Origin of the sequence: Brevibacillus ruminantium, from assembly GCF_023746555.1 — a bacterium.
GTDB classification, from domain to species: Bacteria; Bacillota; Bacilli; order Brevibacillales; family Brevibacillaceae; genus Brevibacillus; species Brevibacillus ruminantium.
The window spans coordinates 2,661,863-2,717,818 of record NZ_CP098755.1 but is presented as its reverse complement, the minus strand read 5'-3'; the positions used below and the strand labels follow the sequence as shown (position 1 = coordinate 2,717,818).

The following is a 55,956-nucleotide window of genomic DNA, read 5'->3' as shown; positions in this document are numbered from 1 at the left end:
CTGCAATAAAACGCGGAACTTTGGCAACGCAAATGCTGCAAGCCCCCCCATCAAAAAATAGAAGGAGTAATACAGAAAATTGCGGTCGCGAAATTTGATCAGATAGGCATCCAACCAACTGATCTCAAAGCGAAAAGCGTTAGCGGGAAGATACCTGGCTGAAAACCACATCAACGCCGTATAGGCAAGTGCAGCCGCACCGATGATGCCCCATCTGCCGACCTTGCCGCGAAAGAATTGAATCGCCCAGCGAAAGAGCTGACGATAGACAGGATACAGCAAATAAAATTGAAAAATCATGACCACAAACCACAAGTGATAGGAACTGGTTCCGGTCAGCCATTTTTTCAACACAAGCATGAAGGTATGCAGGTTCCACCCTGTCAGATCGTGATGCCATACCATATAGACAAGTGACCAAATCAGATAGGGAATGATGATCTCGGTAAACCGCTTTTGGATAAAACGCGGATATGCCAGACGTTCATAGTAATTATAAAACAGCACCAGCCCGGTGACAAACACAAAAGCCGGGACGGCAAATTTCATTAAATGAAATAACATGCCAAATAAAAAGGATGTCTCTTCACTCACCCCCGGTTTGCGTATATAGATGCCGATTACATGCTGATACACGACAGCTAAAAACGCAAAGGAGCGGAGATAATCCAGCTCAGCAATTCGCTCTTTTTGGGCCATTTATGTTCTTCAAACCTTTCTCCCTATCGAAAACTAACTTTCCGAATAATCGGCAGCTTCTTTGTGGTGTTTGTGATCATCCATCCCCATCCTACCTATTCGGAAAGAAATTGGCCAATAGAAAACAATGGAAGTGGAACTATTTGGACTGCAGCCACTTCCACAACATCCAGTAACCTGTGGTCAGGATGGTTACGACGAGAATCGTCATCATAGTACCCGTTTTCATAAGATCCTCCTATTTACAGCTTCGCACTTTTTCCAGGACTGAACAGCACCGTATGTCAAACAGCGCCATACCCACTCCAGTGGACCGTAGTGATAGCGGGTCAGCCACCAGCGACTTCCTGCTGCTTGCAGTGGCAGGATGAGCAGACAAAGAACGAAGCCAACCCAGAGCGGAGTTTGTCCGTACAGATCAAACACCCTGACAAGCGAGACGCAAACTAAAGTTTGTGCCATGTAATTGGTTAACGCCATCCGTCCTACCGGTGCAAAAAAGCTCAGTTTCTTCTTCAGATCCTCTCTTCTCGTCATCAGTAGAATCGAGGTGATGTAAAACACAAATAACGCAAGTCCGCTCCACTGTACCAGAACCAGGTGGACAATGTCTCTCGTTCCTGAGAACGGCACCTTCCCGAAGTACGCAAGCGGGATCAGTGCAACCAGAGGCAAGCCGATTAACATGGAAATCATCCAATATCGCCTGATGACAGGAAGCTTCAAGTCAAGTTGGTGAAAGAGACCTTTCTTACCCGCGTACAAACCAAACAGGAACAACGGCAGAACAGTGAAAAGCGCCATCCATTCATTTTCTAAAAGAACCGGGAGTTCATAGTTCCAGCGAAAGGCTAGCCACTCATCGAACCCGCCATTTTGGTAGACTTCGACTGCTTGACGAGCGAGCTGTGCCTCTTTTTCGGTTTGCAGCGCTTGTTCGTCAACAGGGAACCACAGAGAGAGTCCCATCGGTATCTGAAACAGAACAAGAATGGTGATCGCCCAGCGGCGAATGACGGCCTCTCGCCTACGATAGAAGAATAGCAAGAGCATTCCTGCAACCGCGTAGGTGTGCAAAATGTCGCCAAACCAAAAAAACAAATGCAACACGCCAAATAGAAACAGACCAGCCAATCGCCTGAGGTATTTGCCTGTCACCGGCTCTCCTCTTATCTCCAGACGACTCATAAACAAATAAAACCCGATACCAAACAAAAAGGAGAAGATCGCATAAAATTTCGTCTGGGCAAACATGTCCAAAAACATGCGCAGCCAGAAATCAACTGAACCGGTGTGCTCCGGAAATCGCTGTAGACTGGAAAATAGCTCTGGGAACATGTAACCGGGCATGTTCACCAAAAATATGCCAAAGAGAGCAAAGCCTCTGATGATATCCAGCTCGTTGATTCTATCTTCCAACGGGGTGGGCGTGGAGTGCATGCTTCTCATCCTTTCTCACGATGCTTTTCCAAAATACCCCACTGTTTAATACGGAAAAGAGGCCCAAAAGTAACACTTTTTCTGAAAAGAGTCTGATCGTTTGACCTTTTTTGCTAAAAAATACAAAAAAACCCGTTTTTCCTTCATGAAAAAACGGGGCAGATATCAGTTATTGTCATTCCTTACCCAAAGCTATTGACTCCATTCTTTTGTCGCAGTGATACGCTCGGGTTGCATCAGACGCTCCATGACCATGCAGATAAGTACGCCCATCAACAAACCGTTGCTCAGTAATGGACTAATATAAGGAGGAAGCACTGATAAAAAGGTCGCGGGGAAAAACATCGTACCAGTCCCGCACATTAACGAAACGCCTACGATAAACATCTGTCTTTCCCCGAGACCGCCTCTGGAGACTTCCCGAATCCCCATCCCCAGCATATTGGCAAAGGATAAAAACACACTGGCATAGCCAACAGAAACGGGAATCGACGCGAACAGGACCGTGACAAAAGGAAAAAAGCTCATCATCATCACAGCCAGACTCCCGAGAATAAACGGCAGCTTGTCTTTGATACGTGTCGTGAGAATAAAACCCGCCGTGTAAGAAAGCGGAACAAACCCGATAGTCGAGAAGGCGGTTGACAGCAGTTGGCTGACCCCCATCAAAAATCCGGAGCGATTGGCGTTTACCTCTTCTTTTGGTTGTACGACTTGCTCGACAGCTTCCAAACTGGCGATCAGATTGCTGAACAACAGCAGCGTAACGATCAGGGAGGTCAGAATAATCCCGCTATTCCATTGCGGCCATCCCCATGCCATCATCTCCGGAAAAGATAGCAGCGTATGTGCCCCTCCCTCGATCGGATGATAGATCCCCGCAGCCACAAAGAGGATCCAGCCAAACAGAATTGCAATGAGAACCGAATAACTGCGGAGCAACATTATTTTGCTTCGAGCCAAAACGAGCGTGAGAACGAGCGTTCCCAAAGAGATCGCAATCCCCGTACCGGTGGCTCCGTCATCCCTTGTCATGAATATCCCGTTCAGAAACGGTCCGCTCATCTGTGCCACCAGGAGTAAAAAATACGTGCCGATCACGGTTGGAGAAAACAAACGACGGATGCTGTCCATCCAGCCCAATGCTCCGGCCGCAATAAAAATCAGTCCACTCGCCAGCAAGCCCATTGCCAGTGCGGGCAACACCTCTCTTTGCTCCAGCCCCATAGCCGGGCCGAGCGAGGCAAATAATAAAAAGACACCCCACCACAGGGCAGCTGGTCCTTCCATGATCGGCAAGCGATGTCCCCACAGCGCCTGCAGCAGGGATACCACCCCCAGGACCAGGAAGGTTCGCTGAACAAAATCAGCAATTTCCCCTGGTGTCATTCCGTACGCTTGCCCAATGGCCAACGGAGCAACCACGGTTCCAGCAAGAATAAACATCGCCCATTGGCAGCTCGATAAAAATAATCGCAACTTTGACCACCCCTGCCATCCCTCAATGATTTCACCATTTCATTTCTTACCCGGATTATCGGCAGCAACGACAAAAATAGAAAGAGACCGCAGAGTGTATGAATGTTCTGCGGCTCAGATGTGAGATTTTATGCAAAAAGCTTGGGCAGTTCATTAATGAGGGTATACCCGCCCATGATTGCCATGGAGACGACCACCACTCCTCCGAAAATCGTCATCCAGAGGGGATGTTTGTAATCCCCTACAATATTTTTACGATAGGCAGCAACCAGCATTACACCTAGTGTCAACGGCAGGATCAGACCGTTTAAGGCGCCAACCAGCACCAGAATTTTTACCGGGCGTCCAACGAGTATAAAAACAAGCGTGGATAATGCAATAAAACCGACGATGACATATCTGTATGAATTTTCAATCTTAGGATGAAACGTACGAATAAATGAGACCGATGTGTATGCGCATCCGATCACAGAAGTAATGGCTGCTGCCCACATGACGATTCCAAAAATTTTGTAGCCGATCTCGCCCGCAGAAAGCTGAAAGACGGACGCCGGAGGGTTGGCCGGATCAAGCTTCAATCCTTGCGCAACCACACCAAGTACGGCAAGGAACAGGACCACCCGCATGATCGACGCGATGGCAATTCCGGAAACAGAGCTTTTTGTCACCTCAGGGAGTGCGCTATGCCCTTTTACACCAGCGTCCAGCAAGCGGTGCCCGCCCGCAAAGGTAATATAGCCGCCTACTGTGCCTCCGACGAGTGTAACGATTGCCAATACATCAATAGAGTCAGGAATAAATGATTTGATGACGGCCTCGCCAACGGGAGGAGCAGATGTGATCGCAACGTACAAGGTCAAAAGAATCATGACCACGCCCATCACTTGCGCAAAGCGATCCATCAGCTTGCCGGCTTCACGCACGAGAAATATACCGATGGCAATAATTGCACTTACGATTGCGCCTGTCTCTGGTGTTATGCCAAACAAGACGTTTAATCCAAGACCAGCACCAGCAACGTTTCCGATGTTAAAGGCCAGTCCGCCCATGACAACCAGCAGAGCTACGAGATAACCCAATCCAGGAACTACCAGGTTGGCGATGTCCTGTGCTCGTTTTTCCGATACGGCAATGATGCGCCAGACGTTCATCTGGGCTCCGATATCAAGCAGGATGGACATCAGAATCACAAACCCGAAGCTGGCTGCCAATTTTTCTGTAAAGAATGTGGTTTGTGTTAAAAAACCAGGTCCAATGGCAGAGGTTGCCATCAAGAATGCTGCCCCCATCAAGAGGCTTAGTTTGGTAGCCTTCACTTTTGTTATCTCCTCTCTGTTGTTTCACTTTTCGATGTCGTTGTGGTTCTTCGCTTATTTGCCCATTGCCCTCACCTCGATTCCCGCGGATTCAAGGGAAGCCCGGACACGCTGGGCAAAAGCAAGAGCATGCTGACCATCACCGTGGATACAGATGGTTTCGGCCAAAATATCCTTGTCCGTTGCTTGTCTCGTGGCTACTTTCCCTTCTTTTACCATCCGAATCACCTGTGATACTGCTTCATTCTCATCGGTGATCAGCGCGTCGGACTGTGAACGAGGCGTAAGCGTGCCATCCTGCTGGTAGGTCCGGTCGGCAAAAACTTCATTTTTTACACGAAGTCCCGCTTCCTTGCCCTTTGCAATCAAATGGCTCCCAGCCAGCCCGACCAGATAGAGCTCTGGATTCACCCGATAGACGGCTTCTGCGATCGCTTCCGCAAGCTTTGAATCGACTGCGGCCATATTGTACAGCGCACCATGCGGCTTTACATGCTGCATGACGCCCCCCTCCGCTTGAATAAACGCCTGCAGGGCACCGATTTGGTACACGACATACTCATAGGCTTCCGCGGGAGTAATCTTCATGTTCCGACGACCAAAACCTTGCAGATCCGGCAGTCCAGGATGGGCTCCCAAGGCAACCTGATAGGCGAGAGCCTGTTTTACGGTTTTTCTCATGGTAGCCGGATCTCCCGCGTGATAACCACAGGCAATATTGGCCGATGTAATGAACGGCAAAATCTCCTCGTCATGCCCGATACGGTAAGCTCCAAAGCTTTCCCCCATGTCACAGTTCAAGTCCACGTGATAGGTCATGTTCTCCGCCTCCTACATGTATTTAAGTTGGATACCCAGCTTGGCCTGCTGGATTAACTGCTCTCTTTCAAACAGCAGCCTTTCCGCCTCCTGATGGGCGATTTCCCGAAAATAAAGAGTGTCCCCCGGTTTTGTCTGGGCAATTAACGGTAAATCCGCACTGACAATCTGGGCGATTTTAGGGTATCCACCGGTTGTCTGGCGATCGGCCAAAAGTACGATGGGATTGCCTTCTGCCGGGACTTGTACAGTACCAAAGGTCACCGCTTCCGAAATTAATTCCCGGTCGGATTCGATCCGCTCCAAAACAGGTCCATCCAGCCGATATCCCATCCGGTCTGATTGGGTGTTTACCCGAAAGCCCTTCTGGAAAAAGTCTTGCCGGCTTTTCTCGGTAAACCAGTCATATTGATTCCCTCTGATTACCCGGATGACTGGACTTGCGTCATAGCGGGGAAAGAGCTCTGCAGCGATGCCCCAGTCGGGCGCATAAAATGTACGCCCCTCCGCATGTTTCTCAAGATAGTCAAAAAGTTTTTGGGATCGCTCGGAGGGTGCTTCGGCTTTGAGTTCGTCTCCTTTTTGCAAGGCGCGGCCTTGGTATCCGCCAATACCCGCACGCAAATAGGTAGACCGGCTGTTCATCACCAGAGGAACCTGAAAGCCTCCGGCAATGGCCACGTAGGCTCGTGCCCCGCGCCTGCAGCCGCTGAATTTGATCATGGTGCCCGCTCGAATCCAGACTGGTTTCCACATCGGCAACGGCACGCCATCTGCCATTGGATTCATATCTGCTCCGCAGATTGCAAGAAGTACATGCTCGGTTGCTTCCCAAGCATCGCCCATCAAACTCAATTCCAAGGTCGCTTCGTTCCCCTCATTCCCAACCAGAAGATTGGCAATCCTGTGGGCAAAGGGGTCCATCACGCCGCTTACAATGACTCCATGTTTTTGAAAGCCCGTCCGGCCGCCATCCTGCATGGAGGTAAGAAGGCCGGGTCTAATGACTTTGAGCATCATGATTCTTCCTCCTTATACGCCTCGTACGCTTCCCTGGAGATGGGGATAAAACGCACGTAATCTCCTGCTTGCAGCAAACTGGGAGGATTGTGATTGGGCCGAAACAAACTGACCGGAGACCTTCCGATGATTTGCCAGCCACCGGGAGTCTCCAGCGGATAAATGCCGGTCTGCGTGCCGGCGATACCGACAGAGCCGCTGGGAATTCGCAGACGTGGACTTTTTTTCCGCGGCGTCGCAATTTTCTCGGACATCCCGCCTATGTAAGGAAATCCAGGGGCGAAGCCGATCATAAAGACCTGATACTCTCCCTGTGAATGGATGCGAATCACTTCTTCCTCGCTGATTTGGTGATAAGCTGCTACTTCAGCGAGGTCTGGTCCCATTTCTCCCCCGTATAACACAGGAATCTCCACGATATTGCCGGCGGCTGGCCGAATATCGGAAGACTGCTCCAAGGCTTCATGCAGCATTCTTTTTACCCGCTCATAGGGTGAGAGCATTTGATCTTGCGTATGAGGGTCGAGACGCTTTCCGTCCATGACGGCAAGTGGATCATAAAAAACCGTTACCGTGGTATAGGCTGGAATGTACTCCACCATCCCCGGTATGGGGAAGCGATCCATCCAGGCCGCGAATTTCCTTACTTTTTCATGTGTGTTCTGGTCGATTACGGTACCGAAGCGGATGATGATTGCCTGTTCGCCGAGTGGTTCCATGTAGATGTCGCTCATTGGCTGCCTCCCCTCCCTCTTCTCTGTTCGATCCAGCCAAGCTGACGGGATATTTCTCTGGCCGCTTCCATCGTTTTTTCGGCCAGCAACGGGATTCGTTCATCTGCGTACCGAGTGGTAGGTCCGACGATACTGATCCCGGCAATCGCCCGGTTCATATGATCAAAAATGGGCGCGCCCACGGCAGATGTATAATTAAACAGCTCTGAGTGGCTGACGGTATATCCGTTTTTTTTGTCTACCTCCAAAACCCGGCGAAGGACGTCCAGCTCCGTGATGGTGTTGTTAGCGATTGGCTGGAGATCTACCCTCGCCAGGTATTCCTGCTGTTCTTTTTCGGGCATAAAGGTAAGCAAGACACGGGGACATGCTCCTCCGTACATCGGTGCCCTTCTGCCGATGGCGGTGTAAACGCGAACGGGTTCCTTGGTATCCACTTTTTCCACATAAATTGCCTCTTCACCGTCACGTACAATCAGATTGACCGCCTCTCCAATCTCTTCGTTCAGTTTTTTCATGATGGGGAGTGCCACCTTGCGGATATCCAAGCGCTCTGCAACAGCTTGTCCATATTGTAAAAAGCCTAATCCCAATTCAAACGCACCATCAGAAGTCCGCCGCAATAATCCGCCTTCTTCCAGTGAAAGCAACATGCGATAGACAGAGGTCTTAGGCTGGCCAGATATTTTGACCGCTTCAAACAGGGTCAATTGCGGATGGGTCAGAAACAAATGAAGCAATTCCAATGCTTTTAAGACAGTGCGATTGGTTTCAGTCAAATCCACACCTCCGTTCCGAATATCGGAACTAGAGTTCCGTTTTTACATATATAAGACTCATTATAACTATTTTTAATTCCTTTACAATCACGAATTTTCAATTTATTCAATCGAACGAAAAATAACCACTTGTCTGTCCGGTCGACAAGTGGCTGGCATTTACTGATTTCGATGGCGCTTGATCCGTCGATACGCACGCAAATCCGGAAGTTTTTTAAACAAGGAAAGAGATGGGCGAAAATTGGCTTCGATGATCCACGGCCGACCATTCACATCGATCCCTAAATCAAGACCAATCATGCGTAAGCTGGGATACTGTTTTCCAAGTCTTTCACCAACAAGGATCGACATCTCTTTCATCTCATCCCAAAGCTCCGGAGACACCTTACAGTTGGACTTTGCTACAGCCGCAGTCAAAGGTAAGACTTTGCCCCTGCTCCTGGCCACATTGGTCACAACGAAGCCCGGTCCAGCCTGCTTAGCTAACCAACCGGTTACCACCCATGGCCCTTCCTTTTTTCGTTGAAGCATGACACGCACATCGAAAGGTCTTCCATTGATCCTGCCAAGGGACAGATACGGTTGAATCAAATAAGGCTTGGGACGAAACCGCGAACGGATATGGGCAAGGACAGCGGATTTGCCTGCAATCTCTTTTCTCTCATGTCCGGAATGAACCCGATAATGTCCATTCTTCAGCCTGGTAAGCTTGATAATGCCTGCTCCGCCACCGCCTCCGGAAGGCTTTAGGATAACGGAGCCGTACTTCCTGACATGGTCCCAGAGTGCTTTCGGCTCAAATAAAACCGTGTCAGGGAGGTATTTTCCTAAGCGCTTTTCCTTCAGCATAACCTGATGTTTTCTCCACTTCCCAACATTTGGCGGTTTTATTGGATGTCCACTCCATTCGTAATCAGATGGTGGTCTTCAACCCCGGTGATCCGGTTTTGCTCGTCGACAAACACAACCCGCGGCACAAGCTGGCTCGCTTCTTCTTCTGTGTACATGCCCATGCTTAAAATAATGACCAGATCGCCAGGCTGAAACAGATGGGCGGGCGGTCCATTCAGGCATATTTTACCTGAACCGGCAGTCGCCGGGAGCGCATACGTCTTCCAGCGGGTCGCATTTCTCAGACTGGTGATCTGGACGATTTCATAAGGCAGAATATTGGCTTCTTTCATAAGTGTACTGTCAATCGTAATGCTCCCGACATAGTCCAGTTCTGCCTGAGTGACAGTAGCCCTATGAATTTTCCCTTTGCACATGTGTCGCAGCATCAGAAACTCCCCCTCCCATTCCTTTTTCCATACAGTCTATGACTGGTCTTTTGTCCTTGTCATTGGATGCGGGCTTCTTCCAGCGTCAACTGATATTTCGCGCATATCGTTTCCAGTTCAAGAGCGATCTCATCAGGGAGCGGGATGCCGTTTGTCCTTCTTTCTGCGGCTGTTCGCCACTCTTTTTCCCCCGGAATCAGGATCTCATCTTGCCCTTCCATTTTGGGTTCCGCTTTGATTTGACGGATGTAGGTATCCATCTGTTGTTGGAAGAGTGCGAGCGGCATAAAATTCTCGATCCGCAGCGTCAAAAAAAGATGACCCACGTTTTGTGGAAAAAAATCGTTTTCGTACAGACTGTGAACGTCTGGTCCATAGCCGGCACCCGTTAAAAGTCCGCACAGAATATCAACCAACATGGAGAGGCCGTAGCCTTTTGCACCTGCGATCGGCAAGAGGGCCCCGCGCAACGCTTGAACAGGATCAGTTGTATCACGACCCCGTTCATCAATCGCCCATCCCTGGGGAATGGCTTCTCCTTTTTGGGCAGCAAGGGCAATTTTCCCGCGTGCAGCCACCGCAGTCGCCATATCGAGCAAAAAAGGGGGTTCTACACCTGTGGGAATACCTGCGGCTATTGGATTGGAACCAAAAAAGGGACGAACCCCTCCTGTTGGCGCCATCGACTTCGGTGCATTTGACATGAGTATCAAAATGTAGCCCTTTTCTACTGCTTGCTCCGCGTAATAGGAGCAAGCGCCAAAGTGATTGGAGGCTGCCACGCCAACCACCCCAATGCCATATTGTTCAGCCAGCTCCAGCGCAGTCTGCAAGGCTGCTTCTCCCACGACAGCCCCCAAGTGGTTCTTCCCATTGACGATTGCAGTCGCTCCTGCTTGTTTGTGGATGGAAGGCTCTTGGTCAAGGTCAATCAAGCCTTGTTCTACTCTTTTCAGGTAAACAGCCAGGCGAGCCATCCCGTGAGAGTGGATCGCACGTAAATCGGCATGGACGAGCGAACGGGCGACAGTCTCCGCATGTCGTGGAGAAACTCCCGCCCGTATCAACATTTCTGTTGCCAATCGTTCCAACCGCATAGAATCAAATCGCTTTGCACTCACCTCACACTCACGCCCTCTCTCTTCGCGTTTATGCTACTCCGGGTCTCCACTTTTCTGAATATAGATATGTACCAGTGGAACTAGCCGACACCGTCAGTTGCCTAATCTGCTGGAAGAAAGTCCACGTGTGTGAAATGAACAGATCAGTCAATAAAGATAACTTTTCGCATTACATCTCGCTGGAAAATAGAAAAAGGACAGCTGAGTAACTGCCCTTTTGTCATGCTTGCCATCTAAGGCTATATCATTCCTCATACTCCGCAAGTGCCTCGACAATCCGGTCTTGCAATCCTGTCATAAATCCGGCGCCCTTTGGTTTATACCCATTAATCATGATGGAGAAAACCAGCTTCTGGCCATCCTTGGTCTCGACATACCCGGAAAGACTGCTCACGCCAGTCAGGGTACCGGTTTTTGCCCGTGCGTTGTTGGCAGCCGCCGTTTCCTTCATGCGACTGGTCAGTGTGCCATCCACGCCTGCTATGGGCAAGGAATCAAAGTACTCGGTAAAGACAGAGCTCGCCGTCATGGCCTCCAGCACCCCGGCAATATGGCGGGCAGAGATCAAGTTGTAGCGAGTCAAACCAGAGCCGTCAATCATGTCAAAATTGGTTTCAATACCTAGCGGGCCAAGCGTTTCTGCTACCACTTCGGCTCCTGCTGAAGCACTGCCTTCGTTTTTCTTCACAGCTCCCAGTGTTTTCAGCAGCATTTCGGCGTAGAAATTGTCACTTCGCTTGTTCAGATAGGTGACAATTTCGGCGAGTGGTCTGGAGGTAAACTCGGTCCATTTTACTGCTTGGGATGGAACGATACCGATCGAAACGGTACTGTTGCCGGCAAAAGTGATGCCTTCGCGCTCCAGGGTCTCCCGAAGAACGGTACCTACATACAGGGCAGGGTTTTCAACAGGTACGCGCTCGTAATCTGCTGCTGTTCCCACCGGCAAGTTGCCGCTCACCCTGATCGTATTGGTTCCGCGATCACGCTCGATGGCAAAGGTATTCGGCTGATCGGCGCCAACCGTTTTCGCCTCGTTGATCACTGTTACATATTTCGTCTTGGGCAACAGATTGATCGGTACTTTTTCACCAACGCGGCTGGCGGGCTCAAACTCGATCATCACGGTTCCGCGATTCAATGCCAACGCTCCGAGCAGCGGATTGTAGTAATAGCTCTCATCATCCCAGGCCCAGCCCAATCCGAGCCTCTCCTGATCAAAGTACCCTTCGTCCAGGATCAGGTTGCCATTAATCCGTTTGACTCCTTGTTCCTTTAGCCATTTTGCGATGGACTCTACGGACACACCATCCTGCACCTTCAGCTTGTCTTCGGTATGCAAAGTGGGGTCGCCATACCCTTTGAGATACAAGTCCCCCTGGAAGACACCATTCGCTGGAATTGCCGCACTGCCGTACATTTCTGTTTTGTATTGATAATCACTGCCTAACTGCGTCAGGGCCGTTGCCGTCGTCAGCAGCTTCAGATTCGAAGCGGGTGTGAGCAGCGTATCTGCTTCGTGCTCATACCAAACAGCTCCCGCCGGGTCACTATTTTTCTGTTCCACAGCTTTGACCAGGATACCCGCCGTCAATCCGGAAGCATTTGCTTCATCGACAATCGGGTCCAACAGCGCGGACAGCTTATAGGTCTGCTGTTTCGGCGACTGATAGCCGTCCGGTGTCTGAATATCCGGATAGGAGGCAAGTAAAATGGCAACCTTGTCTTGCAAATCGCGCGCATACTTAGACTTGTAAATCCCGTTGATCAGGATCGAGAATGCCAGCTTGTTGCCGTTCTTCGCCGTTACGTAGCCTGACAAACTGTTTACCCCGCCCATCGACCCCGTCTTGGCAAACACTTGCTTTTCGGCAATCGTTCCTTTTAACCGGTTTTTCAGCGTGCCGTCCACTCCTGCAATCGGGAGAGACTGCTCAAAAACTTCCTTGTATTCCTGATTCTGAACGAAGGAGAGCAGACCGACCATTTGCGACGCCGTGATCCAGTCAAAGCGAGACAACCCGGAACCGTCCATTTGGGCATAATCACTTTCCACGCCTGCCCGCTTCAAGACCTCCTTGACCACTTCACTGCCTGCCTCCGCAGACCCTTTCCCATTTTCGGCACCCAAAGTTTTGAGCAGCATCTCCGCGTAAAAATTGTCACTGTCCTTGTTTAATTCGATCATGATTTCAGACAGCGGCTTGGAGAGATGCGTGTAAAAGGGCACGCCGTCAGTAACCGATGTCTTGCTCACCTTTACTTGAGGATGGAGTTTGATGCCCGCTGCGCTTAACCGCTGCTTCCAGACATCCCCTACATAAAGGGCCGGGTCTTCCAGTGAGACATCTTCCTCATAAGAAGAAGCTTCGACACCAATCGTCCCGCTGAAAATGATAGTATTCGTCCCGCGCGGCCTCTCTACCGCTACCTTGCTTTCCTTCCCTGCAACTGTCTGCACTTGATTGAGCACCTGCAGGTAATCCGTAGCCGGGTCTAGCGTCAGGACGGGCTTCTCCCCTGCCTTTTTCCCAGGCTGAACCGTGACAGTAACCATATTCTTATGTACAGCGAGCGCACTGAGCTGGGCGCTGTACCCGTATGGCTCATCATCCCACATCCATCCATAGCCGAGACGCATGTCATCAAAATAGCTGTCGTCCACAAGCAGACTCCCGTTTATCTGCCGGATTCCCTTTTCTTTCAGCCCTTCCGCTATGCTTTGCAAATCAGCAACACTCAGGCTCGGATCGCCGAAGCCCTTTAATACCAGGTCCCCGTTCAGCACTCCTCCCGGCGTTGCCTTACCCGTCACATATACTTCCGTCTTCCACTGGTACTCCGGCCCCAGTCGATCTAAGCCGGCGACTGTCGTAAACACTTTCATATTGGAAGCTGGTACATAAGTCCTGTCCGCATTATGTTCATACAATACCTTTTTCTCTGTCAAATCATAGACCTTGATCCCCGTGTGCAATCCGATACTGTTCGGATCTTTGTTTAGCTCTGCCAAAAACTGTTCGATATTTGCCGTAAGTGGTTCTGCAGCGGTCGCTGCATTTTGGGCCCATGCCGGAACAGCCGCGAGCTGGAACACAAGCAGCAGCATCAGGAGCCAACAGCCTGACCGTGTAAGCAGTCTTTTCATAGTACCCTCCTCTTTCTATTTTTTCGTCTTGTAGCCGGATCTAGAAGCATACCGACCTTATTTTACCACTTCCCTTCATTTTTCGGAATATTACCACAATACTATTTGGAAACGTCCATTCTCTTCTTCGGCTTTTTTGGGAATAGTAACCACCTCGTCGATCATACTAAAATTGGGTTTTACCACTTGTAGGAGGGCTTCTATCGAATGTGGAAGAAACATGTTCTCATTATCGCCATCTGGCTAAGCAGCGTTGTGGCTGCTCCTGTCTCGGCCACACCTGAAATTGGAGATTTGCAGGTTGATCCGACAAGAGTGGCAAATGGGAGGGAGCTGATTGTCAAAAGCGATCTGATCATTCTTGGCTGGCCCAATCAGTCGTATCAAACTTTTGAGACGGGAGGAAGAATTGGTCAACGCAGGATCGTCAATTTTGTTCAAACCGTTCGCGTTGAAAAAGTGTTAAAAGGCCATGTCCTCGCGCCAGTCAAACTCATGAGTACAGGCGTTGAGCCGCTCCCTGACCCTGCTGATCCGGTAAACATGCGTTATCCCGGCCCGCTAGCTGCTGAACAATATGTCCTGTTTCTGAAAAAAGTGAGCGGCAGCGACCTGTACAGTACAGTTGGCCTGTGGCAAGGCGTCTATCCTGTGTACGATGGAAAGATGATCAGTTTACGTAATTTGGGTTTTACAGAATTGAACCAGATTACGATGAGGGAGCTGGAGGAGAAGATTAAAGTGATTCACTCTGCCGCTCCCTAACTGCACGTCCAGAGCTGGATTGCACGTGCGGATCAGACTGTTACAGATAGAAAAAAGTCACTAAAGAACAGCTTCAGTGACTTTTTGCATCAGGTCGAGAAGGCTGATAAAGAGTATCCTCGATCCGCTTACATAGCGTTTAGTGCACGGTACATAAAAATTGCGATTGACGCCCCTGATAATACGACGGTAGCGACAAAAGCGAGAATGACCAGTTTGTTGCTCCGGTTTTTATTATTGCTCATGAGTCTTCTCCTTGTCTAAATTTCCAACACTCTACCTTCTTCTTTATATACTATAACGCTTCCAGACAAAACAAAACTCCCCAACGGAGAGTTTTGCGCTTTGCCACTATTTTGTTAGATTTGCCATAACCTCTTCTGCTTTGATTTCCTTGGATATCAGCTTCTCTTCCAGCATCCAATCGATCAGCTTCTGCCACGATTCCGCAGACTGACTGCCAAAAGGTTCACTGCCTGCATCCATCAGAGGCAAAAGGATATCGAGACTTTTCTCCTCTACATCCTCTTCCAATGGGAATTCTTTTGCCTGCTTGGCCAAAAGCGAAGTCAATACCTCTTTCTTGTGTTCCTTCACATATGCCTGACCCTTGGCCGCAGCGCGGAGAAAGGCTGCTAAAGCGTCTTTCTTTTGAGTCAACGTCTCATCACTGGTCGCGATGACCAGCTCGTAATAATCCGGTACGCCAAAATCACTTGGCTTGATCACGTTGACAGGCACACCGTGTTTTTCCAGAATGACCTGCTCATGGTTGATATAGCCGCCGACGACCGCATCCACTTTTTTCGCAGTTAATGCCGGGATGATATCAAAGCCGATATCCGTAAAAGCAAGGCCGGAATCATCTGCACCCGTTTGTCTGACAACCGTACGAACGACCGCCTCATCAAGTGGTACAGATGGGTACCCGATATTCTTTCCTGCCAGCTTCTCCGGCGTATCCAATCCGCTGTCTTTCCGCGTCATGATCACATTCAGCGGATGTCTCACCAAGGCGGCGATCGATACCACCTGGATATCTTCCGAGCGGGCCTGCACCATCTGCGTTTGGTAGCTGATCGCCATATCGACTTTGCCCGCTCCGACCATCCGCAGCGGATCATTCGCATCCGACGGCATCTGGAGGTGGACTTTCAGATTTTCGTCCCGGAAGTAACCCTGCTCCTCTGCTGCGTAGAGAAAAGAGTGTACGGCATTGGGATACCAGTCAAGCACCAGCGTCAGTTCAGTCGGCTCTTTGCCACCAGGGGATGATGGGCTCTTGCCCTCCTGTCCTGCTGGATGTTCTGACTGTGTACCGCAGGCTGCGAGGCCAGCTGTCAGACTGAGAATAAGAAGCATCTTCGTCCATTTTTTCATGGTTTTCTCCTACCTGATCATCTATTTTTTCTTTTTCGTTTATGGGGGGCAAACCGAAGCTCCAATCGCCCTGCCAACCAAAACAACAGCATGCCCAACAGCGAGAGAAGCAGCACGGATGCAAACAAGGCGGGTGCCTGAAAATTGCCCGAAGCCCGGCGCCCAAAATAGCCAAGACCTTCGCTTGCCCCCAGCCACTCCCCGATGGTCGCACCGGATACACTGTACGTAGCGGCTACCTTCAGCCCGCTAAAAAAATGGGGGAGGCTGGCCGGCAATTGCAGCTTGCGGAAAAGCTGCCACCTGCTTGCTCCCATCGTGCGGAGAAGGTTGGTCATCTCCCGGTCGCACGCCCGCAAACCGTCGAAGGTACTGACGACAATCGGGAAAAATGTAAAGAGAATCGTAACGGCGATCTTTCCCGTCAGATCATATCCGAACCAAAGGATAAAGACCGGTGACAGCGCGATGATCGGAATCGTCTGTGAAATCACGATATACGGGTAGATCAGACGCTCTGCGCTCTTGCTCAACGTCATCACCAGCGCCAGCGAAATTCCAAACAAGACTGACGCAGAAAGACCGAGCAGCACCTCTTTTAACGTCGCCCAGAGATGGAGCCCCAACAGTTGCTCGCGCAGATTCCACAGGGATTGAAATACAGCGCTTGGCGGCGGCAAAATAAATGCGGGGACATCAAGGATTCGGCACGCTGTTTCCCAGACGAGCAATAGCCCGAGGAGGGAAAGCAAAAACATCAGTCCCTTCCGAAATGATGACATCAGCCCCCCCTCCTTTCCCCGACGGCATGGGCAGAGCTGCGCAAAAGCTGCCAGATTTCCTCCCGCAATGCGTGAAAGGCAGGATCGTTTCGGCTGCTCATGGATCTGGGCCGCGGAACGGCGACTCGAAGCTCCACCGGCTGGCGAATGGGGGCACCCAAAAGGACAACCACCCTGTCTGCCAACAGGATTGCCTCGTCGATGTCATGGGTAATCAACAGCATCGTACTGCCTGTTTGCTGCCACATCGAGTGGAGCCACTCCTGCATCTCCATCCGTGTGATCCCGTCCAGCGCACTGAAAGGCTCATCCAACAGGAGCAAATCAGCTCCCGTCAACAAGGCCCGCATAAAGGAGACGCGTTGTCGCATCCCTCCGGAAAGTTCCTCCGGGTACGCATCTTTCCATTCAGCAAGGCCAAACCTCGGCAGTTCTTGCTCGACACGCTCACGGATCGCTCGTTGTGAAAATCCTTGTATTTCCAGCGGTAAACCCGCATTTTCAGCCACAGTCCGCCAGGCCAGGAGCAGATCCCGCTGGGGCATGTAGCCAACCTGCCCCAGCCGTTTTGTCGCTGGCTGTCCATCAAGACGGATGACACCGTGCTCGGGCTGAAGCAGGCCGGCTGCCAGTTGAAAAAGCGTACTCTTCCCGATCCCGCTCGGCCCGATCAGACTTACCAGCTCACCTTTTTGGATCTCCAAGCCAAACCTATCCAAGATAGGCTGATCTCCATAGGAAAAACTGACTTGCGAAAATGCTAGTTTCTCTCGCACGGCCACTCTTCCTCCGTGTAAGCCATCTCCCAGAACAGATATTCCATGCGCGAGGTATTCAAGAAATGCTCCTCCAGTATAGCCAGCTCAGCTTCCGTTTTGCCCTCGGCCAGTTGGTCCATCAGATCGATCAACCATTGCGCCAGCTCACCGAATTCCTCCGAGCTGTAGGTGCGCACCCAATCCCCGTACCATTCATGCTCAATCGCGCCTTCGATCATCGCCAGCCGTTTCCCGATTTCCCAATAGCTCCAGGCACACGGGAGAACCGCACTTACCAGATCGGCAAGCGAGCCCTGGTGAGCTACTTTCAGCATGTAGCTGGTGTACGCCAGCATGACAAACGAGGGCTTGGTTTGCTCCAGCTCTTCACGTGTGATCCCGAACCGCGCCGCGTATTGCCGATGAAGATCCATTTCAAAATGAAGCGTGGCCTCCTGTAGAGATGCAAAGCGAGAACTGGTCGCCAAATCCGTCGCCTTTGTACTGGCGATGGCGAACATTTTGGCGTATTCGATCAAATAGACGTAATCCTGCTTCATGTAGAAGCGGAAAGATTGGACGGGAAGGCTTCCGTCGCCAAGACCAGTCACAAAGGGGTGACGATGCGTCCGCTCCCAGATCGGGTCTACTTTCTTACGCAGACGCTGCGTAAAGGTTGACATGTTGACACACTCCTCTTCTTCTTGCTCGTGCTCCTATATCCAGGTGGTGTTCTCATAATGCGTGTTCGTCGCTGCGACTTTATTCAATCATGCCTTCCAGAGGACTGCTCGCTGAAGCATAGCGCTTTTTCGGAATTCTACCGGCCAGGAAGCCTTTTCTGCCTGCCTCGACTCCCAGTTTCATCGCTTCCGCCATCAGTACAGGATCATCGGCGAGAGCCACGGCTGTGTTGAGCAGGACGCCATCTGCGCCAAGCTCCATGGCCAGCGCACAATCAGCCGGGGAACCGATGCCCGCATCAATGATGACCGGCACCTTGGCGTCCTCGATGATAAACCGGAGGTTGTTTGCATTGATGATGCCCTGACCAGAACCGATCGGGGAAGCTCCCGGCATGACGGCATGTACGCCTACTTCCTGCAAATGTCTTGCTAAAATCGGATCATCATTGGTGTAAGTCAGGACGATGAATCCCTCTTCGACGAGAATTCGGGAGGCTTCCAGCGTACCGATAGGGTCCGGCAGCAGTGTTTTCGGATCGCCGATTACTTCGACCTTGATCATGTCGCACAGACCTGATGCTTTTGCCAATCGTGCAATCCGTACCGCCTCCTCTGCCGTGTATGCTCCTGCTGTATTAGGCAGCAGCGTAAACTGTTTCAAGTCCAACTGTTCCAGAAAGTTTGGTTCATGCGGGTTTTCCAAATTTAAACGACGTATGGCAAATGTCAATATTTCCGCTTCTGAAGCAGCCACGGCCTTGCCTTGCAGCTCCAGATCGGGAAATTTTCCCGTACCCAGAAGCAGGCGCGAGCGAAATTCATACGGTCCAATTTTCCATGTATCCATCTTGATCATCCTCCACCGACAAAGTGTACAATTTCAATTCTGTCTCCATCCATAACCGGTGTTTCTTCATAGCGGGAGCGATCCACGATCTCGCCGTTTCGCTCTACAATGACGATTTTTTCTTGCAACTGGTAGGACAGCAGCAATTCACGCACATTCTGTATCGTGTCAGCCAGCTCCGTTCCCTTGCCATTTAACTGGACCTGCATATTCTCCCTCCTCAGCGCACTTGATGGTTTGTTCAAACGAGACGTCATAAAAAAACGGCCGCTTCCACCTGTATCATGAGACAACAGACGGAAGAAGCCGTATTTATACGGTACATCCGGGGCGGATAAAAAAAACCATCCGCCTCGGATGGTTGTGGTTGCTGATCTGCATGGGGTGATGTCGTGACTGCTAGAGAACACATGACATCGACCTTCTCGCTGATGAGCTGATACCTCTTCCTCCGCTGGCATGACCCAGTTCAGGTTCAACGGTCAGTAACGCATTCGTTACAATCTCAGCCGATTTCGCCCGGCTCCCGTTTGGTATTGAACGTCATTATTTGGTTCGATTTCTACACTATCACGCTATTTTGCGTTTGTAAAGGTTTCCTTGTACAAAATCTCCAGTTCGACCAGACAACGCTCGGCCCATTTTGTCGTCTTTCGCAGCTTTTCCATTTCCCGCTCCAACGTCACCTTTACCGACTCCTTGTAATCAGGCAAAGCGCCGTTGTAACCCATCACGGTCTGTGTGGGAACCATGATTTTTTCCAGATAAGAGAGCGCTGGTCTCTGGTGAAACAGCGGCACATCAACTTCCAGCGGATTGTGCAAATCACCTTGCGTTGGATATTTCGTCACGGCCATAACTTTTACCAATAATTTTTCACCGTGATTTTCGACCACTTCCGTAATGTACTCGCCCGTTTTGTGGCCCACACGAACATGATCGCCCGGATTCCATGAAGTCATCGTAATCGTCCCCTCCTCATTCATTTGTCCATTTTATGGAAAACAACGTATGTTATCCCTCTATTTTTGCCAGAAGAAGCCCACGTGCATGGGAAAGGAGATCATCGACCGGCAGCGTAGCAGCACCGCCTCCTTGCGCCATGGACGGACTTCCACCGCCTTTTCCATCGATTAGCGGCAGGGTTTCCTTGACCAACTGATTCATCTCCACTGTAACGTCTGTACCGCGAGCAAAGACAAGCTGAAGCTTTTCACCAGTTGTCGCAAACAAAACGATGGCCTTTGCATCCTGGGAAGTGATTGCTCGCGCCAACTGTTGAAGCTCTTGCATACTGCGCCCCGCAAAAGAAGTCAGAACCAGCCGCAGATTACCTCCCAGCCCTTCAGACTCTTTTCGCAAGCGTTCGGCTTCCAGACTGAGCAATTCCATTTCCTTTTGCTGCAAAGCCTCTTTCAAAGCTTCTTTTTCAGTCAGTAGACGCCCCAACACTTCACATGCCTCTGACTCACTGGTCCCCAGTAATCTCATCAAGTCCTGCAGCAGCTTTTGTTTTCGTGAATAATCGGCAAAGGCTCGGGCACCGCAGACAAACTGGACGCGGATGTTGCCGCGATGACGCTCCCAACCGATAATCTTGATTGGCCCCACTTCGCCGGTTGTATGCGGATGTGTACCGCCACAGGGGTTGTAATCAAAGTCTTTGATCATCACGACCCGGATATTTTCCGTTACGGTCGGTTGTTTGGTGAGGGGCAACTGCGCCAGCTCTTCTTCTGTGACAAACCGCGCTTCAATCGGGCGGTTTTCCATCACGATCTGATTGGCCAATCGCTCAACCCTCTCCGCCAGCTCCGCTGCCAGTGTATCCAGCTCTACATCAATCGTCACATGCTCGCGTCCCAGGTGAAAGGCGACGGTCTGCGCTCCTGCGATTTCGATAAAGGATGCTGACAAAATATGCTGACCTGCATGCTGCTGCATCAGATCAAAACGGCGCTCCCAATCAATCTGTCCGGCAACCTTTGTTACGTCTTCCGCGATCGGTGCATCCAAGCGATGCCTGATCTCCCCCGCGACCTCCTCCACATCCGTAACCTGTCGATTACCGAGGGTCCCCAGATCGCATGGCTGACCCCCGCCCGTCGGGTAAAACGCGGTCTGCGTCAGCACCACATAAGGTTGTCCATTCTCTTCCGCACCGCGCTTGACAATCTCTGCCTCAAAACTCTGCAAATAGGCGTCCTGGTAGTACAGTTTGTCGTCCATGGCTGCTCCTTCCCGGTTGCCGCACACTGCGGACAACTCTTCCATTTCCTCCCTGTCCGCATCCTTGTATAATGGTGGGAGGAGGTGTTATGTTTGTCCAAAAAATATTTCACTCTTGATGAAGCAAATCAATTGCTCCCGTATGTACGCGAGGAACTCTCCTTTTTACAGGAGACAAAACGCCGCTTTTATAGCATGTATGAAGAATTACAGCAAGTGAAAAAACAACAACCCCAGGACGAGCAAGCGGTGTTTACACTGGAATGCCGCCTGGAGTTTATGGATTTGGAATCACAACTTCACATCAGCCAGTTGATGGAAAAAGGTATCCAGGTCAAAGATATCGACATCGGCCTGTTTGACTTTCCGTCCGTTATCAACGGGGAAGAAGTGCTGCTCTGTTGGAGAGCCGGGGAGCCGCGGATCATGCACTATCATAGTCTCACCGATGGATTCGCCGGGCGTAAACGGATCGAATAGATCACACTTTCTTATGCAAACAGCTTGTACATCTTCTCTTCGCGGACCAAGCGTTCTTCCGGCGAAGCCAGATCGTACTTTTTTAACAGGTGAAACAGTTCATTCAACGTCTCCTGTGTCAGTGTTTTATCCAACAGCCCGCTCAGTTGCTGCGCCAGGGCCGGGGGCAAATAAGGGGTCTGCTCGACGAGCTTACTCTGGACATCCTCGGTACTGTGGTTCAGTCTGCACTCTCCCATGATCTCCCTCCTCGTTCTTTTGCCAACATCATACCATGTTTTGCATAGAGAAAAAAAGCGTACAGACTCGAGCGGACTGTACGCTTTTTTCTTATGTTCTCCGCTTTCTGACACGGAAGTTGTCTTCGATCAAGAGCCAATTCTGCGGAAAAGGAAGGCCCAGTCTCCAATAGCTGACGCCTCGCAGATTCAACTCTTTGACCAGATTGAATTTGGCTTGGATCGACCTTGCATCCTCAAACCAGACACGATGATTCCGCCCCGCATCATCGGTGTACTCAAAGAACGGTGCCTGTGCCTGATTGTCGTACTGAATCGCGACCTGCCTGGCCTGGGCAAGCGCTACAGCTGCTTGCGGACTAAGGGCGCGAGCTGTGGTACCTGGTTGAAAAGGCAGCGTCCAATCATACCCGTAGAGGTTTTGTCCCATCATGATCTTCCCAGCCGGCATCTCGGTCAGGGCATATTCGAGGACCTTGCGTACCGGACCAATCGGTGAAACCGGCATCGGCGGTCCCCCGCTGTATCCCCACTCATAGGTCATGATGACCACAAAGTCGGCAATTTCACCGATCGCTCTATAGTCATGAGCCGCGTACCATTTTCCTGGCTGCGCCGCACTGGTTTTGGGCGCTACCGCGACAGACATCATCAGACCATTTGCTCTGGCCCGCTCCTTTGCCCGGCGCAGAAAACGGGCATACGCTTCTCGGTCAGTTGCGGGCAATGCTTCCAGATCAAAATGGATATCCCCAAATCCCAGTTCATTGGCCGTACTGATGATATTGTCCAACAGCTTGTTTTGAATCGTCATGTCATTCAGCACGAGACTGCCCAGCTCAGGGCTGAACTGATCTCCCTCAAGATTAGTGATGGCCATCATCAAAACGACCTTGTTTTCATCAGCAATCCGGCGAAAATCATCCAGCGGCGGGGGAGTCAGGGTACCATCCCGATTTATCCGAAAGCTGAACGGAGCAAGGTAGGTCAGATGTGGGGCAGCTTGTCGGACATCTGCCTCCAGTGCCTCGGTCACTCTCTGCCTCGGCTCCGCATATGCATTAAAATCAGCTGCCCGGCGCGGCCTGGGCGGAATGTACAATCGCTGCCCGATCTGAAGCGGGCGGTAAAGCGAAATTCCGTTGACCCGCGCCAATTCGGGGGCACTGATTCCGTAGTTTTGACCTATGGTATAAAGCGTATCTCCCGCCTGTATCCAGTAGTAGCTGCCTACAATCGGGATGACCAGCGCCTGTCCGACGACGAGTCGATCCGGTTCAGGAATCTGGTTGGCCTGAGCGATTGCAATCGCTGTGGTGTTGTAGCGCTCTGCAATGACACTCAAGGTTTGTCCTTGCTCGACAACATGGATTTGCATGCTTCTCCTCCTTCGCGATCTGTCCTCTGTGATTGATGTATTCATCGCGAAGGAAATAGGTGTTTGTCTAGGTGAAGCTTCTGAAAAGCCGATACAAAAAATCTACGGAATGAAAGGCGTAATGTCTCTCTTTCAACTGACCGCTGTCAAACAAGAGAAGCCCAGGCACGCTCGTAATGGTCCATTTTTCTGCCAGCTCTGGCATCGTATTGATATTAACCTGAAACAACATCAGTCGGGGTATTGTCTGCTCCACAATATCCAGCATCCTCGCTGCCAGTTTGCAGGTCCCGCATAATGGTGTATAGACAAATATAGCTATTTTCCTGCCCGAGACAGGAGTCTCGATGCTCGTTAGGATGTCCTGTGTCAACTCTTGCACCTGTCCATCTCCCCGTTTCTTGCTTGCTCAATCCAGTACCATGCTAGAGTGCTGAGGCTGGCGATGTCAAGTCTGAGGGCGGGGACATGTATTTGCCAATACAGTTGAATCAAAACCTGCCTTGTATCCGGAATACAATCTCTGCAAACAGCGCCGCAAAGAAAAACGTGCCTGTATAAACAACCAGTGAGATGACAACAATTCGCCAGCTTAGTCGCTTGAAGCTCTCGATGTCCTTTCCGAGAGACAGACCTGCATAAGCCAAAATAGGAGTAGCCAGAGCCATGAAGTTCAATTTCGCAGTGGCCTCAGCAAGCCATGAGTTCCCTGGAAAAATGGGGCTGGTAATCAAGAGCGCCACCAGTGAAATCCAGACAACGGACGGGCTTTTAAAGGGCAAGATGGCCGTGATTCCCCAACCGATCAGCGTAATCGCAATAATGATGATAATACCAGGAAGCGCTTCGATGGGGGAAACCTGATAGCCGATCCAGTTGCCGATGACAGCGATCAATCCGATGAGTGAGATGATGAGAACTTTGTCTTTCATGCGTTCGTCTCCTCCTCTTTCGCAGCAACAGGTTGCTTGCCGATGATGGGGGCCAGCCGGTTGTACAGGCGTACAGTGATAGGCAATGAGAAGAAAATGCAGATGTAGGTGCCTAAAATCGTCGTCAGCAGGTTGGCAGCTCCCGCAAAGACCGCGATATCCTGCTCATGCTCTGGGAAGACAACAGCCAGTGCTCCGGACGCTGCTGCCATCATACTGCCGGAACCGACCCCCGCACCCATGGCCAGAGAAATCGGATGAAGAATGCCCATGCTGCCGAGAAAGCCTGCCAACAGCGCGAGATAGATGGCACCAAACAACGTCCCGCATACATAGACGCCAAGCGCACCTCTCCCCTCGGGTGAGTCCGCGCCGTACTTTTCAGAGATAATAGCCAGGTTGGGCTCGCGGTCGATGGAGAAAGTGGCGCCAATCGATTCTCTGCCCATTCCGAGCCACAGCGCGATGGGCAGGCCCAGGATAATCGTCCCGATGAAATGGCCAATTTCCTGAAACGCCAGCGACCATCCTGCTTCAAAGATTTTTAACAGCGAAGGGCCCAGCATTGTTCCCAGCTTCGCGACGAACAGTAGAAAGGCAATCCCTAAAATCGTCGCTGCTTTTTTCATCTGCTCTTCTTTCAACCAGCGAAACGATGGCCAACTGATAATGCCGCCCAGTACCAGTACATAGAGCATCGGGAAGAGTGCGAGTACGCCAAAGCCCAAGTTGATTTTTCGGGCACCGATCCACTCGCCCACAATTACCAGAAGCAAGACGATGAGATGAAGCTTCCAATCACGCACGCTGCTTTTCATTTCCATCACCTCGAACCATATTTGTACATCGTGAGTCTTCAGAAAAACGGGAAAAGCGTGTCTCCCTCAGGAAACACGAACCCGGTTAACGCGCGATGCTGTCTTGTCCCAGTTGTTCGATGACGGTGCAAACTGCTGACGAATCCCACCCCCCTTTGCCTTGTGCCATAGCCGCCTCGTAAAGCTGAAAAACGGTTGAGCCGACGAAGGAAGGGACCTGTTGTTTACGAGCGGTATGTTCGTACAGCTTCAAGTCTTTGTGCATATGAGCAAGCGAAAAAATGGTTTCGCTGTACGTGCCGTACAGGATATTAGGGCCAAAGATAGACAGCACCCGGTTGTGCGCAGAACCGCTCTCAATGACAGAGGCCACTTTCTGAGGGTCCACTCCCGCCTTTCGCGCCACGAGCAGCGCTTCCCCCAATGCAGCCGTGATACTGGCGACGACTGCGTTATGACAAAGCTTGGCGACCTGGCCTGATCCTGCATCTCCGATATGGACGATGTCACGGCCGATCGCTTGCAAATACGGCATGGCCGCCGGAAGCAGTTCGCTATCGCCTCCCACCATGATCGTAAGCGTTCCGCCTTTTGCGCCTGCGGGACCTCCGCTCACCGGACAGTCAAAAAAGTGAAAGCCGCGCTGCTTTGCTTCCGCATAGAGCTTCTGTGCGGTTGCGGGATCGATCGTGCTCGTATCAAATACCATACTGTCTGGGGCAAGCGTAGCAAACAACCCATTCTCTCCCAGCATCACTTCTTCGACGATTTCCGGACCGGGAAGTGATGAAAAGACGATCTGTGCACCTGGTCCCAGCTCTGCGGGCGAGTGTACCACCTGGGCCCCTTGCTCTTTTGCCCACCTCAATGCTTCAGCACTGGCGTCATAGGCATATACGCGATGCCCTTTTTGCAGCAGATTGGCAATCATCCCTTTTCCCATAACGCCGATACCGATAAATCCAACTTGTTTCATGGCCAGCCTCCCAGCTCTTTACGGACGAATATAGACCGTTTTCAATTCCACATAGAAATCAAGTGCGGATTCACCTTGCTCACGCGGTCCAAGCCCCGAAATTTTCTTTCCGCCAAACGGATAATGCGATTCAAAATGCGTCGATGGCATATTGACATGAGTGACGCCGGATTGAATGCCTCTGACAAACTGGAAGGCTCTGTGCAGGTCATTGGTGAATATCGTCGACGATAGGCCAAATTCAACCTGGTTGGCTACCTGCATGGCATGCTCGAAGCTCTCCACCTCAATCACCGCGATCACGGGACCGAAAATCTCCTCTTGGGCGATTGTCATTTGCGGAGTGACATTGGTAAAGACTGTCGGGGCCACAAAATATCCGTTTTGCAGTTCGCCATCTGTTAGCTGTTTTCCTCCGCATTCCAGGGTTGCCCCTTCCTCCAGGGCTTTTTGTACGTAATGCAGATAGGTGTCCAACTGGTTTTTGTCAGCGAGCGGACCATTATTGCTCTCGGGGTCGAAACCGTCACCAATCTTCAAGGATTTTGCCCGGGCGATCAGCTTTGCTTTTACTTCTTCGGCAACCTCAGGCAGGACCAAAACGCGACTCGTACCGGTACAACGTTGTCCGTTATCCAAAAATCCGCTGGTTACGATGCAGTCGATCGCCAAATCTACATCTGCGTCAGGCATGATGATTGCCGGGTTTTTCCCGCCCATCTCTGCCTGAATCTTTCCGCCGCGAGCACCGACCGCTTTGCCCAGGTCGAGTCCCACCTCTGACGAACCTGTAAAGGAGATGCCTTTAATTAACGGATTGCGGGTCAATTCTTCCCCAATCACAGCCCCAGGCCCAGTAACCAGATTGACCACACCCGCAGGGACGCCGCTTTCGGCCAGCAGCTCAACCAGCTTGACACTGATCAGCGATGTATTGCTCGCCGGCTTGAAGACAACGGTATTGCCAGCCAGTATCGCAGGAACAATTTTCCACAAACCGATGCCTAGCGGGAAATTCCAAGGGGCGATAATGGCAAAAACACCAATGGGCTCACGTACCGTGTAAGCAAATACCTGCTCATCAAAGGACGGCAATGTCTGCCCGCTCAGTCTCGTGACTTCGCCCGTCAACTGCTTCATCGAAGCGATGGTCTTGTTTACTTCTCCCCGGGCTTCCTTCAGCGTCTTCCCGACTTCGCGTGTGATTGTCTCAGCCAAATCTTCCCGGTGAGCATCCAAGAGCTGAATCAGCTTGTACAGAAACTCACCGCGCGATGGCGCAGAAGTCTGTGACCATGCGGGGAATGCGCTTGCTGCCACCTCAATGGCGTGCTTTGTATCGGCTGCATCCGACTTTTGAAAATATCCCAGAATCTCTTGTGTCCGGGCAGGATTGATGCTGGGGAATACAGCACCCGTTCCACTTGGTACCCATTCACCATTGATATAGTTCAAATATGTTTGAGCCATTTCGCTCCCACCTCCCATGTATTATGTGATAATTGTATAAATTCATAATAATTGCTACAATGTGTAAACATACAAGGTTTCACCTGAATCAATGTATGTTTTCCCATAGGGAGGTGAATTTCATGCGTACACTCCAACTGTTGCAGGATTATTTGTTTCAGACATGGGGATTGATGGAGATAGCCATCTGGGTGAAAACCAAGAGGGATCGTCACCTGCGGTTACTGCTTTCGACCGAGGAGCACCCTCCGAAACAGCCCGAAGCTCGCGTACTTCCAACCGTAAAAAAACACGCTTTCTCTTCTGCGCCCCGCGCGTTTCCCGTTTCCTATGATACCGGTTATCTGGCAGAGCCGCCCTATATCTACCTGTTTATTTCTCTTGAGGAAGAGAGCTGTGCGCTTATTCGCCTGACCGACGAGGTTCGAAGCAATCAGTCGTGGAAGCCATCTTGGGAATCCCTAGACGTTACCTGGCTATTCTTTCGGTTGCTGGAGTCAGAAGAAACCATCTACTCCACCAACTACGTCCTGTCCAAAACCATGGAAAGCACCCGCTCGATTTCATCCTCGCTGGATTTGGATCGCGTGATTCATGATGTGATACGAAATACTCTTTCCGTTATTCCTGCTGCGGATGCAGGGCTGCTGCATATGTACGACCCCAAGCTGGAACGACTGGTTCCGAGAGCCGCCGTCGGATTTCGGGAAAGCGTCATCCACTGTTTTCGTCTTCAGGTGGGAGAGTCGATTGCCGGCAAGGTCTTTCAGGATGGTCAGCCTCGCATCTTCCATACGCAGCAAGAGGTGCAAGCCGGCATGGCTGATCTCTCCTTAGAAAACTATGAGCATTTGAATGATGCCAAAGAGCTCCGTCATCTGCACGGTTTGATGAGTGTCCCGATCTCACGCGGCGATCAGCGGATTGGTGTCCTGGTCATCCATCAATTCCACCAGGAGAATTTTTTTCTGAATAGCGATCTCCAGCTTTTACAGGACGTGGCCCATCTGACTGCCATTGCATTAGATAACGCCCGTCTGTACGCCGATACCAAAGCTGCACTCGAGCAAACAGCTCAGCTTGGCAAAGAGCTTCAACTCAAGCATAACGATTTGGTAAAGCGGACCGAGATTCACGAAGCTCTAAAGAATTTGTCGCTGAAAAATAAAGGTGCTGCCGCGATCATCCATGCATTGGGCAGGATGGTTGGCCAGGAGATCTTGCTCTACGATGCATTGGAACAGCAGGTTCACTCGTCGCATAAACGACCAGCGATAGAGATGATCCTTAGCTGGGATGAACTGAACATCCTGATGCCCTCCCGCCGCCATCCCTTGTGGGTAACGGCAAGAGACAATGCAGAAAGCAGGGATTTCTCTTTCTGCTTCTTTCCTTTGTTGAACGGCTCCGTATTTCTCGGATGTCTGGCCGTTCGCTCGGACAGGCTCATACTCTCAGATCTGGAGCGCTTGACGATTGAGCAGGGAACGGCCATCATCACACTGGAGCTGGTCAAAAAGCAGTCCCTCAGCTCCGTTTTTTTCAAACGCTCACATGACTTTTTCCAGCATTTGCTCACATCAAAAGGAACGGAACTGACCAGTCAGGCCCAGTCTTTCGGTCTCATACCCGGCGCTACTTACCTGTGCGTTCATGGGGTTTTGCTTCGCTGCTACGATCTGGCGAGGCAGGAAGCTCATATTCACCGCATCGTCACCAGGTGGAAACAGCTTTTTGCCGGCTCGGAAGTCATTACCTACGGCTTTCATAATCAATTGACCATGCTTGTCGATGTGCAAGCACACCCACATCTCCGAACGATCACAGAGCGGATGTCTGAATATGTCACAGAGTGGAATCAGCATGAGGACTGCCTATTGGCCGTTGGTGTGGGTGGTGCATACAGCGGCCTCGAGGCAATTGCCAAGAGCTTTGAAGAAGCTAAAAAAGCTGTACAATACCTGAATAACCGGAACCGTTCTGGCGTCGTACGTTATGATGAGCTGGGGGTCAACCAGCTGATGATTAACCAAACGCCTGAGGATATGCAGGCATTTGTCCGGGATGTATTCCGCCCGTTCTGGGAGCACCATGAACGATACGCAGAGCTGGAAAAAACCTTGCTCACGTATATCAAATGCAGTCTGTCCGCCAATCAAACAGCCAGTGAATTGCATATTCACATCAATACGCTGTACCAGCGTTTGCGAAAAATTGAAAGTCTGCTGAGAATTGATCTCAAACAACCCGAGGACCTGCTGAAGATTCAACTGGCCTGCCATCTTCGCTCCGAAACTGCTGGTACCCTGTAGTTTTGCTCAGAAAAAAAGGCTCCGTCCCGTAGTGGACAGAGCCTTTACATTTCATCTGTATTCTATTGCAAGGAAATGACTTTGGTAATCTGCGGCAGAGTTTCCATCACAGCCGCAACCTCTGCCGTAATTGCTTCATCCGTCAGGGAAACCAGCAACGCGTTTTTTCCCTTTTGTTCACGGGATACATTCAGCTTGGAGATATTGATTTCATTGTCTGCCAGGATCCGGGAGACATCATAAATCACACCGGGATAATCGATGTGATACACCAACACCCCGTGAGAGCGAGGCGGAATTCTGCAAGGACAGTAGTTGATTTCGCTGATGTAGACATCCCGCCAATCCAGTGCGATCGTATACTTGTTGGAACCGACACGAATCGTTGCCAGGTGGTTGGCGTATTCACCTGAGCTTGCCTGTACCGGTACGTCGTGATCCAGTCCAGCTTTGAGCGCTGCAATGATTTGCTCCCGATTTTCATGAGCCAAAATCGTAATCGAAGCATCGCTTGTCTTTGGTTCCAGCTTGCGGATGACTCTTGCCAGCTCGCGCAAATCTGCTTCATTTGAATTCGTCATACCATCACGTCCTACTCATCGTTACTCGGGAAAAATCCATTCCTCGTTCTCTTTTATGATCGAAGACTGATTGTTTGAGCGATACCATGCGGTGAGAGCTTTCCCGTCCTTTTGAAAATCGATCTTGTAAATTGTATTCCCTTTGCCGCTTTCGGTGAATGGGCTTTCTTCCTTTGGAACAACTGTGATAACATCGACGCTGCCGCCTTTGTCTGAGATAACAGATTTAATATAGGCGACTTGCTCCTTGCCCAGGGAGGACATGCCGAAATAACCAAGCGCCCCCAGCAGAATAGCTCCCCCCAAAAACAGCAAAATCATAAGTTTAGATTTTTTGGTCGCTTCCACTCTCAGATTCTCCTATCCCTGCAATGATTTCCTTGCCACCAGAGGAGTTACCTGATCAATGGTACCTCCACCCAAACACTCTTCTCCGTTATAAAAGACAACGGCCTGTCCTGGCGTAATGGCTTTTTGCGGTTTTGCAAAAACCACTTCGACTGTCTGGTCTTCGCGAATGCGTACTGTTACCTGCTGATCTGGCTGCCGATAGCGGAATTTGGCTGTGCAGGTAAAGGTGGTCGTCGGTTTGTTGTCACTGATCCAATTCACATCGGTAGAGACGAGGCTGGTCGAAAACATGCGAGGATGGTCAGCACCCTCTGCCACAATCAAAGCATTGCGCTCCAGATCTTTGTCCACGACAAACCAGGGTTCTCCCGTCTTTCCATGGCCCCCGCCGATCCCCAGGCCTTGGCGTTGACCGAGCGTGTAATACATCAAGCCGTCATGGCGCCCTACCACATCGCCGTCTACCGACTCAATATTCCCTGGTTTTGCAGGCAGGTAGTTCTGCAGGAACTCGCGGAAATTGCGTTCTCCGATAAAGCAGATGCCCGTGCTGTCCTTTTTCTTGGCGGTCGCCAAGCCAGCCTGGATGGCAATCTCTCTTACCTCTGGCTTGCTCATATGACCAATCGGAAACATCGTTTTGGACAACTGTTTCTGATTGAGTGCGTTGAGAAAATACGTCTGATCCTTGTTGGTGTCCTTGCCGCGGAGGAGCTTGTACTCCCCGTCCTGAAATTTCACCTGGGCATAGTGACCCGTAGCGATATAGTCAGCTCCCAAATCCATCACTTTGCTGAGCAGTTCTCCAAACTTGATTTCCCGGTTGCACATGACATCGGGGTTGGGAGTACGGCCACGGCGGTATTCATCCAGGAAGTACTGAAATACTTTATCCATATATTCTTTTTCAAAATTGACCGTATAGTACGGAATGCCAATTTGATCGCAAACGCGTCGCACGTCCTGAAAGTCTTCTTCCGCTGTGCAGTGGCCGAATTCATCGGTATCGTCCCAGTTTTTCATGAAGATGCCGATCACATCATACCCCTGTTGCTTTAACAGGTATGCTGTCACGGAAGAATCGACCCCTCCAGACATGCCGACGACGACACGTGTGTCTTCTGGTCTTTTCATGGTGGTCGTTCTCCTCACTGTGAATGAATTTTGTTCCCTATCAGATTACCATGTTTCGCAAAACAATTCATGTATTCTTGTGCGAAAAAAAGCCTGCCGAGTGTACCGGCAGGCTCTGTGGTGCTATTCCATATGGGTAGCCTCGTCTTTGATTTCAGAGCGAAAGCCTTCAATGCTTTCTTCGCGGCGCTGATTTTTCTGCTCCAGAGTTGTTTTTTCTTCAGCAGAAATCTCGTCATCGTGCGCGTTGAGGTAATCCCGTGTTTCGCGGATATTCTCTATACTGTTTTCAATCATCTCTTGCAGCTTTTCGACGTTATCCGAACGATTGTCCGGTTTGGCCATTGGGCACACTCCTTTTCAGCTTGGTTCCGAAGTCTTTACCATTTTACTCGCGAAAGGAGTGGATTATGTATGTCCTACCCGTTTTTGTCTATACGGATTCGCCCAGCTTTTCGCCAACTTCCCAATGATCGCCCGCTCTTGTCATCTGCCGAATCTCAACAATCGCATCGGTGTTCAGTTCTCCGTAGATATGCGGATACAACCGGCCATCCTTTGCCTGCTCGTACTTGACGGGCGCCTTTACTTTGGCCTCCTCGATGACGAGAACGTACAGCTCATCCTGAAAATCTGCGTAGACACGATCAGCCACCTTTTTCAGCAATTCCTCGCCCTTGGTCGCATGAATGAAGCCTTCCTGTTCGTAATCTCTCGGCAAATAGCTTTCTTTGCCGGACCAGTTTTCCCAGTACCATTTGGGGACAAGACAATAGATGATCTCCATGGATGTTCCTCACTTTTTGTTTTTTTAACGGCGAAGGGCCCGATCTATATGGCGGATCGCTTTCAGATAAGGCATTTCCTCCAGTTGCTTTTGATCATGGCGCCACTCGATATAATTTCGCAACGAATGCAGATCCACCCACGCATCTTTCGACTGAGCGTTGCCGCCGGGTACGTCTCCCGTGATTTCCCCGTCCAGCACCAACTTCGCCATCACTGCAGGATGCATGCCGATTTGATTTGCGATCAGATACAATGCTGTTTTCATGGTGCCTCCATTCGGTCAGCCTTTTACAGGTTTTGCAGCTGCTTCCCAACTGACTGTACAAATCTATTTTGCCAATCTTGCTTCCGCTTGCCAAGATCCGTCTTCTCTTTTCCCATAAAATTCCGTACAATGAAAGGCAACCCAGCATTCATGTTGGTAGATATATAGCGGAAGGTTTGTTACAGATGATATCTTCTTACCTGTCCCTTGAGATTACGGGCGAACCGTTCTCCCTATTTTCAAGCTCACATATCGTTGCTCTCAGCTTACTCGCAATCGCTGCCCTTACTTTATTCTTGTTCCGGACTAAGCTGAAACAAACAGCCCCGAACCGTATTTTTCGCTATACGCTCGCGGGTCTCTTGCTGCTGACGGAATTCGCTTTTCAGGTGTGGCATCTGTACACCAACAGCTGGTCGGCCGCTTATACGCTGCCCCTGCAGCTTTGCAGCGTTTCGTTGCTTTTATGTATCGTAATGCTTCTGGCAAACAGCTATCGTTTGTACGAGATCACGTATTTTTGGGGACTGGGCGGGGCCTTGCAGGCGATGATCACACCAGAGTTGTTTTATCCCTTTCCCCATTTTCGCTTCCTTCACTTTTTTCTCGCGCATGCGGCGATTATTTTGGCCTGCCTGTTCATGACCTGGGTGGAAGGCTATCGACCGACAGTCCGCTCTTTGTGGAAATCGATCGGGTTCCTGAATCTTCTGTTGCCCGTTGCCTTTGTGACCAACATCATCACGGGCGGAAATTATTTATTCGTCTCCCACAAGCCGGTCAATCCCAGCCTGCTCGATTATCTTGGTCCGTATCCCTGGTATATTCTTTCACTGGAAGGCGTCGCGCTTCTTCTTTTTACACTCCTGTATCTACCCTTTCGCAGGCGGCAATCCAAAAAGGAGTCTCCATTTGCTGGTGATGTGCCCTACTAATGCTATCGTTTCTGCTCCTGATAAACCTTCACGAGCCGTTTGGGCGCAGTCCGCAGGTAGGCTTCGTGAATCAAGTCAATAATCTGGTGCCAATCGGGGGAAGGAGACTGACTCACCGTCACCCAACCATGGCGACCGATATAAGGGGTCTTGGTGTAACCTCCCTTGTGGAGCAAAAGCTCCTGCGTCTGTAGACTGCTTTTGATGGAGAGAAAAGCTTTTGCCTCATTTTCACCCAGGATGACAAAGGGCTTGTCACTTACGCGAAAGGAGTGATGGTCAAAGCCATCGATTTTTTCAACCACTTCCGGGAAAGGTGTGCATATGCCCCTGATCCGATCCAGCAATTCAAGCCCCTCTATCGATTGCATCCCTTTTTTCGTCTCCACGTCGTACTCCCCCTGTCAACATTTCATACTCAAATCCAGACATTTCCACATGACAAAAAGTACGTTCAGCGGATTACGGGTGTTTTCTCTCCCCGTGCCCAATCCAGTATAAATCTGGCCTGATGCGGATTGATCGAATCAGGCAGCTCCTGTTTATGAAAAAAGGCGTGGGCCAGGCTTTCCTCGTCTGCCGTTTGTTTGAGAGTGCCTTCATACTCTTTGGAATAAAAAATGATTTGAACACTGAATACCTTGTCCCCATTATGATACTCCGTCAGGCCTTCCGGTCCCGAGTAGATGCCAAATAACTGAGGACGAAGGACAGTCAGCCCTGTCTCCTCTTTTACCTCGCGAATAACGGCTTCCAAAAAAGTTTCGCCGATCTCCATGATACCGCCGGGGATCACCCACAAACTCAGGTCTCTTCTTTTCTGCAGCAGGATTCTTCCCCTATCGTCCTCCAGGATACAGCCACAGCCGATGGTAAGCAGAGTCTCCTTTCCGATCATGGCCCTCATGGTTTTGACGTAATCGTTCACATAAACACATCCTTACGTACAATTCTTAAACATTTTCTCCAATCCTTCTGGATGTGGAATTAATTTAGGTTGCGAACTTGTCTTTTTATGGTGTATGTATGGTAGAGTGGTTCATAGATGGAGGTGAATCATCTTGAAGCAGGAACCGAAAAAGACAGACGCCCCTTCTGTTCAAGAAACGGAACCATTTAATAGCGTTACCGATCATTATCAGAAGTTCATGGGTGTCCCAAATAAGCCGATAGACCTCGATAGCATGCCCCGTCCTCTGCGTTGGTTTGGATACCTAATCTTTGGAGTCGTCATGCTAGGGGGACTGTTCTTCATTGTCTCGTTTTTATTAAAATGGTGAAACCTCCCTACAAATTTTGCGGCGACTCCTCGACCATTTTTTTATTGATAACTCTCATCCTATCGACCGGAGCATTTCCATTTTCCGCAGAAAAAATGACGGAATTTTCTCCAGCCTGATAATACAGGAACCACTCTCCATCCACGTGGCTGTCGCCCTCATCTTCAGGAGTCCCTAGCGTCTGCCTGATTTCGGCGATATCGGCGGTATTGAGATGAAAGCCTGCCAGGTCCATGGCGTAGACGCGATGCTGACCGTCAAAAAAGAAAATGGCCCCGGACAAATGTTCAAACGCGAGATACTGGCCCCCATCATAGAAATCCCGCTCACTGACACGCCCATATATCTCGGTTACCTCTTTCTTGCTGGCGCCAATTGAAATGTCAAAACCCTTTATCTTGTTTTGAGAGAGTTCGGATAAAAAGCTGTCGTCCAGAAAGACTTTTGGCTCTGCTTTCATGATTGCTTCTTGATGAGAGTCTTCCGATTGTGGTTGATTATCTATTCCCTCTGTGCTAACCGGTTGGGTGTTGGCATCTTCAGGTGCCTTTTCCTTCTCTGCATCTTGGCACCCCGCGAGTATCGCAGCAGCAATGACGACGGCGTAGACATTCCCCTTCAATCCTCTTCCTCCTATATCTTTTTTTCACTATTATACCAACGAATCCCACCACAGGTATGCGTGCTTTCTTCCTCCTTCTACCTATGCTACCATTTAGTCAGACAAAATAGAAAGCATAGGTGAATGGCTTATGCACATAATCTGGCAAAACAAAATCTCTTATACCCGGCGAGGACAAGGATTTCCGCTGGTTATCTTGCATGCCATGGGCACAGACCACCGAGCCATGATGGCCTGGATGGAGCCCCTGTTTGAAGCCGGTTCCAACTGGGAACGCATTTATATCGACCTGCCAGCCCACGGGCACAGCCTTGTCCAACCCTGGATGAAAACCTCTGCTGACATCCTGTCTGTGATCCTTGATTTTCTCGACGATTTGATACCAAACAGGCAATTTGCATTGGTTGGCAAATCATTCGGTGGATATATCGCTCAGGGAATTCTTGCAAAGAAACAGGAATATCTGGACGGTCTTTTTTTGCTTACCCCTGCCCTGCATATCAAAGAGCGGTCTCTCCCGCCACGCTTTACAGGAGAACGGGACGAAGAATTGCTCGCGGAGCTGGACCCGGATATTCGAGGAGCCTTTGAAACGCTCGTGTATACTCAGACCGAAGGCAACCTGCATCGTTTTCTGGAGGAAGTACAGCCGGGGCGGCTTTTGGCTGATCGCCCGTTCCTCACCTCGGAATGGCGGACAAAAGGGTATTTCTTTCCTGCTGATCCCTTGTCAGATCAGCAAACATTCACTGCTCCCACCCTGTTTTTACTCGGACGTCAGGATTTTGTTTGCGGGTACCAAGATCACTGGACTTTGCTGGAACGGTTCCCTCATGCCGCCTTTACGGTTTTGGACGGTGTGGGACATCTGGCGGAATTGGAAAAGCGTGAAGTGGTACAGACTCTATGTAAAGAATGGTTGGGGCGTGTGGATAAGACAAAATCACTTTAAAATTTTTATTATTTCCCCGTCTGTTGAGGAAGTGGATCTCCCTGCGTGCATAAAAGATGGGAATGTTTCAACCAGCCGAAAAAGTTGGATGGTGGCCACTTTCTTGGAAAGAATGATTTTTTGGTTTAAGATTGCGTAAAGTTGTTTTTGGGAATAAGGCTTCTTTGGTAAGATGGAAAAAAGGAGTGTGGTCACATGGAAAAAGCGTTTTATTTTACAGTGGAACACAAGCAAGTTGACGAGTATAAAAAGATCCTAGACTTGATGAAAATCCCTTACTTTATCGAGAGCCCCGTAGCTCTTCTGAAGGACGGCGCCGACCAGTACGCTTTTGTCTTTCCCCACATGTCTGGCAGGCTTTATGAGATGGTGCGAAAACTGTTTCGCGGTGATGGAAAAGCTTATCCACATTAATTCACGTTCCAACCCATGATCCGAACAACGGGCAAAGAAAAACCCTCCAGCGGCCTAAGCCGTCAGAGGGCATCGTGTTAAATGATTATTTGTTGTCAACGTTGATAAACGGCATGGCCCCACCTGTAACATTTGGCAATTTGCCATCCCATTTGCGGATCGCTTCCAGTTGGGCCTCGATCTGTCTGAGTTGAATCAATTCTGGTGTTACTTCCTGTTTTTGCAGACGCAAAGCTTCTGCCTGGGCCTGGGCCTTCGTAATTTCCTGTTCTTTCTCAATCTTGATCCGTTCCAAATCCAGCTTGGATTTAAGCGCCTGCTGCTCGGCAACTTGTTTTGCCTCAATGGCACGATCAAATTCCTCACTAAATTTAAATTCACGGATATTGATTTCATCCAAAATGATGTAGTAGGTAGATAGCTTGTGCGCCAGCGCTTCCTTCACCTTCGTGCTGACCTCGGAACGTTTGGAGATCAGCTCCTCGGCCGTATATTGAGCGGTTACGGCTTTCAGTGCCTCCGCAATGGCTGGATCGACGATTCTTGTCGTATAATCCATACCGACCTGTTGATACAGTTTGTTCACAGTATTGCCATCCAGGTGATAGTTCACTGCGATCGTGGTGGCGACGGTCTGCAAGTCGCGAGATGCAGAGGTTTGACTGGTCTCTGACTTTTGAACCCGCACCTCCATGGGGATTACTGTCTGAATAAACGGAATTCGAAAATGAAGCCCCTCATCAAATACCTGTGGTTGAACAGCTCCCAATTGTAGGACGACGCCCCTGTGTCCCGCTTGAATAATGGTTACTGATTGGAACACAAGAAAACCGATGATAAGAGCCAACACAATCGTAATGATTGCTTTCGGCGTGCCCGCTTTGGGATTCATATTGGTCACGTTCTGAGTTTCCATTCGTCTCTCCTTTGCTAATCTGTCTTCATATTTCTACATACGTTTACATCATTACATAAGTTTCACATATTTTATAGTACTTTCGACTTTCACTTACTCCCAATAAAAAAATTAGCCGCCCAGTTCACGGACGGCTATGGGGTAGTACGTGATGTACTTTCTGATGCCTTTATAGACAAGAAAATTCCCCCCAAGGTTGCGAAAACCGCAAAAACAGGAAAAATGTAACGAACGTAGCTTGCTTGACCGGGTAAGTACCCAAGCCATCTCCGATCTATTCCATATCATAAAAACAAAATCATGTAAAATGGAGGGTGATCTTGCTTGGGGAATGGAAAAAAACCTCCTTCTGGAAAGCTCCAGCTCCCCTGCTTCCATGGTAACTGGTGCGGACCAGGCTGCAGCGGCCCCGGAGAACCTATCGATGGGCTCGATCGATGCTGCATGAAGCATGACCTCTGTTATGCGAAACGCGGTTATTTTGCTTGCAGCTGTGACCAGAAATTCCTGAAGTGCATCAAAAAGCATCGGGACTACCGTACAGACACGGGCAGAAAAGCCCATGCGATGTACATGTTTTATCGAAACCAATTCTGCGACCCAAATCGATAGCGAATAACAAAAGCCCCTCCTGAACACATTATCATGTTGAGGAGGTGACTCTTTTTATGGAAAAACAACATCGATCGAACCACCCGAGCGATTCGCACACTGTTCCTACGGTGAAATCTTCACTGGATGAAAGCGAGATCGACAAACGTCACCAGTATCAACTGTTCCCGACGCCTGACGAGGAAGGCACATCTGAAGAAAGTATGAAACTGGATCTATAGATCACTCTCACCTTCACCCGTGTGAGGGTGTTTTTTTCGGCAGAATGCTGGACAAACTATGGGATGCCCTGCCCTTAATCTGTTTGAATCTCACCATTTATGATGGTCATCTCAATATCTGTCTGCAGGAGCTCATCCACGTGCTCGATAGCGAAGAGATTTTTCGAATAGACTGTCATATCAGCCAGCTTTCCGCGTGTGATTGTCCCTTTTTTCTGTTCTTCATTGGTCGCATAAGCCCCGCCGATGGTAAACAAACGCAGCGCTTCCAGCATCCCTATTTTTTCTTGCGGATTCCAGCCTTCATGGGTGTCACCCGGCGCCCTTCTGGTAAGGGCAGCATGAATGCCCAGCAAAGGATCAATCGGTTCTACGGGCGCATCAGAGCCACCCGCACACATTACACCTGCGGAAAGCAGTGAGTTCCATGCATACAGATGTTTTTCCCGCTTCTCCCCCAGCCTCTCTTTGACCCACGGATAGTCTCCTACGATAAATCTCGGCTGAACATCCGCCACCCGTCCCGGTTGAGCAAGTCTGCCGACAAGATCCTCGCGAACCAATGACACGTGAATCAACCGGTCACGATACCCCACATTCGGAAATTGGTCCAGAATATCCAGGACGTTTTCAAGTGCTTTGTCTCCAATCGTATGAACTGCAATCGGCATCGCAAGCTCTCTGGCCTCTTTCATTATTTCAAACAGAGCAGCTTGTTCGTGAATGGCATCTCCATATTGCTCCGGCGCATCGTGATAAGCCTCGGACAACAACGCTGTCCTTCTGCCAAAGGCACCATCCGCAAAAATTTTGATGGCCCCGATTTGCAACGTATCATTGCCATAACCTGCGTACATGCCTCTCTCTTTCAACCGCTTCAAAAACGGGTAATCGATCAGGAGATTGCAACGAAGACCATTTTGCTCCTCGTTGAGCAGTTCGTGATAAAGCTGATAGGTTTGATCAAACCCGCCAAGATAAAGCGGATCATTGGTATGCACACTGGTGATTCCCCGCTTGACCGCATGTCGCATGGCCTGTCGTAATCCGTATTTGAATTCATCATACGAGCGCTCAGGAATGTGCCGGGTGATCAGTTGGGACGCTGATTCCAGAAGCAGACCGGTCGGTTTGTTCGTTCTTGCATCAAGGACAACTGTTCCGCCTGAAGGAACCTCGATTTCCGGATGATACTGACTGTATTCGAGCGCCTTGCTGTTCACCAGAAAGGCGTGATGGCACGTCCGCTTGAGATAGACCGGACAGTGAGGGGCCACCTGATCCAACTCCTCTATAGTCGGAACAGTCAAATCGTCAAAGAGATTTTCATCCCAGCCCATACCGATCAGCCATGTACCAGGGGGGATCGTATTCGCCTTTTCTCTGACTTTTTCCAGCATCTCGTGTTTAGAGCGAACACCAGCCAGATCCAAATCCAGATATTGATTGGCAATCCCAGAAAGATGAAGGTGGCTGTCAATCAGGCCGGGAGTAACCATCATTCCTTCTAAATCAGTAATCTTGGTACCAACTCTCGCCCATTGCAGCGTCATGTCACTGTTCGAACCCAGATCGATAATCCGTCCATCCTCCACGACAACCGCTTCCACGATGGGATTCTCTGCATCCAGCGTATAGATTTTCCCATTCGTATAAATGGTTTTTGCCATTACATTTCCCCCCGCATAACTTCTTTATTGAAAAGGATCAACACGTACATTGAAGTGGAACAAATGCTTGCAAATAATTCTAAACTAACAATACGAACTGGTAGCTACAGATGCGGCTCTTGCCCCTGATTGTAACATGGATTGGAAATGAGAAACACGTATGTTCGATATACCAACGAACGTCCGCTCCCGCGCATAACTAAAGAGGGTCGTACAAATAATAGTTCCAATGATCCTCGCAGGGAGTGAGCGCGAATGAATCTTTTTTTGCTCAAGCTCGTCTTGAACGGCATTGTATTGATCCCCTTTCTTTACTGGTTTACGGAAATCAGCATTTGGTCCAGTATCGTTGCTTCGATCGGTTTGACAATCATTGCCTACTTCATCGGAGATTTGTTCATTTTGAGAGCGACGAACAACACCATCGCGACGATCTCCGACGCGATCTTGGCAGCTGCGTATCTATGGGCTGTTTCAGCCACCTTGCATTGGTCTTTGGGTCCTTTCGAAATTCTCTTTACGGTAGTCGTATTGGGCATTGCGGAATTTGCTTATCATCGTGTTCTCGGTGAGATAGACAAGCCAGTTCGACAGCGATCTTGAGCCAGGGGGATGAAAACGTGGAAGAAAAGAAAACAGCGAAAAACAAACAACCAATCAAACCAGGTGAAAATCAGGAGTTGTCCAAACTCGGAACTCACGCGGCGGGGGCCACAGATCTGTTTCAGACTGAAAGCCGAAAAGAGGCAGGCGTCATACATCCGCCAGAGCATCCAGGTGGAGCAGGTTCTTCGGGTACATATTAGCCTATAAGGTAACCGTGATTTTAAAGAGCCGAGAGCAGCGGGAAAATGCACAACCCGATGTTCCAGGCTTTTTTCTATCTTTGTAGGGTGACCGTTCAGGTAATGAATCACTCCCTGCTATACTTTGAGCACCCTCTCTTGTGTTATCATTTGGAAAAGATGATGGAGTGTGAAAAATGTGTTTGATCAGTATAGCAACAAATACGCCGTATGGGTGCAAATAACGGCCAAGCTTGTTTTGGTCCTTGGCTTTATCGGTGGGGTACTTCTTTGGTTGATGGACGATATTCATCATCCTTTTCGTCTCTTTGTCCCGATTCTTTCCTCGATCGTCGTAGGGGTTTTTCTATACGGTTTTGCTGAAATCATCGAGATTTTGTACCGCATTTACAAGCGTCTGGAGGAAAATGATCAAGCTCCGCTTTTTTCCAGGAAAGGCTAGGGCATTTGTTACTATTCTAGCAGCAACAAAAAAAACACCATACTCAATGTGGCTTCTCGTGATAAAAGCAGACTCTCCAACCGATTTAGCCGGAGAGTCTGCTTTCCCTTTCAATTCTGTTTAAAAACCTCTGCTTAGTATCCATCTGATGGATGACCGAGATCGCTAGCCACTTCCATGGTGTGGTCTGCAGCGGCGGAGCTTATATGTTCTTGCTTCGCCTGTTTTGCTTTTTCCAATCCTTCTCGGACACGTCTGCCGTATTCCGGGTCGGCCTTGGTAAAATACTCAATCTGAGGCTGGCATATTTTCAGGGCGTCCACCAGATTGGCAATCAGCTCATATCGTTCGATCTCATCAAATGCTCGATAGGTAGCACCTGCTTGGGCAAAGTCGAGTGGACGGTCAATCTTTTGCCGGACGAGATTCGCTTGATAATAGGGTTCGTGCTCTTTGCCGCTCCTCGGTGCCTCCTGCAATCCCCCCAGTGTAGAGGGTTCGTAGTTGACATGAGGATTCTGCCCAGGAGCGCCGTCCACGAAATACTCCATCTATCCATCGCGCTGATTGGTGGCCACATGCTTTTTCGGTGCATTGATCGGTAACTGTAAATAGTTGGTTCCCACCCGATAGCGTTGCGTGTCTGAATAGGAAAACGTACGACCTTGCAGCAGCTTGTCATCCGAAAAATCCAGACCGTCTACCAGTACCCCTGTACCAAAAGCTACCTGCTCGACCTCAGCAAAGTAATTTTTCGGATTTTTGTCTAAGACCATCTTTCCAATTGGCAGAAAGGGGAATTTCTCCGGGTCCCACAGCTTGGTTGGATCGAGCGGATCAAAATCAAGCTCGGGATGCTCATCATCGCTCATGATTTGCACACACAGCTCCCACTCTGGATACTCTCCACGCTCGATCGCTTCATATAAATCTTGTGTAGCGTGATTGTAATTCGTGGCCTGAATCTCATTGGCTTCTCTTTGCAGCAAATTTTTAACTTTCCTCCAAAAGAAGTCTCCCACTTCTAAACGTGAAGGTGCTTTTAGCAACAGTGAAAGTGGGAGATGAATTTCGGTTAGGCGTAGCCTAAAGTTGTCTCTTTTTTTTGTGCCATGATATAATCACTCTTAGATAAAAGAAAGGCTGTTATATAAATGAAATTAGACAATAATAATCACTCAGTGTTCCTATTGTATTATCATCTTGTTCTGGTCATAAAATATCGCAGAAAAGTGATGGATGATACCATATCTGACTATGCAAAAAATATGTTTGTTCGATTGGGCGAAAGTTACAATATTTCCTTAGTCGAATGGAATCACGATATTGACCATGTGCATATTTTGTTCAAAGCACATCCGAATACTGAACTGTCAAAGTTCATCAATGCCTATAAAAGTGCAAGTTCACGACTTATCAAAAAGCATTTTCCACAGGTGAAAAAGAAACTGTGGAAAGAGTATTTTTGGTCAAGGAGTTTTTGTTTGCTTACAACAGGTGGTGCTCCCATTGAAGTGATAAAAAAATATATAGAAAATCAAGGTGTAAAGTGAGGTGATTCGATATGGCAAACAAAGCATATAAGTTCCGTCTGTATCCAACGCAAGAACAAGAGAAACTCCTTGCCAAAACCTTCGGTTGTGTTCGTTTCGTCTACAACAAAATGTTAGCTGAACGAAAGGAAACATATGAACAATTCAAGGGTGACAAAGAAGCGCTAAAGAAACAAAAGTTTCCTACTCCTGCTAAGTATAAGGAGGAGTTTGCATGGCTCAAAGAAGTAGATAGTCTCGCATTGGCGAACGCCCAACTGAATTTGCAGAAGGCATACAAAAACTTCTTCTCTGGTCGTGCTGAATTTCCGAAGTTCAAAAACCGTAAGGCAGGACAATCCTACACAACCAATGTGGTAAACGGAAACATTATGCTTTTGGATGGCTATATCAAATTGCCGAAACTAAAACTTGTGAAAATGAAGCAACATCGGGAAATTCCGTCGCTTCATATTATCAAGTCTTGTACGGTTTCTCGAACAAAAACAGGAAAATACTATGTTTCTATTCTCACTGAATACGAACATCAACCTGTACAAAAAGAAGTGCAAGCTGTTGTTGGCTTAGATTTTTCCATGAATGGCTTATTTGTCGATAGTGAAGAAGGTGAGACAGCCAATTCCCCTCGTTTCTATCGCCAAGCCTTGGAAAAATTAGCGAAGGAACAGCGTATTTTATCACGTAGAAAGAAAGGCTCTAGTCGTTGGCACAAACAACGTCTGAAAGTAGCGAAGCTACATGAAAAAATTGCGAACCAACGAAAGGACTTTCTACATAAGGAATCGCACAAATTAGTGAAACTGTATGACTGCGTGGTTATCGAAGACCTCAACATGAAAGGAATGTCACAAGCACTCCATTTCGGGAAAAGCGTTGCTGATCATGCCTGGGGCATGTTCACGACATTTCTTGGGTACAAGTTAGAAGAGAAAGGGAAAAAGCTTATCAAAATAGATAAATGGTTTCCATCATCCAAAACTTGCTCATGTTGTGGTCAAGTAAAAGAGTCTCTATCCCTTTCTGAGCGTAAATTCCACTGTGATTGTGGTTTTGTGGCAGACAGAGATTGGAATGCTTCTATCAACATCAAACGTGAAGGATTACGCTTATTAGCGTTGGTATAGCAAAAAGAACTCTTGGAACGAGAGGGATAGCTCGGTCAGTTTTCGTTGGCTACTAAAAGCAACGATAAGTCGAGAAGCCCCCACTTCAAAAACCGTAAGGTTTTAAGTGGTGAGTAGTTCACTGCCCTGCTTGGGTTCCCAATGGTATTTGACGAGTACCGCTTCGCCATCTTTGTTCACCCATTTGTATGTATTAACGCCCGACCCTTGCATCTGCCGATAGTTGGCAGGAATTCCCCACGGAGAGAATATGAACGTTACCATATGTGTCGATTCCGGTGTCTGGGAAAGAAAGTCAAACATACGCTCGGGATCAGGAAGATTGGTGACCGGGTCCGGTTTGAAGGAATGTACCATATCAGGAAATTTCAACGGGTCACGAATAAAGAAGATTTTCAGGTTGTTCCCGACCAAATCCCAGTTTCCTTCTTCTGTGTAAAATTTTACGGCAAATCCGCGCGGGTCTCTGAGCGTTTCCGGGGAGTGAGCGCCACCGATGACCGTAGAAAAGCGAACAAAAACAGGCGTGCGTTTGCCCGCCTCTTGAAACAGCTTCGCCCTCGTATACTTGGCAATGGGCTCGTCTCCCACTTTCCCATACGCTTCAAAATAACCGTGCGCGCCTGCCCCGCGAGCATGCACCACACGCTCCGGGATTCGTTCACGGTCAAAATGAGAAATCTTTTCGAGTAGATGATAATTTTCCAGTGTAGTCGGGCCCCGGTTCCCGACGGTTCTCACATTTTGATTATCCTTGATTGGGTGGCCCTGTCGGTTTGTCAGCGTCTCTTCGTTTTCACCTGCCGCAAATCGTTTATCTCCGGGACCACCGATTCCGGTAATGGCTGTTCCCTCTTCCCGGTGTTGATGCTCGTCCATTTCACCGCACCTCCGCATGAACATTTTCGGTTTAGAATGTCCGAGTGGCTCATGCGGTATACAGAAATTACCTTTTTTTCTCCTTTAAAAAGCTGCTCGGCAATTTTGCAGCCAAAACATGCTCTTGATTATCTACAAATACGCTTTTTCTGATCCGGTATTCTCCTTGGAAAAATTGATCATCATAATCCTTTAGATCAACGATCTCTAAAAAACTGTCTCCTGGCTTCAGAGTGAGACCTATATCCACAAAAGTTGTATCCTGCTTAAACGGCACGACATACCATGTTCCTTGTTCAAATTTCTCAAGAGCATAGCCCACACCATGTTCAATCCGGCTCGATCCCATATTGTGTATTTCCAAATTCAGCTTGGTGTTTGATGATTTATCTGGTAATCCAGTGATGGTTATGTCAACATGTGTACCGTTTTCAGAAATGGTCTGTGGCAATTCTCCATATTCAGACGGAACCACCAAAGGTCGGTTTTCTTCTTCATGGGAACATCCAGCCATCAACACGACGATCAGGATGATCCCAAAGAGATTCTTCAGAACTTTCATTTATATCCCCCCCTCTTATTAGACGGAGTGATTTGGTTCTCGTTACAAATACAGGGAATTCATTTCTCAAAACGATCCGAAACAAAGAAGCACGCGATCCCGAGTGCAGGCACTGCAAACAATAGCTTTGGATATGGAGGGTGAAACCAGGTATTTTGCAAAACGACATAAGCGATAATCAGGAGCACCCCAGCGATCTTCCAAAACATTTGTCTCTTCCATATTGACAACATGATCAGCTCCTACATTCCCTTATTTGGACGAAACCCCCATATTGTTTTATCGTATATCTGATTAGAAAAAATAACCATTATTTTCAGTACATGGGGGGGGAATTCCTTGTACTTTGATTCTTTTTTTTGCCACCTTGTGGTTCTTCTTCTGAAAAAATCCCCTGTTTTCAGCAAACAGAGGATCTACGTGTATGACGCTATTCCAGTTTTTCAGCGATGTGGATGAGTGTTGATTTCGTGACGTTTACATCGGCGGATTGCAAACTATACAACATGTCACCATTCACCCAGGTCAATTGTTTCAGTTCGTTGCCTGTGGAACTTTTGATTTCTTTATAGACGCCTTCCTTCTTGTCGATTGCGATTTTTTCCATCGTAGCCGGCATTGCGTACACGATTTCCTGCGGGTCTGCTTTTTTGATGATGAGAATAATCTTGCCGGAATCGCCCTGATAAAAAGCATTTGCGGTCTTGATCTTCTCTTTCTTACGTTCTGTCCCTTCGTAGAAGATGTCTCCCTTTGTAAAAACAAAGGAGTCGGTCAATTTCTCAGGAATGGTTGCAAAGCCTTCTACTTCAATGGAGAATGCAGCAAGATCGTCCTGGGTTGACATCTGCTGTTGAACCATTTCTGTGTCGGGTTTTTGCAGTTGTGTAATTTCTTGTTCATTTCCCTGCCGAGCTTGATACGATACGTTCCCGTTTTCATCGCGTAATTGGAAAACCTGTACGGCTGCATAAGCAGTGGATACAAGCAACAACATACATGCCGCCAAAATAACTCATACTTTTATATGGAAGAACCACATTGAGACATAATCACAATTTTCCCATTGAAAGTCAGCATCAATTTTCTTCCCCATGGACTTTCAAAAGGGCGTTTTATGCAGATGAGGACACCTCTGTACGGTAGGTACATTTTCTTAGTCGCAGGTATTGGCTGCTGCTCTGCTTATGGTTGGAAAAAGAAAAAACCTCATCCCCATGAATGAAGTTTCAGTGTTCTGACGTTACTTTTCCAACAAAAAAAACTTATGTTTACTGAAAATAAAGAATTTATATCAGATTCTTGTATGTTTGTGCGTCGTAAGTCTCAACTTTTTTAATTGTCGTTGCCTATTGGAAGATAAACAGTAAATTTAGTACCCTCATCAGGCTGACTCGCAACGCGGATGAAACCGCCGTGGGCTCTTACAAAATGATGGGCGATGGATAATCCGAGCCCCGTACCGCCTGTATGCCGCGAGCGCGCTTCGTCTACGCGGTAAAATCGATCGAATAGGTGGAGCAGATGTTCCGCTGGTATTCCGATGCCGGTATCGATCACCGAGACACGTGCAAAAAACGCATTCTGATCAACCACCCTGTCTTCGATTTCAACCGTAATCTTCCCTCCACGTGGCGTGTAACGAATCGCATTGGTCAGCAAATTATAGAAAACCTGCGTGATCCGTCTCGCATCGGCCATCACAGGAATCGGTCTTGATATTGTGTAAAGTTGAATGTCCAATCCGTTTTCTTCCGCTTCGTATTTCAAGTCATCCACGATTCGTTCCAGGTGTACCGGCAGATCGAGCGGTTTGCGATCGAGCGACAACCGGCCTGCTTCTGCCAGCGACAAAACGTGAAGATCATCAACAAGCAGGCTCATGCGGATCACTTCATCATGAATCTGAAGCAGCATTTCCGGCGGGACATGATGACCGGCCTGCTGATAATTCTCCAGTTTAAGCTGCATAATGGACAGCGGCGTGCGAAGCTCGTGAGCAACGTCGGCCACCAATCTTCTGCGGGCTTCTTCGGCTTCGCGCAGACGAAATGTCATGTCATTGAACGTTTGGGCGACTTTCCCATACTCATCTTTCGTATCTACAGGTACTTTTACGTTTAGATCGCCCTGCGCCACGCGCTCAATAGCAGCTATAAGCTTTTTGAGCGGGAGGGTCAGCACCCCCGATATCCAAAAACTAAAGGACAACCCGATCACAACAAAAAAGGACGCTCTAAGCAGTACGTTCAGCTTCATTTTGCCAAGGAAATAAGATTTTAATAGTTGGATTTGTTCTTCAGGCGAGGCGTTCAGATAGTTGTCATCGATTTGCTCCCTTTGAAATTGATCGAACAAGCCGCCTGTGTAAACTTGCGTTGTAAGGGAGATAATGTTGCCCACAATGAGCAAGAGCAGTCCCATAGCAAATATTTTCATCCGGACCGTCATCTTCATGAACGTTCACCGAATCGGTAACCGAAGCCGTATACCGTTTGAATATATCGAGGATTAGCAGGATCGTCTTCCAGTTTGCGGCGAAGATTCCGAATATGAGAATCCATCGTTCTTTCGTATCCCATGTACTCATCCTGCAGAGCAGCCTTTAACAATTGCAAACGGCTAAAGACAATGCCGGGACGACCCGCCAGTGTGAACAGAATTTTGAATTCGGTGGGTGTCAAATGGATTTCACGACCGTCTTTGAATACCTGACATTTTGCCTCGGAAATGCTCAAGTTGTCTCTTTCCAAGAACATCGATCTGTCTTCAGGTCCACGTAAGCGGCGAAGTAAAGCTCGGATGCGCGATGCGAGCTCGCGCAAGCTGAACGGCTTCGTCAAATAATCATCCGCGCCGATTTCCAGACCGACAATTTTATCCGACTCATCCGATCTTGCCGTGACCATAATAATGCCGCATTGCGAAGTTTGCCTGATTTCACGGCATACGTCGATGCCGCTTTTCTCGGGGAGCATCCAATCAAGTACGATGAGATCGGGCCGCTCAGCCCGGGAGATCGTTAACGCTTCCTTGCCTGTACGGGCGATCAATACCCGAAACCCTTCACGTTGCAGATAGGTGTGCATCTCCTCAAGCATGCCCGGTTCGTCCTCTACTAGCAACAACTTCGCTTCCATTTCAATCACATCTTTCCATATTAGTCTGCTTCCACTGTGAGTAGATACCGCTTACCGAAAATTATACCGTGATTTGACAGGTTCTTGAAGAAATCCACGCAATGAGAGGAAGATCTGCATAAGTTCTCGACATTTGTTGTGTACACTGCCTGTGAAAGGAAAGAAATAACCGCAAAGAACAAGAAATAATACGAAGTGAACGGGAGGATCGCTTAAAACACAAGTTTGCAAAAACAGCAAAGAGGAGTGAGTAACAAATGAAAATGAAGCTCGTTTCATTCGTAATACTTTGTACCTTTCTACTTGTTCCAACTATTGCCTCTGCTGATGGGACCAACAGTAATATCGTATACGGATTTACCACCGGGCGACTTTGGGCCACGATGGACGCAGTGGTAGGGCTGTTCAGCGCGGTCATCGGCGGGCTGTCTCTAGCCCGCTCCGCCGGTCGTTTCGGCACTGGCTCAGGGAGACGCGGGGCCATCGTGTCTGCGGTGATGGCGCTAATCGTCATCGTCTACGCTGGGCTGCATCTGGCCAACTTCACGGGGGATTTCGGCACCGGCAGCGGGCGAGCCGGGGCCATCGTGGCCATCGTGATGGGGCTGATCGGCATGGTCCTCGCTGGGCTAACTTTGGTCCGCTACCGCCGCGCCAGCTGACCCGACCATGGTGCCCGCTGTTGTGGTTCCTGTCTTTCCTGGGCGTGATGTCACGAACGCTATCAATAACATCGAATGCATAAGCTAACGGTTCGATAGTTCAGGCTGCCAAAGGGCAGCCTATTTCACTCTTGGCGATCAAATATCGGGAACAAAGCCTGTAAACGCAATATTATTTCTTGTCAAGACGAGCTTCTGCTTGCTCTGCTCGCATTCGCCAGAAAAGCAACTCGTCAGCAGGTCAAAGGGGATTCTGTTATCTGGGACTATACCATCCTTTCTCGAATCGATTTTTCAGTTATAGTCCCTCCCCTTACATTCTGATATGTTATTATCAGTCAGATTTTCACACTAAAAACCAATTAGGGGACCTATTAACATGACTTGTCATTGGTTTATGGATGCAATTCTAGAAACTGATAGATTATTAATAAGACCTTACAAAAGCCCTGTGATATCAATCCTACACAAATTAAACTTTACTATGGTATATCTGATAAATTTACAGGTCAAGGTCTTGTAATAGAAGCGGCGCGGGCTGTATTACAATTCGCTTAGATTGAGGATGAGGACAATGAAGATAAATAACAATTTTGGTTGTTTGACTATTCCATTTGTAACATGCAATCTAAGAAGATTTCTCATATGGTAAAAGCATAATCATTTTTGCTGTAGGAGGTGCATCCGTGCAAAACAAAAATGACCCAGACATTTCTCCCCAGGATTTACAGCTTGTTGGGTTAATTCTCGCCGCGATAGGAGCTGTTCTTCAAACGATTGGATACGCTCAAGAGATACACAAATCAACCAGTAAAAAGTAAATCGAATATGGCGTGGCATCAAGGTCAAGTACCTTTCGGGGAGTTAGACCTAGATGCCTAGTTACATACGTTCCATTTGCAACCGGCACGGATACGCGTGACTCCTGATCTCCTGCCATTCTCTGTTCGGGGTGGACAGCAAAGTAATGAAGAGGCATAGCGCTCAGTAATCAGAATATTATAAAATAAAAGGTGGTATACCTAGTCCCGAAAGGAGAAATAATATGAATTCTTATGAAGAAAATTTACGTACAACCAGAGAGCAATTATTACATGAGATTTCTTCGCTAAGTTTTGATGAATTCAATCTGCAATTTGAGATGGGGAAATGGAGTATCGCTCAAGTCTGCCATCATTTGCTTATTACGGAAACGTTGTTCGCAAAAGCAATTGTGTTTGGACTTAAGCAAAATCAAAAGAATGCAACCGACACAGAACACATACCGATTCAGTTTGTATCTGATCGGTCAAATAAGATAAAAGCGCCAAAGATTTCAGAACCAAGTTCCGAACCTTTTCAAGTTCAGCAAATCATTGAACAATTAAGCGATTCAAGAAAGAAAGTAATAGATGTTCTTCGTAGTATAGATGACAAGTCGGTCTTGAAGGCAATAGCAGTAGAGCATCCTGTTGTTGGTAACTTGCCATTAGATCAATGGGTGGAACTTTTGTATTTACACGAGCAACGACATATAGAGCAAATTAAAGATTTGAAAGCACAGTGCTAACAGAAAAGTCGTTCAATGAGCACTAGCTACCAAGTCTGTCAAGAATTTCTGTAAATTCAATCAACCGATATATGAATACGGAAGACATACGCTATCGAACTTTTTGGTTAGTTTTTACCTTCATAAGTTCCGATGTTATTTATGAAGAGCTCAACTCATTAAGATGATTCATTAATCTTGTCAAAACGTTAACAGTTTGCTCGTATTCTTCCTGGGTTATAACTTGAAACATTCGCATGCCTGTTTCCTTTATGATCTCAGCGATTGTTTCGAACTCTTCCCTTCCTTTTTTGGTAAGGTAGATTTCGGTTTCAAGATGATCTGGGTTTTCCCTAAGCTCTATCCAGTTTCTCTGCACGAATGAATCGAGTATATTGTCCATTTCAGACGGACTTACGTAATTTTTTGCATATAAATTTTCTTTTATAGCAACTCCATCCAAATATGCTCTATTCATCACTTGCCAATGGAAACGTGTTAATCCTTGGTCCTTCAGTGTCTTATCCACATAACGGGTAATGGCCTTATCTGTTTCTTTTAAATACCAGCCAAAACCATAGGAATGATTATTATTCATTTGAAAACCCTCCCACCAAAAATGTGATTTTTTCCCACAAAGATAAAACGCTCGTTTTTCTAATAAGCAGTTTTACCCACCCAATGAATCCGCAATACAAAGCACAATCCGTCCTCGTCCATGTCCGGTTTCACTCTGTCTGTGTGCTTGTTGTACTTCATGTAATAAAAAAGTTTTATCAATTACTGCTTTAATTTTTTTCTGAGCGATCAATTCTGCAATAGTTTTCAAATCTTTGTTAGATGCAAAACTACTATTTCGATTCGCTTTCATACCAAGTTGCATAGCTTTTTCCAGTGATGGTTGTTCAAGTAACGAAATCAAAGTTCCACCTCGGGATAGTACAGACCAAGAACGATTAAGTATTTCCCCTCCTACCGTATCCAATACAAGATCAACGTCCTTTACAACCTTTTCAAACTGAGTACATGTGTAATCAATTACCATTTCTGCTCCAAGTGAGCGTACAAAATCAATATTAGCCGTGGAGGCAGTACCAATTACATAAGCCCCTTTCCAGCTAGCAAATTGTGTCGCAAACGCTCCAACACCCCCAGCAGAACCATGAATGAGGACTCTTTGACCAGCTGTTAGCCCTCCCTCATTAAAAAGCGCATTCCAGGCAGTAGCTGCCCCACCGGTAATAGTAGCAGCATCAGCAAAAGTAAGATGTTCTGGCATAGGAATGAGATCATTTACGGAAGCAATTGTATATTCGGCATATGTCCCTTTCGCACGTCCAAAAACAAATTGCCCTTTTTGAAATGATGTAACGTCAGTCCCAACTTTTTCAATTACTGTTTACGCTGAAGCATAATGCCCGAAAGCTGACGGTATTGCCTGTCCAGGGATTGACGAATATAATGTCCGTATCACAGAAAAGGAAAAGGATGCCTCCATATAGCGTGAGCCTGTTCGCGCAAGCTCACTGGAGACATCCCCTCACAAAACGTATGATCATTGTATCAAATTATGAGCTGGATGAGAAGATCCCCGGCGTTTTTTGTTAGGTGTGCAGAAATTGTCCCTAGCCCTTGCTGCATTGCGAGTTTAACGGTAATCGGTAGCCGAGGCCGGAAGATTGTTCATGCTACAGGGGAAAAGAGCGAGTTGGTTATTCGAAGATTGCGTTGTACGGCTTGTCGGAAGATTCATCATGAGTTACCGGATTGCATTGTACCTTACAAGCGTTACGAGTCGGAATGTGTGGAAAATGTCATCACGTCTGAACCGTCAGAAGTAGATGTTGCCGCAGACAACTCCACGTTGTACCGTTGGCGGGCTTGGTTTTGCTCCATGGCCACCTACTTGCTAGGGTGCTTAGAGTCTATCGCCATTCGCTTTCATCTAGATGTTGTGGAGGAATCGTCCACTCCTTCACAAGCTGCACACCATAGATTCGGACGTTATGTCGGTGATGCTGACGGATGGCTAGCTAGAGTTGTCCGGCCTGTTGCAAATTCAAACTTTTGGGTTACATACCCGTTCTGCATTCTTGTCCAAGGCCCTCTGAGATAGACTCGTAAACGAATCTATCAGAGGAAAGGTGTAATGGGATGAAAGATCAAAAGAAAGCAGAGCAAATCGCAGCAGACCGTGTGCAGCTCCTTGCCCCGTTGCTTACGGAAGGGCTCGATCCGGCAAAGGCGAGGGAAATCAAGCAAAGAATTTGCGAGCAAATCGGAATATCGGAGAGAACGCTGCGGCGGTATCTAGCAGCCTACCGGCAAGATGGCTTTGGCGGATTAAAGCCGAAGAGCAAAGGGAAGCAACCCGCAGCCCCCGCCATTCCGTCGGAGGTCTTGGAGCAAGCAATCTTGCTGCGGCGAGAGGTACCAAGTCGTAGTGTCACCCAGATCATTCAGATCCTGGAATGGGAAGGCCGCGTTAAGCCAGGTCAAATCAAACGGAGCACGCTTCAAGAGAAGCTAACGGAACGTGGTTACAGCACAAGACATATGCGAATGTATGCAAACTCTGGTGTAGCGGCTCGCAGGTTCCAACAGCCACACCGCAATCGTCTATGGCACTCGGACTTAAAGTATGGTCCGTACCTGCCCATTGGACCGGATGGAGCGATGAAACAAGTGTTTCTCGTCACCTTCATCGACGATGCGACGAGATTCGTGCTGCATGGCGAATTTTACCCGGTCATGGATAAGACGATCGTCGAAGACTGTTTCCGAAAGGCCATTCAGAAATACGGTGTTCCGGAGGCGGTGTACTTCGACAATGGGAAGCAGTACCGTACCAAATGGATGACACGGACGTGTTCCAAATTGGGTGTGCGACTTCTTTTTGCGAAACCGTACTCGCCAGAATCGACCGGTAAGGTTGAGCGATTCAACCGGGTGGTAGATTCTTTCCTTAGCGAAGCAGCACTTGAAAAGCCTAAGACGATCGACCGACTGAATGAGTTGTTCGAGGTCTGGCTCTCGGAATGCTACCAGAACAAGCCGCATTCGGCATTAGAAAACAAACGAAGCCCTGAAATCGCCTTTCGAAATGACAAGAAGGCGCTTCGGTTTGTGGAACCGGAGGAACTTGCCAATGCATTCCTTCACTGTGAAACCCGCAAAGTCGACAAAACCGGTTGCATTAGCTTCTTGGATCGAAAATATGAAGTGGGGCTTCCTTTCATCGGATGTACCGTGGATGTCGTGTATGACCCGTCAGACACCACCGAGTTGACGATTGAGTATGAAGGCCACGAACCGTGGAAGGTCAAAGAGCTCGTGATCGGTGAACGCGCCGGAAAGCGTCCTCCGTTGCCAGACCATCTTCAGCCTGTTCCAGTAGAATCGTCAAGGCTGCTAAGTGCTGCCGAAGTACAGAGTCATCACCGCCGTTCCGTGCAAGCTCCGGCCGTTAGTTACCGTAGGAAAGGTAAGGTGAATGGCGATGTTTGAGGCATTCTACGAGCTTAGTCGTTCACCGTTCTCCAGAGATGTCCCGCCTAGCGAGCTGTATGAGTCGGTCATTTTGGAAGAGACGCTGGGACGGTTAGAATATGCGGCAGAGAGGCAATGGTTTGCTGTCGTTACCGGAGACTGCGGAACGGGGAAGACGACAACGATTCGGCGGTTTGCGGAAGAACTGGATCCCGCAAAGTTCAAAGTGCTCTATCTGTCAGATTCAAAGCTGACCCCGCGGCATTTCTACAAGGGACTACTGGAACAACTCGGTTGTGAGTCGAAGTTTTATCGCGGGGATGCGAAGCGTCAGTTGCATCGGGAGATTGAGCTCATGCGAGGAATTCATGGATTGCAGCCCGTCGTGGTCGTGGATGAAAGTCATCTTTTGGATCGTGAGATGCTGGAAGAGGTTCGCTTTCTTCTGAATTTTAAGATGGATGCACAAAGCCCAATGGCTCTTATCCTTGTCGGGCAAAGCGAACTCTGGGATCGCATTAACCTACAAGCTTACGCTGCAATTCGTCAACGCATCGATCTGCAATGCAAACTTCCGCATTACGACCGGGCCCAAACAGGAGCTTACATCGAGAGACACATGACCTATGCCGGTGCGGAACGGGACATATTCACCGACGGAGCCATTGATGACATCTATCGCTTTTCTAGTGGAGCAGCTAGGCTAATCAACAAAGTATGCACCCATTGTTTAATCTATGGGGCCCAGAACAAACACCGCATCATCGATGATCATATGGTTAAACGCGTCATTCAGGGAGAATTATCATAATTCCCCCTCTCGTATATCCGGATGCGGTCAGATTAACCGTCAATAGCAGGATAACTTACACCATCAATCTCCGGACATTATGCGTTAGCAATAACACAATTACACCGGAAAAAGACGATCCGGGAATATAAGGGAACTGAACTGGAATATTAGTCATGCCTCTACGAATTTTCCAATCAATTGGAAGAACCCCTGCAAAGTGTACTTTGATGAGCACTTCCCCTTTTTGGGGTTCCGGACATGGTATCTTCTCTAATTTCAGTTCTTCAGAACCACCGAATTTGTAAACTTGAATAGCCTGTATCATATTTGGTGTCATAATAATCACCTT

At 48.7% G+C, this 55,956-nt stretch carries 63 protein-coding genes, 2 pseudogenes and 1 riboswitch (1 of these 66 running past the window's edge); of the genes and pseudogenes, 18 read left to right on the top strand and 47 right to left on the bottom strand.

Annotation, left to right across the window (positions count from 1 at the left end; translation table 11 throughout):
* The 12 genes from NDK47_RS13435 to dacB all read right to left on the bottom strand — a co-directional run.
* Positions 1–699: the 5' portion of an acyltransferase gene (locus NDK47_RS13435; RefSeq protein ID WP_251875696.1), read on the bottom strand. 483 nt of this gene lie to the left of the window's left edge; 699 of the gene's 1,182 nt are visible here — the first part of the coding sequence; it begins with the start codon at positions 697–699; its stop codon lies off the left edge, out of view.
* Positions 700–924: 225 nt separating this feature from the next.
* Positions 925–2,139, bottom strand: coding sequence for a DUF418 domain-containing protein (locus tag NDK47_RS13430; protein ID WP_251875694.1), 1,215 nt, complete (start codon positions 2,137–2,139; stop codon positions 925–927).
* A 192-nt stretch (positions 2,140–2,331) separates the two neighbouring features.
* On the bottom strand, positions 2,332–3,618 hold the full coding sequence (locus tag NDK47_RS13425; protein ID WP_251875692.1) for a purine/pyrimidine permease: 1,287 nt from the start codon (positions 3,616–3,618) through the stop codon (positions 2,332–2,334).
* Between the two features lie 128 nt (positions 3,619–3,746).
* Positions 3,747–4,907: an NRAMP family divalent metal transporter gene (locus NDK47_RS13420; protein ID WP_251876149.1), complete on the bottom strand. Its 1,161-nt coding sequence runs from the start codon at positions 4,905–4,907 to the stop codon at positions 3,747–3,749.
* 81 nt (positions 4,908–4,988) lie between these two features.
* On the bottom strand, positions 4,989–5,753 hold the full coding sequence (locus NDK47_RS13415; RefSeq protein ID WP_251875690.1) for a LamB/YcsF family protein: 765 nt from the start codon (positions 5,751–5,753) through the stop codon (positions 4,989–4,991).
* A 12-nt stretch (positions 5,754–5,765) separates the two neighbouring features.
* On the bottom strand, positions 5,766–6,773 hold the full coding sequence (locus tag NDK47_RS13410) for a 5-oxoprolinase subunit C family protein (protein WP_322112096.1): 1,008 nt from the start codon (positions 6,771–6,773) through the stop codon (positions 5,766–5,768).
* Positions 6,770–7,507, bottom strand: coding sequence for a 5-oxoprolinase subunit PxpB (pxpB, locus tag NDK47_RS13405; protein ID WP_251875688.1), 738 nt, complete (start codon positions 7,505–7,507; stop codon positions 6,770–6,772). Before pxpB ends, NDK47_RS13410 begins: the two co-directional genes overlap by 4 nt.
* On the bottom strand, positions 7,504–8,292 hold the full coding sequence (locus tag NDK47_RS13400; RefSeq protein ID WP_322112095.1) for an IclR family transcriptional regulator: 789 nt from the start codon (positions 8,290–8,292) through the stop codon (positions 7,504–7,506). Before NDK47_RS13400 ends, pxpB begins: the two co-directional genes overlap by 4 nt.
* A 153-nt stretch (positions 8,293–8,445) precedes the next feature.
* The gene (locus NDK47_RS13395; protein ID WP_251875684.1) at positions 8,446–9,135 is read right to left on the bottom strand and encodes a YheC/YheD family protein; all 690 of its coding nucleotides are present in this window, start codon (positions 9,133–9,135) and stop codon (positions 8,446–8,448) included.
* Positions 9,136–9,173: 38 nt separating this feature from the next.
* Positions 9,174–9,566: an aspartate 1-decarboxylase gene (gene panD, locus NDK47_RS13390; RefSeq protein WP_251875682.1), complete on the bottom strand. Its 393-nt coding sequence runs from the start codon at positions 9,564–9,566 to the stop codon at positions 9,174–9,176.
* Positions 9,567–9,625: 59 nt separating this feature from the next.
* Entirely contained in the window at positions 9,626–10,687 is a 1,062-nt protein-coding gene (locus NDK47_RS13385) for an Ldh family oxidoreductase (RefSeq protein ID WP_322112094.1), read from the bottom strand.
* 244 nt (positions 10,688–10,931) lie between these two features.
* Positions 10,932–13,835, bottom strand: a complete 2,904-nt coding sequence (dacB, locus tag NDK47_RS13380) for a D-alanyl-D-alanine carboxypeptidase/D-alanyl-D-alanine endopeptidase (RefSeq protein ID WP_251875680.1) — start codon at positions 13,833–13,835, stop codon at positions 10,932–10,934.
* A gap of 207 nt (positions 13,836–14,042) precedes the next feature.
* Here dacB and NDK47_RS13375 point away from each other — a divergent pair, with 207 nt between their 5' ends.
* Positions 14,043–14,600: a hypothetical protein gene (locus NDK47_RS13375; RefSeq protein ID WP_251875679.1), complete on the top strand. Its 558-nt coding sequence runs from the start codon at positions 14,043–14,045 to the stop codon at positions 14,598–14,600.
* 351 nt (positions 14,601–14,951) lie between these two features.
* Here NDK47_RS13375 and NDK47_RS13370 read toward each other — a convergent pair whose 3' ends face one another.
* The 8 genes from NDK47_RS13370 to NDK47_RS13335 form a co-directional block, all read right to left on the bottom strand.
* Complete coding sequence (locus tag NDK47_RS13370; RefSeq protein WP_251875677.1) at positions 14,952–15,980, bottom strand: ABC transporter substrate-binding protein; 1,029 nt, start codon at positions 15,978–15,980, stop codon at positions 14,952–14,954.
* A gap of 17 nt (positions 15,981–15,997) precedes the next feature.
* Positions 15,998–16,762, bottom strand: a complete 765-nt coding sequence (locus NDK47_RS13365) for an ABC transporter permease (protein WP_251875675.1) — start codon at positions 16,760–16,762, stop codon at positions 15,998–16,000.
* Positions 16,762–17,538, bottom strand: a complete 777-nt coding sequence (locus tag NDK47_RS13360) for an ABC transporter ATP-binding protein (protein ID WP_251875673.1) — start codon at positions 17,536–17,538, stop codon at positions 16,762–16,764. The genes NDK47_RS13365 and NDK47_RS13360 overlap by 1 nt, the downstream gene beginning before the upstream one ends.
* Positions 17,523–18,203, bottom strand: coding sequence for a thiaminase II (tenA, locus tag NDK47_RS13355; RefSeq protein WP_251875671.1), 681 nt, complete (start codon positions 18,201–18,203; stop codon positions 17,523–17,525). The genes NDK47_RS13360 and tenA overlap by 16 nt, the downstream gene beginning before the upstream one ends.
* Before the next feature lie 79 nt (positions 18,204–18,282).
* Positions 18,283–19,053: a thiazole synthase gene (locus NDK47_RS13350; protein WP_251875669.1), complete on the bottom strand. Its 771-nt coding sequence runs from the start codon at positions 19,051–19,053 to the stop codon at positions 18,283–18,285.
* Between the two features lie 5 nt (positions 19,054–19,058).
* On the bottom strand, positions 19,059–19,262 hold the full coding sequence (gene thiS / locus NDK47_RS13345; RefSeq protein ID WP_251875667.1) for a sulfur carrier protein ThiS: 204 nt from the start codon (positions 19,260–19,262) through the stop codon (positions 19,059–19,061).
* Positions 19,263–19,482: 220 nt separating this feature from the next.
* A riboswitch (TPP riboswitch) is annotated at positions 19,483–19,593 on the bottom strand.
* Between the two features lie 35 nt (positions 19,594–19,628).
* Entirely contained in the window at positions 19,629–20,015 is a 387-nt protein-coding gene (kapB, locus tag NDK47_RS13340; protein ID WP_251875665.1) for a kinase-associated lipoprotein KapB, read from the bottom strand.
* 52 nt (positions 20,016–20,067) lie between these two features.
* Entirely contained in the window at positions 20,068–21,327 is a 1,260-nt protein-coding gene (locus NDK47_RS13335) for an alanyl-tRNA editing protein (protein WP_322112093.1), read from the bottom strand.
* Between the two features lie 48 nt (positions 21,328–21,375).
* Here NDK47_RS13335 and NDK47_RS13330 point away from each other — a divergent pair, with 48 nt between their 5' ends.
* Positions 21,376–21,762: a DUF2203 domain-containing protein gene (locus NDK47_RS13330; protein WP_251875655.1), complete on the top strand. Its 387-nt coding sequence runs from the start codon at positions 21,376–21,378 to the stop codon at positions 21,760–21,762.
* Positions 21,763–21,773: 11 nt separating this feature from the next.
* Here NDK47_RS13330 and NDK47_RS13325 read toward each other — a convergent pair whose 3' ends face one another.
* The 7 genes from NDK47_RS13325 to NDK47_RS13295 all read right to left on the bottom strand — a co-directional run bounded on the left by NDK47_RS13325 (position 21,774) and on the right by NDK47_RS13295 (position 27,575).
* Positions 21,774–22,001, bottom strand: a complete 228-nt coding sequence (locus NDK47_RS13325; protein WP_251875653.1) for a hypothetical protein — start codon at positions 21,999–22,001, stop codon at positions 21,774–21,776.
* 91 nt (positions 22,002–22,092) lie between these two features.
* Entirely contained in the window at positions 22,093–23,379 is a 1,287-nt protein-coding gene (locus tag NDK47_RS13320; protein ID WP_251875651.1) for a glycoside hydrolase family 18 protein, read from the bottom strand.
* A 67-nt stretch (positions 23,380–23,446) separates the two neighbouring features.
* Entirely contained in the window at positions 23,447–23,761 is a 315-nt protein-coding gene (locus NDK47_RS13315; protein ID WP_251875649.1) for a thioredoxin family protein, read from the bottom strand.
* A 109-nt stretch (positions 23,762–23,870) separates the two neighbouring features.
* Complete coding sequence (locus NDK47_RS13310) at positions 23,871–24,311, bottom strand: hypothetical protein (protein WP_251875647.1); 441 nt, start codon at positions 24,309–24,311, stop codon at positions 23,871–23,873.
* Positions 24,308–25,129, bottom strand: coding sequence for a DUF3100 domain-containing protein (locus NDK47_RS13305; protein WP_251875645.1), 822 nt, complete (start codon positions 25,127–25,129; stop codon positions 24,308–24,310). The genes NDK47_RS13310 and NDK47_RS13305 overlap by 4 nt, the downstream gene beginning before the upstream one ends.
* Positions 25,130–25,214: 85 nt before the next feature.
* Entirely contained in the window at positions 25,215–26,105 is an 891-nt protein-coding gene (locus NDK47_RS13300; protein WP_251875643.1) for an NAD(P)-dependent oxidoreductase, read from the bottom strand.
* A gap of 18 nt (positions 26,106–26,123) precedes the next feature.
* On the bottom strand, positions 26,124–27,575 hold the full coding sequence (locus tag NDK47_RS13295; protein ID WP_251875641.1) for an aldehyde dehydrogenase family protein: 1,452 nt from the start codon (positions 27,573–27,575) through the stop codon (positions 26,124–26,126).
* Positions 27,576–27,697: 122 nt separating this feature from the next.
* On the opposite strand from NDK47_RS13295, the gene NDK47_RS13290 reads away from it, so the two are divergent.
* The gene (locus NDK47_RS13290) at positions 27,698–29,887 is read left to right on the top strand and encodes a helix-turn-helix domain-containing protein (RefSeq protein ID WP_251875639.1); all 2,190 of its coding nucleotides are present in this window, start codon (positions 27,698–27,700) and stop codon (positions 29,885–29,887) included.
* A gap of 62 nt (positions 29,888–29,949) precedes the next feature.
* On the opposite strand, the gene NDK47_RS13285 is transcribed toward NDK47_RS13290, so the two are convergent.
* The 6 genes from NDK47_RS13285 to NDK47_RS13260 all read right to left on the bottom strand — a co-directional run bounded on the left by NDK47_RS13285 (position 29,950) and on the right by NDK47_RS13260 (position 33,007).
* The gene (locus NDK47_RS13285; protein ID WP_251875637.1) at positions 29,950–30,468 is read right to left on the bottom strand and encodes an ACT domain-containing protein; all 519 of its coding nucleotides are present in this window, start codon (positions 30,466–30,468) and stop codon (positions 29,950–29,952) included.
* Between the two features lie 21 nt (positions 30,469–30,489).
* Entirely contained in the window at positions 30,490–30,816 is a 327-nt protein-coding gene (locus NDK47_RS13280; RefSeq protein ID WP_251875635.1) for a hypothetical protein, read from the bottom strand.
* Between the two features lie 12 nt (positions 30,817–30,828).
* Positions 30,829–31,953, bottom strand: a complete 1,125-nt coding sequence (mnmA, locus tag NDK47_RS13275; RefSeq protein ID WP_251875633.1) for a tRNA 2-thiouridine(34) synthase MnmA — start codon at positions 31,951–31,953, stop codon at positions 30,829–30,831.
* Between the two features lie 123 nt (positions 31,954–32,076).
* Positions 32,077–32,298, bottom strand: a complete 222-nt coding sequence (tlp, locus tag NDK47_RS13270) for a small acid-soluble spore protein Tlp (RefSeq protein ID WP_251875631.1) — start codon at positions 32,296–32,298, stop codon at positions 32,077–32,079.
* An 88-nt stretch (positions 32,299–32,386) separates the two neighbouring features.
* Positions 32,387–32,740 (bottom strand): DUF952 domain-containing protein, encoded by a 354-nt coding sequence (locus tag NDK47_RS13265; RefSeq protein WP_251875629.1) that lies wholly within the window; start codon positions 32,738–32,740, stop codon positions 32,387–32,389.
* Between the two features lie 24 nt (positions 32,741–32,764).
* Positions 32,765–33,007 carry a hypothetical protein gene (locus NDK47_RS13260; RefSeq protein ID WP_251875619.1) on the bottom strand — a complete coding sequence of 81 codons (243 nt, stop codon included), beginning with the start codon at positions 33,005–33,007 and terminating at the stop codon, positions 32,765–32,767.
* A gap of 185 nt (positions 33,008–33,192) precedes the next feature.
* On the opposite strand from NDK47_RS13260, the gene NDK47_RS13255 reads away from it, so the two are divergent.
* On the top strand, positions 33,193–33,942 hold the full coding sequence (locus NDK47_RS13255) for a YwaF family protein (protein WP_251875617.1): 750 nt from the start codon (positions 33,193–33,195) through the stop codon (positions 33,940–33,942).
* 2 nt (positions 33,943–33,944) lie between these two features.
* On the opposite strand, the gene NDK47_RS13250 is transcribed toward NDK47_RS13255, so the two are convergent.
* The 3 genes from NDK47_RS13250 to NDK47_RS13240 all read right to left on the bottom strand — a co-directional run bounded on the left by NDK47_RS13250 (position 33,945) and on the right by NDK47_RS13240 (position 35,844).
* The gene (locus NDK47_RS13250; RefSeq protein WP_251875615.1) at positions 33,945–34,331 is read right to left on the bottom strand and encodes an MmcQ/YjbR family DNA-binding protein; all 387 of its coding nucleotides are present in this window, start codon (positions 34,329–34,331) and stop codon (positions 33,945–33,947) included.
* 65 nt (positions 34,332–34,396) lie between these two features.
* On the bottom strand, positions 34,397–34,870 hold the full coding sequence (locus NDK47_RS13245; protein WP_251875613.1) for an NUDIX hydrolase: 474 nt from the start codon (positions 34,868–34,870) through the stop codon (positions 34,397–34,399).
* 359 nt (positions 34,871–35,229) lie between these two features.
* Positions 35,230–35,844 (bottom strand): hypothetical protein, encoded by a 615-nt coding sequence (locus NDK47_RS13240; protein WP_251875604.1) that lies wholly within the window; start codon positions 35,842–35,844, stop codon positions 35,230–35,232.
* A gap of 130 nt (positions 35,845–35,974) precedes the next feature.
* Between NDK47_RS13240 and NDK47_RS13235 the strand changes: the two genes are divergently transcribed.
* Both NDK47_RS13235 and NDK47_RS13230 read left to right on the top strand, forming a co-directional pair.
* Positions 35,975–36,796 carry an alpha/beta fold hydrolase gene (locus tag NDK47_RS13235; RefSeq protein ID WP_251875602.1) on the top strand — a complete coding sequence of 274 codons (822 nt, stop codon included), beginning with the start codon at positions 35,975–35,977 and terminating at the stop codon, positions 36,794–36,796.
* Positions 36,797–36,991: 195 nt separating this feature from the next.
* Positions 36,992–37,210 (top strand): hypothetical protein, encoded by a 219-nt coding sequence (locus NDK47_RS13230; RefSeq protein ID WP_251875600.1) that lies wholly within the window; start codon positions 36,992–36,994, stop codon positions 37,208–37,210.
* Positions 37,211–37,295: 85 nt separating this feature from the next.
* Here NDK47_RS13230 and NDK47_RS13225 read toward each other — a convergent pair whose 3' ends face one another.
* The gene (locus NDK47_RS13225) at positions 37,296–38,126 is read right to left on the bottom strand and encodes a prohibitin family protein (RefSeq protein WP_251875598.1); all 831 of its coding nucleotides are present in this window, start codon (positions 38,124–38,126) and stop codon (positions 37,296–37,298) included.
* A 668-nt stretch (positions 38,127–38,794) separates the two neighbouring features.
* Between NDK47_RS13225 and NDK47_RS13220 the strand changes: the two genes are divergently transcribed.
* Positions 38,795–38,959 carry a hypothetical protein gene (locus tag NDK47_RS13220; protein WP_251875596.1) on the top strand — a complete coding sequence of 55 codons (165 nt, stop codon included), beginning with the start codon at positions 38,795–38,797 and terminating at the stop codon, positions 38,957–38,959.
* 74 nt (positions 38,960–39,033) lie between these two features.
* Here the strand turns inward: NDK47_RS13220 and NDK47_RS13215 are convergent, their stop codons facing one another.
* On the bottom strand, positions 39,034–40,629 hold the full coding sequence (locus NDK47_RS13215; protein ID WP_251875594.1) for an amidohydrolase: 1,596 nt from the start codon (positions 40,627–40,629) through the stop codon (positions 39,034–39,036).
* Positions 40,630–40,884: 255 nt separating this feature from the next.
* Between NDK47_RS13215 and NDK47_RS13210 the strand changes: the two genes are divergently transcribed.
* The 3 genes from NDK47_RS13210 (at position 40,885) to NDK47_RS13200 (ending at position 41,877) form a co-directional block, all read left to right on the top strand.
* On the top strand, positions 40,885–41,232 hold the full coding sequence (locus NDK47_RS13210) for a DUF2512 family protein (protein ID WP_251875592.1): 348 nt from the start codon (positions 40,885–40,887) through the stop codon (positions 41,230–41,232).
* Between the two features lie 17 nt (positions 41,233–41,249).
* Positions 41,250–41,435 (top strand): hypothetical protein, encoded by a 186-nt coding sequence (locus NDK47_RS13205; protein WP_251875590.1) that lies wholly within the window; start codon positions 41,250–41,252, stop codon positions 41,433–41,435.
* Between the two features lie 178 nt (positions 41,436–41,613).
* Positions 41,614–41,877 (top strand): hypothetical protein, encoded by a 264-nt coding sequence (locus NDK47_RS13200; RefSeq protein WP_251875588.1) that lies wholly within the window; start codon positions 41,614–41,616, stop codon positions 41,875–41,877.
* A 134-nt stretch (positions 41,878–42,011) separates the two neighbouring features.
* Here NDK47_RS13200 and NDK47_RS13195 read toward each other — a convergent pair.
* A pseudogene (locus NDK47_RS13195) lies at positions 42,012–42,875 on the bottom strand (catalase); the annotation flags it as partial.
* A 156-nt stretch (positions 42,876–43,031) separates the two neighbouring features.
* Between NDK47_RS13195 and tnpA the strand changes: the two are divergent.
* On the top strand, positions 43,032–43,430 hold the full coding sequence (gene tnpA / locus NDK47_RS13190) for an IS200/IS605 family transposase (RefSeq protein ID WP_251875586.1): 399 nt from the start codon (positions 43,032–43,034) through the stop codon (positions 43,428–43,430).
* 11 nt (positions 43,431–43,441) lie between these two features.
* The gene (locus NDK47_RS13185) at positions 43,442–44,554 is read left to right on the top strand and encodes a transposase (protein WP_251875584.1); all 1,113 of its coding nucleotides are present in this window, start codon (positions 43,442–43,444) and stop codon (positions 44,552–44,554) included.
* Positions 44,555–44,662: 108 nt separating this feature from the next.
* Here NDK47_RS13185 and NDK47_RS13180 read toward each other — a convergent pair.
* From NDK47_RS13180 to NDK47_RS13160, 5 genes and pseudogenes are all read right to left on the bottom strand, one after another.
* Positions 44,663–45,433: pseudogene (locus NDK47_RS13180) on the bottom strand (catalase); the annotation flags it as partial.
* 67 nt (positions 45,434–45,500) lie between these two features.
* Positions 45,501–45,995 carry an immunoglobulin-like domain-containing protein gene (locus tag NDK47_RS13175; protein ID WP_251875582.1) on the bottom strand — a complete coding sequence of 165 codons (495 nt, stop codon included), beginning with the start codon at positions 45,993–45,995 and terminating at the stop codon, positions 45,501–45,503.
* 430 nt (positions 45,996–46,425) lie between these two features.
* On the bottom strand, positions 46,426–46,992 hold the full coding sequence (locus tag NDK47_RS13170; RefSeq protein WP_251875581.1) for a DUF4367 domain-containing protein: 567 nt from the start codon (positions 46,990–46,992) through the stop codon (positions 46,426–46,428).
* Between the two features lie 338 nt (positions 46,993–47,330).
* Positions 47,331–48,452 (bottom strand): sensor histidine kinase, encoded by a 1,122-nt coding sequence (locus NDK47_RS13165; protein WP_251875579.1) that lies wholly within the window; start codon positions 48,450–48,452, stop codon positions 47,331–47,333.
* Positions 48,449–49,135, bottom strand: a complete 687-nt coding sequence (locus tag NDK47_RS13160; RefSeq protein WP_251875577.1) for a response regulator — start codon at positions 49,133–49,135, stop codon at positions 48,449–48,451. Before NDK47_RS13160 ends, NDK47_RS13165 begins: the two co-directional genes overlap by 4 nt.
* Positions 49,136–49,392: 257 nt before the next feature.
* On the opposite strand from NDK47_RS13160, the gene NDK47_RS13155 reads away from it, so the two are divergent.
* From NDK47_RS13155 to NDK47_RS13150, 3 genes are all read left to right on the top strand, one after another.
* A complete protein-coding gene (locus tag NDK47_RS13155; RefSeq protein WP_251875575.1) occupies positions 49,393–49,797 on the top strand; it encodes a DUF6223 family protein in 405 nt (134 codons plus the stop codon).
* A gap of 686 nt (positions 49,798–50,483) precedes the next feature.
* The gene (locus NDK47_RS27655; protein WP_256481495.1) at positions 50,484–50,618 is read left to right on the top strand and encodes a hypothetical protein; all 135 of its coding nucleotides are present in this window, start codon (positions 50,484–50,486) and stop codon (positions 50,616–50,618) included.
* A gap of 224 nt (positions 50,619–50,842) precedes the next feature.
* Complete coding sequence (locus NDK47_RS13150) at positions 50,843–51,346, top strand: DinB family protein (protein WP_251875573.1); 504 nt, start codon at positions 50,843–50,845, stop codon at positions 51,344–51,346.
* Between the two features lie 139 nt (positions 51,347–51,485).
* Here the strand turns inward: NDK47_RS13150 and NDK47_RS13145 are convergent, their stop codons facing one another.
* Positions 51,486–51,923, bottom strand: a complete 438-nt coding sequence (locus NDK47_RS13145) for a MarR family winged helix-turn-helix transcriptional regulator (RefSeq protein ID WP_251875571.1) — start codon at positions 51,921–51,923, stop codon at positions 51,486–51,488.
* Between the two features lie 72 nt (positions 51,924–51,995).
* Positions 51,996–52,604, bottom strand: a complete 609-nt coding sequence (locus NDK47_RS13140) for an NADP-dependent oxidoreductase (RefSeq protein ID WP_251875569.1) — start codon at positions 52,602–52,604, stop codon at positions 51,996–51,998.
* A gap of 291 nt (positions 52,605–52,895) precedes the next feature.
* Between NDK47_RS13140 and NDK47_RS13135 the strand changes: the two genes are divergently transcribed.
* From NDK47_RS13135 to NDK47_RS13125, 3 genes are read left to right on the top strand one after another with little or no spacing between them, the layout of a single operon-like run.
* Positions 52,896–53,441 carry a DUF6431 domain-containing protein gene (locus tag NDK47_RS13135; protein WP_322112102.1) on the top strand — a complete coding sequence of 182 codons (546 nt, stop codon included), beginning with the start codon at positions 52,896–52,898 and terminating at the stop codon, positions 53,439–53,441.
* Between the two features lie 38 nt (positions 53,442–53,479).
* A complete protein-coding gene (locus NDK47_RS13130) occupies positions 53,480–54,832 on the top strand; it encodes a DDE-type integrase/transposase/recombinase (protein ID WP_216541446.1) in 1,353 nt (450 codons plus the stop codon).
* On the top strand, positions 54,825–55,625 hold the full coding sequence (locus NDK47_RS13125) for an ExeA family protein (protein WP_216541447.1): 801 nt from the start codon (positions 54,825–54,827) through the stop codon (positions 55,623–55,625). Before NDK47_RS13130 ends, NDK47_RS13125 begins: the two co-directional genes overlap by 8 nt.
* A 55-nt stretch (positions 55,626–55,680) precedes the next feature.
* Here NDK47_RS13125 and NDK47_RS13120 read toward each other — a convergent pair whose 3' ends face one another.
* A complete protein-coding gene (locus NDK47_RS13120; protein ID WP_251875567.1) occupies positions 55,681–55,944 on the bottom strand; it encodes an alcohol dehydrogenase catalytic domain-containing protein in 264 nt (87 codons plus the stop codon).
* Positions 55,945–55,956 lie beyond the last annotated feature (12 nt).

Excerpts from the sequence above, each read along its gene's own strand:
- NDK47_RS13375 (WP_251875679.1), top strand. The coding sequence starts at position 14,043 with ATGTGGAAGAAACATGTTCTCATTATCGCCATCTGGCTAAGCAGCGTT.
- kapB (WP_251875665.1), bottom strand. The coding sequence starts at position 20,015 with ATGACTTCATGGAATCCGGGCGATCATGTTCGTGTGGGCCACAAAACG.
- NDK47_RS13260 (WP_251875619.1), bottom strand. The coding sequence starts at position 33,007 with ATGAAAACAGCATTGTATCTGATCGCAAATCAAATCGGCATGCATCCT.
- NDK47_RS13300 (WP_251875643.1), bottom strand. The coding sequence starts at position 26,105 with ATGAAACAAGTTGGATTTATCGGTATCGGCGTTATGGGAAAAGGGATG.
- dacB (WP_251875680.1), bottom strand. The coding sequence starts at position 13,835 with ATGAAAAGACTGCTTACACGGTCAGGCTGTTGGCTCCTGATGCTGCTG.
- NDK47_RS13220 (WP_251875596.1), top strand. The coding sequence starts at position 38,795 with ATGGAAAAACAACATCGATCGAACCACCCGAGCGATTCGCACACTGTT.
- NDK47_RS13305 (WP_251875645.1), bottom strand. The coding sequence starts at position 25,129 with ATGAAAAGCAGCGTGCGTGATTGGAAGCTTCATCTCATCGTCTTGCTT.
- NDK47_RS13145 (WP_251875571.1), bottom strand. The coding sequence starts at position 51,923 with ATGAATAATAATCATTCCTATGGTTTTGGCTGGTATTTAAAAGAAACA.
- panD (WP_251875682.1), bottom strand. The coding sequence starts at position 9,566 with ATGCTGCGACACATGTGCAAAGGGAAAATTCATAGGGCTACTGTCACT.
- NDK47_RS13290 (WP_251875639.1), top strand. The coding sequence starts at position 27,698 with ATGCGTACACTCCAACTGTTGCAGGATTATTTGTTTCAGACATGGGGA.
- tnpA (WP_251875586.1), top strand. The coding sequence starts at position 43,032 with ATGAAATTAGACAATAATAATCACTCAGTGTTCCTATTGTATTATCAT.
- NDK47_RS13165 (WP_251875579.1), bottom strand. The coding sequence starts at position 48,452 with ATGAAGATGACGGTCCGGATGAAAATATTTGCTATGGGACTGCTCTTG.
- pxpB (WP_251875688.1), bottom strand. The coding sequence starts at position 7,507 with ATGAGCGACATCTACATGGAACCACTCGGCGAACAGGCAATCATCATC.
- NDK47_RS13215 (WP_251875594.1), bottom strand. The coding sequence starts at position 40,629 with ATGGCAAAAACCATTTATACGAATGGGAAAATCTATACGCTGGATGCA.
- NDK47_RS13430 (WP_251875694.1), bottom strand. The coding sequence starts at position 2,139 with ATGCACTCCACGCCCACCCCGTTGGAAGATAGAATCAACGAGCTGGAT.
- NDK47_RS13395 (WP_251875684.1), bottom strand. The coding sequence starts at position 9,135 with ATGCTGAAGGAAAAGCGCTTAGGAAAATACCTCCCTGACACGGTTTTA.
- NDK47_RS13175 (WP_251875582.1), bottom strand. The coding sequence starts at position 45,995 with ATGAAAGTTCTGAAGAATCTCTTTGGGATCATCCTGATCGTCGTGTTG.
- NDK47_RS13140 (WP_251875569.1), bottom strand. The coding sequence starts at position 52,604 with ATGCCAGAACATCTTACTTTTGCTGATGCTGCTACTATTACCGGTGGG.
- NDK47_RS13120 (WP_251875567.1), bottom strand. The coding sequence starts at position 55,944 with ATGACACCAAATATGATACAGGCTATTCAAGTTTACAAATTCGGTGGT.
- NDK47_RS13135 (WP_322112102.1), top strand. The coding sequence starts at position 52,896 with ATGAGCTGGATGAGAAGATCCCCGGCGTTTTTTGTTAGGTGTGCAGAA.
- NDK47_RS13350 (WP_251875669.1), bottom strand. The coding sequence starts at position 19,053 with ATGGATACATGGAAAATTGGACCGTATGAATTTCGCTCGCGCCTGCTT.
- NDK47_RS13310 (WP_251875647.1), bottom strand. The coding sequence starts at position 24,311 with ATGAAAGACAAAGTTCTCATCATCTCACTCATCGGATTGATCGCTGTC.
- NDK47_RS13285 (WP_251875637.1), bottom strand. The coding sequence starts at position 30,468 with ATGACGAATTCAAATGAAGCAGATTTGCGCGAGCTGGCAAGAGTCATC.
- NDK47_RS13365 (WP_251875675.1), bottom strand. The coding sequence starts at position 16,762 with ATGTCATCATTTCGGAAGGGACTGATGTTTTTGCTTTCCCTCCTCGGG.
- tlp (WP_251875631.1), bottom strand. The coding sequence starts at position 32,298 with ATGGCCAAACCGGACAATCGTTCGGATAACGTCGAAAAGCTGCAAGAG.
- NDK47_RS13320 (WP_251875651.1), bottom strand. The coding sequence starts at position 23,379 with ATGCAAATCCATGTTGTCGAGCAAGGACAAACCTTGAGTGTCATTGCA.
- NDK47_RS13265 (WP_251875629.1), bottom strand. The coding sequence starts at position 32,740 with ATGGAGATCATCTATTGTCTTGTCCCCAAATGGTACTGGGAAAACTGG.
- NDK47_RS13210 (WP_251875592.1), top strand. The coding sequence starts at position 40,885 with ATGAATCTTTTTTTGCTCAAGCTCGTCTTGAACGGCATTGTATTGATC.
- NDK47_RS13160 (WP_251875577.1), bottom strand. The coding sequence starts at position 49,135 with ATGGAAGCGAAGTTGTTGCTAGTAGAGGACGAACCGGGCATGCTTGAG.
- tenA (WP_251875671.1), bottom strand. The coding sequence starts at position 18,203 with ATGTCAACCTTTACGCAGCGTCTGCGTAAGAAAGTAGACCCGATCTGG.
- NDK47_RS13155 (WP_251875575.1), top strand. The coding sequence starts at position 49,393 with ATGAAAATGAAGCTCGTTTCATTCGTAATACTTTGTACCTTTCTACTT.
- thiS (WP_251875667.1), bottom strand. The coding sequence starts at position 19,262 with ATGCAGGTCCAGTTAAATGGCAAGGGAACGGAGCTGGCTGACACGATA.
- NDK47_RS13130 (WP_216541446.1), top strand. The coding sequence starts at position 53,480 with ATGAAAGATCAAAAGAAAGCAGAGCAAATCGCAGCAGACCGTGTGCAG.
- NDK47_RS13255 (WP_251875617.1), top strand. The coding sequence starts at position 33,193 with ATGATATCTTCTTACCTGTCCCTTGAGATTACGGGCGAACCGTTCTCC.
- NDK47_RS13185 (WP_251875584.1), top strand. The coding sequence starts at position 43,442 with ATGGCAAACAAAGCATATAAGTTCCGTCTGTATCCAACGCAAGAACAA.
- NDK47_RS13335 (WP_322112093.1), bottom strand. The coding sequence starts at position 21,327 with ATGGAAGAGTTGTCCGCAGTGTGCGGCAACCGGGAAGGAGCAGCCATG.
- NDK47_RS13370 (WP_251875677.1), bottom strand. The coding sequence starts at position 15,980 with ATGAAAAAATGGACGAAGATGCTTCTTATTCTCAGTCTGACAGCTGGC.
- NDK47_RS13125 (WP_216541447.1), top strand. The coding sequence starts at position 54,825 with ATGTTTGAGGCATTCTACGAGCTTAGTCGTTCACCGTTCTCCAGAGAT.
- NDK47_RS13225 (WP_251875598.1), bottom strand. The coding sequence starts at position 38,126 with ATGGAAACTCAGAACGTGACCAATATGAATCCCAAAGCGGGCACGCCG.
- mnmA (WP_251875633.1), bottom strand. The coding sequence starts at position 31,953 with ATGAAAAGACCAGAAGACACACGTGTCGTCGTCGGCATGTCTGGAGGG.
- NDK47_RS13325 (WP_251875653.1), bottom strand. The coding sequence starts at position 22,001 with ATGGGAGAGTGCAGACTGAACCACAGTACCGAGGATGTCCAGAGTAAG.
- NDK47_RS13415 (WP_251875690.1), bottom strand. The coding sequence starts at position 5,753 with ATGACCTATCACGTGGACTTGAACTGTGACATGGGGGAAAGCTTTGGA.
- NDK47_RS13235 (WP_251875602.1), top strand. The coding sequence starts at position 35,975 with ATGCACATAATCTGGCAAAACAAAATCTCTTATACCCGGCGAGGACAA.
- NDK47_RS13410 (WP_322112096.1), bottom strand. The coding sequence starts at position 6,773 with ATGATGCTCAAAGTCATTAGACCCGGCCTTCTTACCTCCATGCAGGAT.
- NDK47_RS13295 (WP_251875641.1), bottom strand. The coding sequence starts at position 27,575 with ATGGCTCAAACATATTTGAACTATATCAATGGTGAATGGGTACCAAGT.
- NDK47_RS13150 (WP_251875573.1), top strand. The coding sequence starts at position 50,843 with ATGAATTCTTATGAAGAAAATTTACGTACAACCAGAGAGCAATTATTA.
- NDK47_RS13170 (WP_251875581.1), bottom strand. The coding sequence starts at position 46,992 with ATGTTGTTGCTTGTATCCACTGCTTATGCAGCCGTACAGGTTTTCCAA.
- NDK47_RS13230 (WP_251875600.1), top strand. The coding sequence starts at position 36,992 with ATGGAAAAAGCGTTTTATTTTACAGTGGAACACAAGCAAGTTGACGAG.
- NDK47_RS13420 (WP_251876149.1), bottom strand. The coding sequence starts at position 4,907 with ATGGGGGCAGCATTCTTGATGGCAACCTCTGCCATTGGACCTGGTTTT.